The 44,527-nt window shown below is 43.3% G+C and carries 34 protein-coding genes and 3 pseudogenes; 23 read left to right on the top strand and 14 right to left on the bottom strand.

Translation table 11 applies throughout. The features are described from left to right. Positions 1–74 precede the first annotated feature (74 nt). Together AB4482_RS18100 and AB4482_RS18105 are read right to left on the bottom strand one after the other, a co-directional pair. A complete protein-coding gene (locus tag AB4482_RS18100; protein WP_372181377.1) occupies positions 75–2,006 on the bottom strand; it encodes a LamG domain-containing protein in 1,932 nt (643 codons plus the stop codon). A gap of 184 nt (positions 2,007–2,190) precedes the next feature. Then, positions 2,191–3,051: an oligogalacturonate-specific porin KdgM family protein gene (locus AB4482_RS18105; RefSeq protein ID WP_372073777.1), complete on the bottom strand. Its 861-nt coding sequence runs from the start codon at positions 3,049–3,051 to the stop codon at positions 2,191–2,193. Between the two features lie 469 nt (positions 3,052–3,520). Here AB4482_RS18105 and AB4482_RS18110 point away from each other — a divergent pair, with 469 nt between their 5' ends. Together AB4482_RS18110 and AB4482_RS18115 are read left to right on the top strand one after the other, a co-directional pair. Continuing rightward, on the top strand, positions 3,521–4,411 hold the full coding sequence (locus AB4482_RS18110) for a polysaccharide lyase family 7 protein (protein ID WP_372158983.1): 891 nt from the start codon (positions 3,521–3,523) through the stop codon (positions 4,409–4,411). Between the two features lie 65 nt (positions 4,412–4,476). Further along, a complete protein-coding gene (locus tag AB4482_RS18115) occupies positions 4,477–5,514 on the top strand; it encodes a polysaccharide lyase family 7 protein (protein ID WP_372073781.1) in 1,038 nt (345 codons plus the stop codon). A 230-nt stretch (positions 5,515–5,744) separates the two neighbouring features. Here the strand turns inward: AB4482_RS18115 and AB4482_RS18120 are convergent, their stop codons facing one another. From AB4482_RS18120 to AB4482_RS18130, 3 genes are all read right to left on the bottom strand, one after another. Then, positions 5,745–7,112, bottom strand: coding sequence for an MATE family efflux transporter (locus AB4482_RS18120; RefSeq protein WP_081322222.1), 1,368 nt, complete (start codon positions 7,110–7,112; stop codon positions 5,745–5,747). Positions 7,113–7,260: 148 nt separating this feature from the next. Further along, positions 7,261–7,983, bottom strand: a complete 723-nt coding sequence (locus tag AB4482_RS18125) for a FadR/GntR family transcriptional regulator (RefSeq protein WP_017061468.1) — start codon at positions 7,981–7,983, stop codon at positions 7,261–7,263. Positions 7,984–8,156: 173 nt separating this feature from the next. Beyond that, positions 8,157–8,933, bottom strand: coding sequence for an SDR family NAD(P)-dependent oxidoreductase (locus AB4482_RS18130; RefSeq protein ID WP_017072470.1), 777 nt, complete (start codon positions 8,931–8,933; stop codon positions 8,157–8,159). A 342-nt stretch (positions 8,934–9,275) separates the two neighbouring features. On the opposite strand from AB4482_RS18130, the gene AB4482_RS18135 reads away from it, so the two are divergent. From AB4482_RS18135 to AB4482_RS18145, 3 genes are all read left to right on the top strand, one after another. Beyond that, entirely contained in the window at positions 9,276–9,995 is a 720-nt protein-coding gene (locus AB4482_RS18135) for a FadR/GntR family transcriptional regulator (RefSeq protein ID WP_017072471.1), read from the top strand. 283 nt (positions 9,996–10,278) lie between these two features. Beyond that, on the top strand, positions 10,279–12,141 hold the full coding sequence (locus tag AB4482_RS18140; RefSeq protein WP_017069961.1) for a DUF294 nucleotidyltransferase-like domain-containing protein: 1,863 nt from the start codon (positions 10,279–10,281) through the stop codon (positions 12,139–12,141). Next, positions 12,141–12,857: a 3'-5' exonuclease gene (locus AB4482_RS18145; RefSeq protein ID WP_017077162.1), complete on the top strand. Its 717-nt coding sequence runs from the start codon at positions 12,141–12,143 to the stop codon at positions 12,855–12,857. Before AB4482_RS18140 ends, AB4482_RS18145 begins: the two co-directional genes overlap by 1 nt. A gap of 138 nt (positions 12,858–12,995) precedes the next feature. On the opposite strand, the gene AB4482_RS18150 is transcribed toward AB4482_RS18145, so the two are convergent. Continuing rightward, a complete protein-coding gene (locus AB4482_RS18150; protein WP_048616477.1) occupies positions 12,996–13,745 on the bottom strand; it encodes an oligogalacturonate-specific porin KdgM family protein in 750 nt (249 codons plus the stop codon). Between the two features lie 1,051 nt (positions 13,746–14,796). Then, complete coding sequence (locus AB4482_RS18155; protein WP_017069964.1) at positions 14,797–15,408, bottom strand: toxin-antitoxin system YwqK family antitoxin; 612 nt, start codon at positions 15,406–15,408, stop codon at positions 14,797–14,799. A gap of 509 nt (positions 15,409–15,917) precedes the next feature. Here AB4482_RS18155 and AB4482_RS18160 point away from each other — a divergent pair. Continuing rightward, positions 15,918–17,690, top strand: a complete 1,773-nt coding sequence (locus tag AB4482_RS18160) for a sodium:solute symporter family transporter (protein ID WP_017067389.1) — start codon at positions 15,918–15,920, stop codon at positions 17,688–17,690. Positions 17,691–17,775: 85 nt separating this feature from the next. Continuing rightward, entirely contained in the window at positions 17,776–19,392 is a 1,617-nt protein-coding gene (locus AB4482_RS18165) for a polysaccharide lyase 6 family protein (protein WP_372181380.1), read from the top strand. A gap of 151 nt (positions 19,393–19,543) precedes the next feature. Here the strand turns inward: AB4482_RS18165 and AB4482_RS18170 are convergent, their stop codons facing one another. Continuing rightward, complete coding sequence (locus AB4482_RS18170) at positions 19,544–20,056, bottom strand: peptide-methionine (S)-S-oxide reductase (protein WP_372158987.1); 513 nt, start codon at positions 20,054–20,056, stop codon at positions 19,544–19,546. A gap of 239 nt (positions 20,057–20,295) precedes the next feature. Between AB4482_RS18170 and AB4482_RS18175 the strand changes: the two genes are divergently transcribed. The 3 genes from AB4482_RS18175 to tnaA all read left to right on the top strand — a co-directional run bounded on the left by AB4482_RS18175 (position 20,296) and on the right by tnaA (position 25,290). Further along, positions 20,296–21,411 carry a YcjF family protein gene (locus AB4482_RS18175; RefSeq protein WP_372158988.1) on the top strand — a complete coding sequence of 372 codons (1,116 nt, stop codon included), beginning with the start codon at positions 20,296–20,298 and terminating at the stop codon, positions 21,409–21,411. Further along, positions 21,398–23,074 carry a GTPase family protein gene (locus AB4482_RS18180; RefSeq protein ID WP_372158989.1) on the top strand — a complete coding sequence of 559 codons (1,677 nt, stop codon included), beginning with the start codon at positions 21,398–21,400 and terminating at the stop codon, positions 23,072–23,074. Before AB4482_RS18175 ends, AB4482_RS18180 begins: the two co-directional genes overlap by 14 nt. A gap of 743 nt (positions 23,075–23,817) precedes the next feature. Continuing rightward, entirely contained in the window at positions 23,818–25,290 is a 1,473-nt protein-coding gene (gene tnaA / locus AB4482_RS18185) for a tryptophanase (protein ID WP_372158990.1), read from the top strand. A gap of 126 nt (positions 25,291–25,416) precedes the next feature. Here tnaA and AB4482_RS18190 read toward each other — a convergent pair. Then, positions 25,417–25,527: pseudogene (locus AB4482_RS18190) on the bottom strand (LysR family transcriptional regulator); the annotation flags it as partial. Positions 25,528–25,608: 81 nt separating this feature from the next. Between AB4482_RS18190 and AB4482_RS18195 the strand changes: the two are divergent. Together AB4482_RS18195 and AB4482_RS18200 are read left to right on the top strand one after the other, a co-directional pair. Beyond that, a complete protein-coding gene (locus AB4482_RS18195) occupies positions 25,609–25,848 on the top strand; it encodes a hypothetical protein (protein ID WP_017101685.1) in 240 nt (79 codons plus the stop codon). Between the two features lie 213 nt (positions 25,849–26,061). Further along, the gene (locus AB4482_RS18200) at positions 26,062–26,379 is read left to right on the top strand and encodes a Dabb family protein (RefSeq protein ID WP_372112135.1); all 318 of its coding nucleotides are present in this window, start codon (positions 26,062–26,064) and stop codon (positions 26,377–26,379) included. 146 nt (positions 26,380–26,525) lie between these two features. Here AB4482_RS18200 and AB4482_RS18205 read toward each other — a convergent pair. Together AB4482_RS18205 and AB4482_RS18210 are read right to left on the bottom strand one after the other, a co-directional pair. Then, positions 26,526–26,636: pseudogene (locus AB4482_RS18205) on the bottom strand (DUF3103 family protein); the annotation flags it as partial. Positions 26,637–26,758: 122 nt separating this feature from the next. Continuing rightward, the gene (locus AB4482_RS18210) at positions 26,759–29,776 is read right to left on the bottom strand and encodes an EAL domain-containing protein (protein ID WP_372158992.1); all 3,018 of its coding nucleotides are present in this window, start codon (positions 29,774–29,776) and stop codon (positions 26,759–26,761) included. 483 nt (positions 29,777–30,259) lie between these two features. Between AB4482_RS18210 and AB4482_RS18215 the strand changes: the two genes are divergently transcribed. The 8 genes from AB4482_RS18215 to AB4482_RS18250 all read left to right on the top strand — a co-directional run bounded on the left by AB4482_RS18215 (position 30,260) and on the right by AB4482_RS18250 (position 36,583). Next, a complete protein-coding gene (locus AB4482_RS18215) occupies positions 30,260–31,678 on the top strand; it encodes a DASS family sodium-coupled anion symporter (protein ID WP_372181383.1) in 1,419 nt (472 codons plus the stop codon). A 6-nt stretch (positions 31,679–31,684) separates the two neighbouring features. Beyond that, positions 31,685–33,040 (top strand): ATP-binding protein, encoded by a 1,356-nt coding sequence (locus AB4482_RS18220; RefSeq protein WP_372181385.1) that lies wholly within the window; start codon positions 31,685–31,687, stop codon positions 33,038–33,040. Further along, a complete protein-coding gene (locus tag AB4482_RS18225) occupies positions 33,027–33,500 on the top strand; it encodes a response regulator (protein ID WP_017063648.1) in 474 nt (157 codons plus the stop codon). The genes AB4482_RS18220 and AB4482_RS18225 overlap by 14 nt, the downstream gene beginning before the upstream one ends. Before the next feature lie 467 nt (positions 33,501–33,967). Further along, positions 33,968–34,468 carry an opioid growth factor receptor-related protein gene (locus AB4482_RS18230; RefSeq protein ID WP_017062405.1) on the top strand — a complete coding sequence of 167 codons (501 nt, stop codon included), beginning with the start codon at positions 33,968–33,970 and terminating at the stop codon, positions 34,466–34,468. A gap of 199 nt (positions 34,469–34,667) precedes the next feature. Continuing rightward, positions 34,668–35,108 (top strand): hypothetical protein, encoded by a 441-nt coding sequence (locus AB4482_RS18235; RefSeq protein WP_372181387.1) that lies wholly within the window; start codon positions 34,668–34,670, stop codon positions 35,106–35,108. A 61-nt stretch (positions 35,109–35,169) separates the two neighbouring features. Beyond that, the gene (locus AB4482_RS18240) at positions 35,170–35,670 is read left to right on the top strand and encodes a hypothetical protein (RefSeq protein WP_017064207.1); all 501 of its coding nucleotides are present in this window, start codon (positions 35,170–35,172) and stop codon (positions 35,668–35,670) included. A gap of 69 nt (positions 35,671–35,739) precedes the next feature. After that, positions 35,740–36,189: an N-acetyltransferase gene (locus tag AB4482_RS18245; RefSeq protein ID WP_136973884.1), complete on the top strand. Its 450-nt coding sequence runs from the start codon at positions 35,740–35,742 to the stop codon at positions 36,187–36,189. Next, positions 36,182–36,583, top strand: coding sequence for a hypothetical protein (locus tag AB4482_RS18250; RefSeq protein WP_017062409.1), 402 nt, complete (start codon positions 36,182–36,184; stop codon positions 36,581–36,583). Before AB4482_RS18245 ends, AB4482_RS18250 begins: the two co-directional genes overlap by 8 nt. Positions 36,584–36,794: 211 nt before the next feature. Here AB4482_RS18250 and AB4482_RS18255 read toward each other — a convergent pair whose 3' ends face one another. After that, on the bottom strand, positions 36,795–37,823 hold the full coding sequence (locus AB4482_RS18255; RefSeq protein WP_372181389.1) for a methionine synthase: 1,029 nt from the start codon (positions 37,821–37,823) through the stop codon (positions 36,795–36,797). A gap of 45 nt (positions 37,824–37,868) precedes the next feature. Further along, the gene (locus AB4482_RS18260) at positions 37,869–38,846 is read right to left on the bottom strand and encodes a DUF1852 domain-containing protein (RefSeq protein WP_372181391.1); all 978 of its coding nucleotides are present in this window, start codon (positions 38,844–38,846) and stop codon (positions 37,869–37,871) included. A gap of 339 nt (positions 38,847–39,185) precedes the next feature. Between AB4482_RS18260 and AB4482_RS18265 the strand changes: the two are divergent. The 3 genes and pseudogenes from AB4482_RS18265 to AB4482_RS18275 all read left to right on the top strand — a co-directional run bounded on the left by AB4482_RS18265 (position 39,186) and on the right by AB4482_RS18275 (position 43,109). Then, positions 39,186–39,988: pseudogene (locus tag AB4482_RS18265) on the top strand (sulfite exporter TauE/SafE family protein). A gap of 662 nt (positions 39,989–40,650) precedes the next feature. Further along, positions 40,651–41,943 carry a group II intron reverse transcriptase/maturase gene (gene ltrA / locus AB4482_RS18270; protein ID WP_170962452.1) on the top strand — a complete coding sequence of 431 codons (1,293 nt, stop codon included), beginning with the start codon at positions 40,651–40,653 and terminating at the stop codon, positions 41,941–41,943. Between the two features lie 161 nt (positions 41,944–42,104). Next, the gene (locus AB4482_RS18275; protein ID WP_372123180.1) at positions 42,105–43,109 is read left to right on the top strand and encodes a metal-dependent hydrolase; all 1,005 of its coding nucleotides are present in this window, start codon (positions 42,105–42,107) and stop codon (positions 43,107–43,109) included. A 353-nt stretch (positions 43,110–43,462) separates the two neighbouring features. On the opposite strand, the gene AB4482_RS18280 is transcribed toward AB4482_RS18275, so the two are convergent. After that, positions 43,463–44,494, bottom strand: a complete 1,032-nt coding sequence (locus tag AB4482_RS18280; protein WP_372181393.1) for an IS110 family transposase — start codon at positions 44,492–44,494, stop codon at positions 43,463–43,465. Positions 44,495–44,527: the final 33 nt, after the last annotated feature.

Genomic DNA, 44,527 nt, shown 5'->3' on the forward strand with positions numbered 1-44,527 from the left:
CATTTCAGGACGGGACAACCGGTACAAAAAAGCCTCTAGCAAAACTAGAGGCTTTTGGCAGAACTAAATAGGCACTACTCAGCTGTAAACTGAGCTACACGCTCTTGGATTTGTTCATCAGTAAGTACTTCATTCCAAACTGCGATATTGTCAACTGAACCATCAAAGTTCTTATCACTACTAGAAGAACCACCTAAAAGAATAAACTTGTCATCTGTTGTATTTTCAACAACATCGAAATCGACACTTTTCGAGTGAACAAGAGTACCATCGATATACAAGTTAGCAGTCGAGTCTGAGTGACTGTATGTCGCCAAGATGTGGTACCAATTATCTTCAACAAGGTATACGTCTCCTTCACTAGATTTCGCTTCGGTACTTAAGCCATTATCCTCTGCATCAAGGCCTCCATACACCTTAAACTTGATTGAGTTGTCTGATGACTCTAGGTAGAGCTTAAACCCTAAGTAATCACTTGTTTCCGCGAAATCAACAAGTGAAACGTCTGAAGAGTACCCAAAACGATCTGCTTTGATTACTGTCTCTACAGAAAATGACCCTTCAATTACTTGAGCACCAGTAGTAGTTTCAGAAGTTGCATTGTAGTACACGTAACCATAGCCACCACCTGTAGCTGAATCTTGGTCAATATGCATTGCACCTGTACCAGCTGCGCCTGCTGTCGTTGTGATTAAAGGAGATCCTGACTTACTCGTTAGATCATTTTTAGCACTGCCGCTATCTACTGCATAATCGGAGCTATCAAAAGTGTACTCATTTAACGCAACCGGAAAGTCTCCAACTGGCGGCTCTGGGTTTTCTGGATCGACAGGAGCCTCTCCAGTCAAACTAATAACCGTAGCTTCAGAAGTGCTACTGTTATACGGGTTGTTGTTTAAGTTATATCCAACGGAGTAGTCATTGAAAGTGTCTTTGAACTCTTCAACATACTCTCCAGTAGACTCATTAAGTGAGTATACTTTTAGGTTGTCGGCAATCAGTTCATATGGCGTTACGCCACTGTTTGTACCTAGACGAAGGGCAATAACTTGAACTTCACCTGAACTATTTGATGAGACCGCTCCAGTATAGGTTTCACCATTGATGGTAAAGGTATGTGACGTTGGCGTCCAAACCACCTCGACAGTTGCATCAAACGTGCTGTTTGCATCAAAGGTACCGCCAGTCGCAGTTAGTGAACCAGAAGCGTCGCGGAATTGAATAATACCGTCACCAATCGCTATGTCACCGTGATGATAAGCGTTGCTTACTTTATCGTTCTCATCATTGGTTGAATAAAGCGAAATATAAGAGTTGTTCTGACCTTCATCAACTTGAGTGCTATCTGGATTATGTTGGTAGGTTAGATCAACAGTTAACTTACCTGAAGAAATCGTTTTGCCGACCGTAGAGCTCGTGTTTAAGATCTTCAGTCTCAACTCACCAGTATCATCGGTTAATGTATCTAAAATTTGAGCGGCATTATTAACGCCTGAAGCTTCATCTGCTGTGTCTGCAGAACTCGTAACTTCAGTATTTTCGCTGTGGTCGGTACCTGAAATAGGAATGTTGCCGCCAATACTAAGCCCACCGTCAGCTGCGGAGTAATCACCATCTACGGATATTGTGCTTACTGAACCATCATTATTGAATAGCGTGAACGCAACTTGACCTGAAGTATCATCTTCAATTGTCTCTTCATAAGTGGTTTCAAATCGTTCGTATTCACCGAGTGTGGTGTCAGCTGAATTGTCAGTGTAGTAATAAAGTGTCTCACCATCTGCTGAGAAGCGATATACGTTGGGTAAATCAGTACTACTCGATGATGAATAGGCTGCTGAGAATGCTGAAGTATCAGAAAATTCCCAATAACCATTTAATAATGCTGAGGTAGGTGTTGCAGGATCGGTAGAACCATCCGTCGGAATAGGTAAACCATCACTGTTACAACCAAATAATAAACCTGTCGAAAGGGCGACAGCAGTAGCGACTTTAGAAATCTGCATAAAATATTCTCTTTATGATATTAAATCCATATGTAAATCACATAAGAAATAGATAATAAGTAGTCGTTAAATATTTTTAGGATAAAGCTAATATTTATTAGAACATCCTATTCTTTAAAATAAAGTAATTTGAATAGCCCAAATTTTTACGAGAGGAGAGGGCTAATTTAATTAATTTGACTATTTAGAATGAGTAAGCAACACCAACGCGGTATTTAGCTTCACGATCTTTAGAAGACGAGCTGATATCAGATGACCAGATTTCTGCAAAAGGTTTCCATGAACCAAACTTGTAGTTTACTTTTAAACCTGCGTCCCACTCCCAATCATCACTATTATATAGAAGTACGTTATCTAGCGATTTTACATAGTTAGCTTCGTAAGAAAGGCCAAGTTTAGGTAGAGATTGAATTTTGTAAGAACCCGTTAGTGTGACTTTTGATTTCTGTGCTGACTCTAAACGCTCACCAGTCTCTGAATCTTTGTCACCAAATTGAGTGTGGTTGCGGAAATCAGCATACTCGTGACGGTAACGAATGGCAGTCGTTAATCCCATATCCGCATTATAACCAACACGGAATTGAGGTTTGTAAGTGACTTTTTTCATCTTCCAGTCACCGCCGTTGTAGTTCGGCTCATCCCAGTCCCAAGCGATCGGCATACCAACTTGTAGATACCAGTTGTTATCGACTTTGTAAGTTGCTGTATTTTCTACTTCCATACCGTAAATATACCAATTGCCGTCATAGAAGCTTCTACTGTTTGCTGACTTAACTTCACCAGAATCTGCGTCGTAGTAAGAATCGTCAGTATGAAATTTCACTTCAAGGCCAGTTGAGTGCTTCCACTTATCTGATAGTTTGAAGCTATGACCTAGTTTTACACGGTGCTGGTGGCGAGCGTCGACATGAGCTTCATCGCCGTTGGTTTTTGTATAATCAGTCGCTGCACGATACTCATAGCGGTAATCAAGTGTTGTCGCTGATGCCATTCCTGCAAATAAAGTTGTTGCCACTGCGATAGCAACCATATTCATTTTTTTCATCATTACTCTCGTATTTTTAGATTTAAGGTTAAGTAAAGGTAGGGTATTCCTAGTGAGCCACCCAATAACTCATACAATAATCTTATATGTTAAGCTTATGAAAAAGTGTGAGCTAGGCTGCAATGCGAATAAATCAAATATTGACTAGTTTATTAATTGAGGGGTGAGTCACTCATTTTTGGAATGTGACATACAATAAATGGTCTTTTTTGTTAAAATTAGCGGTTTTTTGGTCGTTAATTTAACATTTAAGTCGCTATCTATAGCAAAGCGTTATGAATATCCCATTTTTAATGCTGTGTTTAATCTCAATAATGACGCCCCTCTCAGTTTTCCAATGTTGACGAGAAAAGCAAAAAACATGTGATAAAATAATACAAATGTTTTATGGGTGGTGTGACAATAGGAAGCGCTCGGCTATCAGATAAATGACTTTTATCTTTTAATGGGCCGTGGTTTTGGGAGTGTCATGCTTAGAATTTTTGTCCAATGGATGGTCGCGGAAAAAATGAAAAACGTAATATGTTTGGCAGTAACTGCTTCAATTTCTTTGGGAGCCTATGCTTCTGACATGAAAGCTCCAGCCAACTACAGTCAGTTTCGAGATATTTTGAATATGTCAAAACTTCAGATGTCAGATCCTGATGGTAAACCTGGCAACAAGAAAGATTATGCGAGCAAAGGCAATTTTGATGGTGTTGTGTTTGAACACTTCTATGTTGATGAACCCACTCAGGCACTGGTCTTTAAAATGGCGGGTTACAAGAATCGCAGTGAGATCCGCGTTAATGACAACTTTAAGGTCGATGAGCCTAATAAGTACCATCATTTGAGTGCTGAGTTCATGCCCATTAACCCTCGCGATTCGGTAAAAAACAGCGAAAAAAAACGTGATGAAATGACGTATCTGCAAGTACATAACAAAGGGACGTACTACGACGGAAAGCCAGGTTCTCATGGCGAAGGGTATATTCCCCATCCTTTAGTTCGTGTGGTGTATGACGCCGACAGAAGTGGTAAGACAGATTGGTATTGGGCAATCATTAAAAATAATGCCGTTAATTGCAGCTCAAATAGTGGGAATAAAGGATCAACGGAATGCAAAAAGGCTTATATAAAATTGCCACTGGGTCCAATAGCTGAAAAAGGTACAGATAAGTTCGATATTTATGTCGGCAACCAAAGGTTAATTATCAACCATAACGACAGCACAGTTGTTAATCATGACATTAGTTATTGGAAAGATATGGTTAGCTATTATAAAGCGGGCGTTTATAACCAATTCAAGAATGGTGAAAGCGAAGCCCACTTCTACAATTTAGTTTATTCAATTAAAGATTCAGCTGTTATTACCAACTAGGTTTCTTACACCTAGTTAATATTAATGGGATTACAAATACTCGTTTGTTATTAAGGATAATTTGGATGTTCAAAAAAAATATGCTTGCTGTAGCTTTGCTATCAGTAGTTCCTATTGTGTCGTTTGCAAATAACGGTGTGTCTTATCCAGTTCCCGCTGATAAGTTTGATATGCGAAATTGGAAAATAACGATCCCTTCAGATATTAATGAAGATGGACGTGTTGACGAAATCGAAGGGGTGGCAATGATGAGCTACTCACACAGCGATTTCTTCCACCTTGATAAAGACGGTAATCTCGTCTTTGAAGTACAAAACCAAGCGATTACCACGAAGAACTCGAAAAACGCACGCTCTGAGTTACGCCAGATGCCACGCGGTGCTGATTTCTCAATCGATACGGCGGACAAAGGAAACCAATGGGCATTGTCTAGCCATCCATCAGCAAGCGAGTACAGTGCCGTTGGCGGCACGCTAGAAGCGACCCTAAAAGTGAATCACGTAGCGATTAACGCTAAGTACCCAGAAAAGTACCCAGCTCACTCGGTGGTTGTTGGTCAGATTCACGCTAAAAAACATAATGAGTTAATCAAAGCTGGAACTGGTTACGGGCATGGTAATGAACCACTAAAGATCTTCTATAAGAAGTTTCCTGGCCAAGAAATGGGTTCAGTATTTTGGAACTATGAGCGTAACCTAGAGAAAAAAGATCCTAACCGTGCCGATATAGCTTACCCTGTTTGGGGTAACACTTGGGAAAACCCAGCGGAACCGGGTGAAGCAGGCATTGCTCTTGGTGAAGAGTTTAGCTACAAAGTGGAAGTGAAAGGCACCATGATGTACCTAACGTTTGAAACAGAACGTCACGATACGGTTAAGTATGAAATCGATCTGAGCAAGGGTATTGATGAGCTTGATTCACCAACGGGTTATGCTGAAGATGATTTCTATTACAAAGCGGGCGCATACGGCCAATGTAGCGTGAGCGATTCTCACCCTGTATGGGGGCCAGGTTGTGGAGGTACTGGCGATTTCGCTGTCGATAAAAAGAATGGCGACTATAACAGTGTGACTTTCTCGGCACTAAAGTTGAACGGCAAATAGTACATAAGGCTAGTTAGAAACAGGCCTTAAGGAATGTTTTCGAAGACCACTGAACCGAATGTTGAGTGGTCTTTTTGTTTTCTATGAGATTTAAGATGAGCCGGGTATCAGCGAGAGTACAATGAAGCTTACCAATGAACGGTACAGCTGAAACAATACAACCTTGTCAAAAGACAAGGTTGTAATCAGAAAGCGTAGAAAGATATTAGGACGGCGACTCGATACCGGACTTAGTCATACATCAACTCTTTAGCTTTGTCGGCATCAAACTCCTTTAGAGACTTTCGAGCTAAGTGACGGAATGGGAAAGCTTTAACGACTTCTTCGAATGGTTGGATAGCAAAGGCCCAAAAGATAGAGCCATCTAAACCAAAGATGATCAATGCACACAATGGAATTGAAATTACCCATTGACCAGTAAAGTTGATTTTGAAGACTGCGGTCGTTTTTCCTAGTGCTCTTAGTACATTCCCATGAACCGTGTTGTAGCCACGAACAATTGGCAAGAATATGTAGAGTGGGGCGATAACGGCCAATGCTTGATAGGTAGATTCATCCAAGTTCGGGTAAATGTCACCAATGACCAGACTTAATCCTGCGAATAAGAGTGCACAAACGAAAGAAATGACGACTGCAATATCGATACTGGTATCGACGTTTTTGACTAGGTCATCCATCTTTTTGGAGCCAATCGCTTGGCTGATAGTAATCGCGGAAGAGTGAGCCCAAGCGGTAATAAATTGAGAGACAGCCCTGATCCAAGGCATCACCAAAGTAATCGCTACGTAAGCGTTGATGTTAAGTTGCGAATACAACAATTGATATATCGTTGCGCCAATCAAAAGCATGGTCACGTTCGCTGCTACAGGGAATATTTCGATAAAGTGACGGCGAACGTTGGTAAAGAATTCAGAGCGCTGAGCGTCTAATTTGAGTGAAATCGCTGAGCTTAAATGCACGCACAAAACCAAATACAGCAAGCGGATCGTTATTGCAATAATGCTGCCTAATGCAGCGCCTTGTACTCCAATCCCTTCAAAATTAGAAAAACCATGAATCAGCACATATGAGAGTACAGCATTGATAGGCAGTTCAATTAAGTAACCTTTGAATGGGACTTTAGTTCTGCCTAGCGCATTAAATAAAGCAATGATCACCTGCGTTAACGCGGTAAAAATAACGATGTATTTCGAGATGTCTAGATAGCGGCTGATTTCTAAGTGAAGGGAAGCGTCATCTGTTAAAGCTTGAATCAAGGGTTGTTCGAAAAAAGTAAGTAGAAGCCAAAATAGTGTTGCTACGCCAAGGTTGATAAATAACCCTGCCCAAAATGCTTTAGATAATGATGCGGCGATGCCAGAGCCCACTGCGCGGCTTAATACTAACTGAGTACCGTTTGCCAGCGCCATTTGAATTCCCAGTACAAAGGCAACGATAGTCGTCGCAATCCCCATTGCAGCTAAAGGGATTTCACCAAGAGGAGAGACAAGCAGTGTGTCGATCATCAACATCGACTGCATCAAGATACCGTTTAAGGCGAGGGGCCAGGCGAGAGAGAAATTTTTCCTTACGTACGATTGTGAAGACACAAACAACACCTTATGTGTATAACCGTAAGCTTTCTCTGAGGTGGCGGAGTAGAGCGTTTAAAGAAGAAAACACTACGGTAGTTGATGGTTAAAAAATGGGTGCTAAAACAAGACTGACTTGTGTCTTTGAAAAACAAGTCAGTTTGGTTAATCTCGGTTATGCGATGGCTAATTCAACCCTAGAGAGCTTTTGGTTCTCATCGTCTAGCAGGACTTGAGAAGCAATTCGAGCTTGCTTGGTATCGCCAGACATTATTGCGTCGTAAATCGCTTTGTGTTCTTCTAAACAGAAGCGACCGCCTTCAGCGGAGTGGTCGATAAACTGCTTGAAGATAGTCGACAGAATGTTCGCGAATGGAATGTAAAATTGATTACCTGTCGATAAGAAAATCGTTTGGTGAAACAGGTGATCGTTGGTCGTCCACTCTTCATAATCGAAGCTATTTGCTGCGATGGTCATTTTCTGGAAAAGAATCGAAAGCTCTTTGCGTTGCTCTACAGTTGCATTGGTTGCAGCGAGCGCACACGCTTCCGGGTCAATCGCTTTTCTTAAGCCTAAAAATTGAGACAAGAAGGGTTTAGTATCTTCTAAATCTTGGATCCAGTACAGCAATTGCGGGTCCAAGAAGTGCCACTGTGTTCTCGGTTTGATACGAGTGCCCACTTTTGGCTTCGACTCGATTAAACCTTTTGCCGAAAGTAGCTTAGTTGATTCTCGAAGGGCAGTTCTGCTCACTCCAAAGATTTCGCACAGCTCCATTTCGCTGGGTAACTTTTGATTTTCTTCTAACTCGCCTGACAAGATCTTGCGAGCAATTTGTCTCGCCACTTGAACATGAATTCGGCGGCTTGAATCTTCCACCAATGTAAATATTGACATTTAAACCACCTGAAATTGAAACTTTGAAAACACTAAAAGCCAGACGAATCTGGTGTTTAGTGTCAGTGTATACGTCGAATTTAGTGTGAGGTTTTCCCTCATCTACTCGGGTCTGTTAACCTTAATAGTGTGGCGAACTTAAATCGCTGAGTGAGCTTATATAAACCAGCTAACTAGGGCGTTATTTGTCCGCCGTTAACATCTAGGATTTGACCTGTGATGTAACCGCTGCAAGCGTGCGATGCAAAGAAAGCGAATGAAGGGGCAACTTCATCAATATGGCCAAAGCGTCCCATTGGAATGTTGTTAGCAATGGTCGCTTTCAAATCGTCGCTCTTGCCATCGTGAAATGCGGTGTCGATAGTGCCCGGTGAAACAATGTTGAAACGGATATTGTCTTGCGCGAACTCTTTCACCCAATTGCGGTGAATGTCGTGTAACCAAGCCTTAGACGCGGCATAGATGCCTGCACCAACACCACCGCCTTCGCGAGCGGCGATAGATCCTGTGCTAATCACACAAGATGTTTGCCCGGACTCAGCAGCAGAGGCGCGTAAGTGCGGGATAGAGAACTTGGTTGTCATCAGCGCAGAGCGAACATTAAGGTTCATTACGCGCTCATAAAACTCATCGTCGATATTTTCTAGATTGGCGCGACCACCAAGGCCACCGGCGTTGTTAATCAACACGTCCATGCCACCAAAATGATCAGTGAACTCTTTGACTAACCTTTCGCACTCTAATGTGTCCATTAGGTTTGCAGGAAAAAAGGCAACATCGCCACCCAGTGCGGTAAGTTCAGATAGAACGTCATCGACTTTTGGGCTGAAAGCACGACTATTGATGCCGATTTTTGCGCCGTATTTTGCAAAGACACGTGCGGTAGCTAAACCCATACCAGCAGTAGAGCCAGTAATTAGAATGCGTTTGCCTTTTAAATCGTTAAACATCAGAGCCGCCTATATTGTAGATTATTCACGCCAATAAATCATACAATAACACTTGCTATATTCAAGGGTGTTTATCTAAAAACGGGTTATTACCGACATAAATAGTGAGAGTAAGGGTGGTTTTGTGAGTTCACGCATACATTGAAATAGTAAATGAGAACTATTTGTATGAATTAATAGGTTGAATTGGTTTTATAAACCTAAAGATGAGCAGGTTTGTGAAATATTGCTCCAACCTTTACTGGTAGTGACCTCACGTTATTCTGATGCTGTGTTGGTGAAGATATAAATCAGTGCTATAGTCCGAGTTAAATAATACATATCTAATCGGTAAGTAGACACATGGCTGGCTCTTTCAATTCTATTTCAGGCTCTAAGCGAAGCCTTCATGTGCAAGTTGCACGTGAAATCGCCCGTGGTATTTTGTCGGGCAATTTGCCTCAAGGTTCTATTATCCCTGGTGAGATGGCTCTGTGTGAGCAATTTGGTATCAGTAGAACAGCATTAAGAGAAGCGGTTAAGCTTCTGACTTCAAAAGGCCTATTAGAATCTCGTCCTAAGATCGGTACTCGCGTTGTTGACCGTGCATTCTGGAACTTCTTAGATCCACAATTGATCGAATGGATGGACGGTTTGGCCGATACAGACCAATTCTGTCATCAGTTTTTGGGTTTACGCCGCGCGATTGAACCAGAAGCGTGTGCTTTAGCTGCTCAGTTCGCGAGTGCAGAACAACGCATTGAGCTGTCTGGTATTTTCCAACAAATGGTAGAAATTTCTAGCGAAGAAACGCTTGATCAAGAGCGTTGGCTAGATATCGACATGAAGTTCCATAGCCTGATCTTCAATGCAACAGGTAACGACTTCTATCTTCCATTTGGTAACATCTTAACGACCATGTTTGTTAACTTTATTTCTCACTCTTCTGAAGAGGGAAGTACTTGTATTAACGAACACCGCCAGATTTATGAAGCAATCATGGCAGGTAATAGTGACAAAGCACGCCACGCGTCAGCAAGTCACCTGTTAGAAACAAACCACAGATTACCAGCCGCTAGTTAATTGTTTTCACTGTTATTTTAGCTTTGATCGTTTTGCATTATCGACGAGAGGGCATTCTCGTAAAACTAGGGTAGTCAAAGTTAAAATTACGGTTATTCAAAAGCTAATTTCAGCAGTGACCTCTAAAAAGCACGTTTGATACGTGCTTTTTTTGCATCCAAATTTGATGAAAACCTGACTGGTGTCCAATATTTAATCTATTATTTGCTGTTTCGTTAAAAGCACTAGTAACCAGTATTTTAAGTTATATAATAATACTAATTAAATTATTGTGAGTGTGATTATGCCCCAGTCTCTACTGCCAAATATTCTTCAATTCATAGGTCAAATCGACCCATTCGATAAGATCCCTAAACAAGCACTTCGCGAACTTGCCTCTAACGTGCAAATTACTTATCTCGGCAAGGGAGATGTGGTCGATTTGTGTGAGTCTGGGAAGGAAAAATCGCTCTATATCATTCGAACGGGCTCTATGGAGCAACGAAAATCGGATGGTGTGCTTCGTGCCCGTCTAGGCAGTGAAGATTTGTTTGGCTTTACGTTCTTAGATTCTGAAGTCAACGACGAAAAAGGCTATAGAGCTGTCGCAATCGAAAACACCTTACTTTATGTGATTCCACACTCGGCACTTCAAACGCTTTTCAAAGCCTTTCCAAGTTGCGCAGAACACTTTGCTTCACAGGCGCAGGTTCGCTTGAAGTCGGCACTGGATGTGGTCTGGTCGAATAAAGAGAAAGGCCTGTTCATTCGTAAAGTTGAGGAAGTGGCAAGCGGGCAGGTGGCAATTGTTAAGTCTGAGCAAACCATCCAGTCGGTTGCGGTTGAAATGCTTCATCAACGCTCACCGTGTGCCGTGATTTATGAAGGTGAAACCATTGTTGGTTTGATCACCGACCGAGACATGACTAAGCGAGTGATTGCCCACGGCGTGAGTACTGATAGCCTGATCTCAGAGGTAATGACGCACTCTCCACTTACTGTAAAACCGGATGATCTGGTGCTGCATGCGGCCTCTATCATGATGCAATTTAATATCCGTAACTTGCCCGTTGTGAAAGAGAATAAGGTCGTTGGTCTTCTTACTACGTCTCATTTGGTTCAAAACCACCGTGTTCAAGCGATATTCTTGATCGAGAAAATCAAATACGCGGGCAGCGTGAAAACCATGTCTTCGTTCACCTCAGAGCGACAAGCTATTTTTGAAGCGCTGGTGGAAGGTAAAGTGGCGCCTGAAACCGTCGGCAAGGTAATGACCATGATTATGGACGCCTACACCCGTCGATTGATTCAAATAGCAATTGATAAGTTAGGCCCACCACCGTGTGATTTCTCTTGGATCGTAGCCGGATCGCACGCACGTAATGAAGTGCACATGTTGTCGGACCAAGACAGCGCGATTGTTCTTGCTGACGATGCAACCGACAGTGACCGTATTTACTTCAAACACTTAGCGATGATGGTGACCAACGGCTTAGCAAGCTGTCACTACCCATTATGTCCAGGTAAATTCATGGCTGCGACGCCAAAATGGTGTCAGCCACTCAGTGTATGGAAGCACTACTACAAGAAGTGGGTGGCTAACCCAGAGTACGAACGCTTGCTTAATATCAGTGTGTTCCTAGAAATTCGTACTATCTACGGCAACAGTGAGTTCGAAGGTATTCTGCGCGATGAGCTGCATAGCAATATTCGCGGTAACCGTGAGTTTTTAAGCACGCTAGTGAAAGACGCGGTCAATACCAACCCGCCACTTGGCATCTTCAATAGCTTAGTGCTAGAGAAGTCAGGTGAGAATAAGAAAACGTTGAACGTGAAGAAGTACGCGATCAACTTGATTATCGACTTAGCGCGTATTTATGGTCTCGCAGTGGAGTGTGACTTGTCGGCCACTGATGAACGCTTTGCGGCAGCCAATGAAAAAGGCATGCTGAGCGACGACGCATTCAAAAACATTCTAGGTGCTTACCAGTTCATTCTCTCTTTCCGATTCGGTCATCAACTTGAAGCGTTGAAGAACGGAGATGTGCCCGACAACAATATCAATCCAGATAGCTTTGGTAGCTTTGAGCGTAAACACTTGAAAGATGCCTTTAGGATCATTGCTGACCTTCAAGAAGCGGCGAAAATTCGTTTCGGAGCACGCTAATGAAATCGTTTTTAAATTACTTTCATCCGCTTGAGCGAATTAAACGTAAACGTAAGCAATATCTGGGAACGGTTAAGTTGCCAGAAGCGTTACATGATCTCGTAGATCAGCCTTGTCCTGAAATGACGGACTTGGCCAAAGACAGTGACTACATCGTGTTGGATCTTGAGACCACGGGTCTAGATAGCGAACAAGATCTGATTTTGTCCATGGGTTGGGTCGATGTGGTCAAGGGGCGAATAGACTTAGCGTCCGCCAAGCATATTTATCTGGATAACGATTCGCAGATCAACGCAGAAACCGCCGTGATCAACCATATTACGCCGCAAATGTTAGAAGAGGGCGCTTCTATTCATGATGCGATGCTGACGTTCTTCGAAGCAGCGAAAGGCAAGATTATTGTCGCGCACGCGTGCATGGTAGAAGAGAGGTTCATTAGCCAATATCTTCTTCGTTGCTATGGTTTACGAGCGATTCCTCTGCTTTGGCTAGACACATTGTGTATCGAAAAGAGCATGGAGAAAGCGATCAGCAATCATGAAGAAGTGGATTTGACTCTAGCAGGCACTCGTGAAAGATACGGGCTTCCTGAATACAACAATCATAATGCGCTTGCTGATGCAGTATCAACTGCGGAATTGTTTTTAGCTCAGCAGAAGCGAGTTGTGCCTAACGATGACGTGACCGTTGCATTTCTCTATCGGATCAGTCACTAGGGTGAGGAGCGTTAAGTACTCGGCTCTTATTTGAATGAATTGATTTGAAAGAAGAAAAGCCAGCGATTAAGCTGGCTTTTGTTTAGGTCTTAGAAAATTAGGACAGTAATTATCTTAGATTATTCATGTAGCTATCGATTAGAAGCTGTAAGTTAGACCAACACGGCTACGCAGTTCACGAGTCGCTTTAGTTGATGAAGTGCTCACATCACCAAACTCTACATATGGTGCCCATTGACCCATAATATGGCGAATGCTTGCGTTCAACTCGTAGTTGGTATCGTCGTTGTCGTAGATGTCATAGCCATCCGCTTTGTAGTAGTTACCTTCTAGACCAAAGCGCCAGTTTTCCATTGAGTAGTTAACGTTTGCCGTTAGACGGTGACGACGTTGATTAGAAACGTTTTTATCAACCGTGATTGGAACACCGTCACTATCAACAATAACATCACCATTGTCATCGAATTGATACTCTGAGCTGCTAGTGTTCTGTCTCATATCGTAACGGTAACGAGCACTTAGGCTTAGACCATCAACGCTATCCACTTTGTATGTTGCACGAACTTGAGGCTTGTATGTAACGCCAGATTCACGACCTTCAATTGGCATACCGTAAGTCATTGTCCAGTTATCGTTTAGTACATGACGGTAGTTTAGACCAAGCTCCCAACCATTGTTCTTCAAATCTTCCATGAATTTACCGTCTTCTCCCTTGAATTTCGCTTCGATATCTACAAGGAAGTTGCCAATGCTATCGCCAAGTTTTACACGAGTAGCGTGTTGATCTGTATGACTCTTGTATTCGTGTCTCATATCGAAAGACGCAGCAGATACAGAGCCAGCAGCGAGTACAGATGCCACAGCAATCACGATTTTAGTTTTATTCATGGTATTAATTCCATATTTATAGGTTGAGTATTGGCCATAATTACAAGCCAAATAGAGTAGTTCTTGTCTTAAATGCATTTTGTTTTTGAAATTATTTCTTGGTTATTTCAAATTTATTTTGCATTTAAATAATACAAATATGGTAGCAATCCGAGGTGTGATGATCTGTGAACTTGATCGTGTTGTTAGGACAAAACCACTATTTACAAAGGGTTACAAAATCGAGTTGTTTCGTTAAGTTGATGTTTTTTAGTGATTTGTTTGGCTGTTGATAATGGTTTTGAAGAGTTTTGTTCATCAATAAATGTGCGCTACAGCAAAAAATTGAACCTTTAGATATCATTTTTATTTGTAATACATTATTATTTACTAACTTTCTGTAGCAATACATAACTTTGCTGTGTTGATTGCATGAACAGACGGTGTGAAGCCGAATAAGTAAGAGTGGTCTTGAAGCTAAATGGATTAAATCCACCGCTTTAAGAACATGAGACATTTACTTGAGGTGATTTAAAGCTCAATCAGAGAAGGTTTGAAATGTAGTAGGCAAGGTAGTGACATAGCCTGCTATATAAGTATGAACTTGATAGGAATGAACTGGGTTCGAATCGTTACCCGTTGTTCTCATCAGCGACAAAGAAGAAATCGTTGAAGTGCTTGCGAAAGCATTTTGATTATTGCTCCCAACTATTCTAATTATAACTTCTGCTTTCATCTAGAAAGGTAGGAGATGGTAGTCGAAGATCTACCCTTGCGCTCATGTTGATACAGGCAACATGAGCGTTTTTTTATTTGAAATTTGAGTAGAGAGTCGTGTGCGGCTCAATAAGCGTGTAAACCGCGGCTTAAGAATAGGCTTTTAGGTTGATGACAACACGCTCAAGTGAGTCTGTTACAGCATCAAAGCCACGAACATTCACGCTTAATCACATGAATGTTCGTTTCCCTTCTCTTCTCTTCTCTTGTCTCTTAGTTGCAGACGTGTAGCTGCAAACTTTAACAGCAGGCGTTTAGTTATATCAAAGAGCTCCGTGAGAGCTGTTCTTGAGGCTTAGCTTTCTGTAGGCATCCACACCTGTTTAGAGGTGACTTTGTGATCTTTAAAGGTCAGTTCTTCAACTTTGTCACCGTTAGTATTCCAGCGAGTAAGTTTTCCGTTCGCGACTTCACCTTCATCAAACTTCGCTTGGCTGGCCTTATTACCGTTCGGGTAGTAGTCCGTTACCAATCCATCTTTTTGTCCGTCGCTGTATTCAGCTGTCAGGCTTTGTTCCCCATTGGGATACCAGCGAGAGGCGGTGCCTGATAGTTCATTGTCTTTATAATTGAGTTCTGCTTTTTTCTGTCCGTTTGGATACCAGGTTTCAGCTTTGCCTTGCAGTTCACCTTTTACGTAATTCACTTTAGAAGCGACTTGGCCATTCGGATACCAGTTAGTTTCTAGCCCAAGTTCTAAGCCATCGGCAAACTGAGCTTGGGTCGCGACTTGGCCGTTATCGAACTTCTGTTCAAATTGACCAGTGAAAGGTTTTGAATGGTTTACTTGGTAAGCCACGCCTTTACGCATCTGTAAGTAGTCAACAGCATCTTCACGCGGTGTTGCTGCATAGCTCATAGAAGATACCGTACTAAGAGCAATTAAGATTGGAACGTATTTCTTCATAATGACACCTTTTTATTGGACGGGGAAAGTGTAACGGGTGTGTTAAAAGCATTTCACTTCCGTGTATCCCTGTCAGTATCTAATAGTGGTTTTCAAGTTTTCATTATTGGCTGCCTAATATAGGGAACTTTTAAAAGCAAATTATCGATCTTATTTGTACTACAAATATATTGGTTTAATTCATTTTTATAAATTATACCTAACGATATTTTTGCTGCTCTTCTTTAAGCTTTGATCGTCAAGAATAATAGTTTTTAACGATGAATCTTCGATTTTTAGAGACTTTGTTCATGTTTTTCGGGGTTTTGGTCGAAATTTAGTGCGGATAACTGCACTGACTTGAGGAATTGCGCTCCTAGGTGGTGCAACTTTGAACTCGATCACTTGTATGATTAATTGAGTGTCAGACTGTAAGATCATTGTCACGCATTTGGATTATTGTAGTACAAATATACTTGCCATTTATTTATAGTGACCTCAACAAAAAAACATAAATAAAAGGTCTAACGATGGAACTCAATACCCTGATAGTTGGCATCTACTTCCTATTCTTAATTGCGATAGGGTGGATGTTTCGAACGTTTACAAGTACGACAAGTGATTACTTCCGTGGGGGAGGTAATATGCTGTGGTGGATGGTAGGTGCAACCGCATTTATGACCCAGTTCAGTGCTTGGACATTTACTGGTGCAGCAGGTAAAGCCTTTACCGATGGCTTTGCCGTAGCGATTATCTTCATCGCGAACGCATTCGGTTACCTAATGAACTACCTTTACTTCGCTCCGAAGTTCCGTCAACTGCGTGTTGTGACGGTAATTGAAGCGATTCGTATGCGTTTTGGTAAGGTGAATGAGCAAGTATTTACTTGGTCTGGTATGCCAAACAGCGTTATCTCTGCAGGTATTTGGTTGAATGGTCTAGCAATCATCGCATCGGGTATCTTCGGCTTTGATATGACAACGACGATTGTCCTAACGGGTCTGGTTGTACTAGTAATGTCAGTAACAGGCGGCTCTTGGGCGGTAATCGCATCTGACTTTATGCAGATGGTTATCATCATGGCGGTAACGGTGACATGTGCAGTCGTTGCGATTTACCACGGTGGCGGTGTTACGCAGATCATTAGCGACTTCCCAACGGATTCGTTCATCACGGGTGACAACCTTAACTACATGAGCATCTTCAGCATCTGGGCTGTGTTCATCTTCTTAAAGCAGTTCAGCATTACCAACAACATGCTTAACTCTTACCGTTACCTTGCTGCAAAAGATTCAAACAACGCACGTAAAGCAGCACTGCTTGCTTGTGTACTAATGACGCTTGGTCCAATCATCTGGTTCATGCCTTCTTGGTTCATGGCTGGTCAAGGTGTTGATTTAGCAGCTGCTTACCCAGAAGCTGGCAGCAAAGCCGCTGACTTCGCTTACCTTTACTTCGTTCAAGAATACATGCCTGCAGGTATGGTTGGCCTTCTGATTGCCGCTATGTTCGCAGCAACAATGTCTTCAATGGACTCAGGTCTAAACCGTAACTCAGGTATCTTCGTTAAGAACTTCTACGAGCCGATTCTTCGTCCTAAAGCGACAGAGAAAGAGCTAATGGTTGTTTCTAAACTAACGTCTACCTTCTTCGGTATCGCGATCATCTTGGTTGCTCTGTTCATCAACTCTCTTAAAGGTCTGAGCCTTTTCGACACCATGATGTACGTGGGCGCATTGATCGGCTTCCCAATGACAATTCCAGCATTCTGTGGCTTCTTCATCCGTAAAACACCGGATTGGGCAGGTTGGGGCACGCTAGTTGTAGGTGGTGTGGTTTCTTACTTCGTTGGTTTCGTTATCACTGCGGACATGATTCAAAACTGGTTCGGTCTAAATGAACTAACTGGCCGTGAGTGGGCTGACCTGAAAGTGGCTATCGGCCTTATCGGTCACATCATATTTACTGCTGGCTTCTTTGTTCTTTCAACACTGTTCTACAAGCCTCTTGCTGAGCACCGTGAGAAAGACGTAGACAAGTTCTTCAACAACCTAGCGACGCCACTAGTTGCTGAAAGTAATGAACAGAAGAAACTGGATAACAAGCAACGTCGTATGTTGGGTTCACTTATCGCGGTAGCGGGTGTGGGCGTAATGACTATGTTCGTACTGCCAAACCCAATGTGGGGACGCATGGTATTCGTTCTGTGTGGCTTGATTGTGTTCTCTGTTGGTCTGTTACTTGTTAAAGCAGTCGATGACAAAGTCGAGCAACAAGACGAAGTGACTCCAGCCGAAGGCTAATTTAATACGCATCCTAAATAACATCACGGCCACCTGAACGGGTGGTCGTCATTTTTATAATCCAAACTTTAATGTGAGATGTACGATGAACAAAAAACTATTATCGGTAAGCATTATTAGCGCGTTCACACTCGCTTTTGCAACAGGCTGTACAACACAAGAAAAAACAGCACCCGTAGTCAGTGTCGCTGAACAAGCTACGCCTGCTGTTAGCGAAATTGACCGTAGTTACCTATTGAGCAGTGACCGCTTAACAGAGGTAGATGGCGACACTTTAGCCGTTGCTTCGGAAGAGCAAGTGGCTGCGCTTAAAGCACAATTTGAAAACCTAAAAGATGGCGACGAAGTGGTTATCCCTGCCGGTAAATACGCGAACTTAGGTCAAGTGACGATCACGGCGAATGACATCACTATCAAGGCTGAGCAAGCAGGCTCTGCGTGGATCACTGGTTTGATTCAGTTTGAACTGAAAGGCGATGACATCACGCTTGATGGCTTGGTATTTACTGAGGGCGGTCCTAACGAACGCTTTGGTGCAGTACGTATGATGGGTAATGGCAACACGCTGCAAAACTCAACATTCTACTACTTCAACCATGATTACACGTACGAGCCAGACGAGCGTCGTTCTGAGTATCCAAAGTACCTATGGGTTTCTCTATGGGGTAAAGATGGCAAAGTCATCAACAACCGTTTCGAAGGTAAGCAAAAACGCGGCACTTTGATCGGTGTACAAAAAGATGACACAGCCGACAACCACCTGATCGCAAATAATATCTTCATGGATCAAAAGCCTAACCAATTCAATGAATTCGATATCAAAGAAGCGATTCGTTACAACGGCAACAGCTGGGAAGCGATCCGTATTGGTGATTCTAAAGCTTCACAGTGGGATTCAAGTTCTAAGTTCGTGAACAACCTGATGATCGATATGGATGGTGAGCGTGAGCTTATCTCGATTAAGTCGGGCGACAACAAGATCTCAGGTAATACTATTTTCCAAAGCAACGCGCTTATTTCACTGCGTCACGGAAAAGGCAACACGGTTGAGAACAACATGATTCTTGGCAATGGAAAGCGCCTAACCGGCGGCGTCCGTATCTACGATGAAGATCATGTGATTCGTAACAACTACATTGCAAACACTCGAGGCCGCGATGGCTTGATTGAAGGCAACGCTGACCTACGTGGCGGCATTGTTATTAACACAGGCATCATCGACGTAGCGAATGGTGAGCAGCTAGATCAATCGGTGAAAGGCAAAGAGCTTAACAAGCAGTGGACACCGAAAAACATCACCATTGAGAACAACTCTCTAGTCGATACTGAGTGGGGCATTGTTTACGGCAACCAAAGCCACCGTGTAAGTTTGTTTGACAACGCAGAAGTGGAAGGCATTTATGCGGGCGTTGATGTGGCGTTTAAACACAACGTGGTTGATAACTCGCAGTCACCTGAGTTTGTAAGTGTACGTGCAACGCAAGACTTCCCATTAGTTGGCGCAACTTACACAGACGAAACTTACGTGGGTCAAGTGACGGATTCTGAACTGATCGAAGGCTACTCGGTTGAGCTACCAAAAGTTGTTGTAGAAAACGGCATGAACGCTTATCAAGGTGAAGGCGCAGACGTGTCTAAACTTGCGGTCGTGACGGCTGAAACAGCGGGTCCAGACTACGTGCTTGAGAATACGACTAAGTAATTTATTAGTTAATGGCTAATGGCTAATGGTTTAAGCTATCAAATCAATTCACGATAGCAGTCCTGACCATAACACTTAAAAGCCTCAACGGATAATGTCTGTTGAGGCTTTCTCGATCTTAGGTCGTGACCATTTCAATCTTACGTCGAGACTACTGTGATTTATACTTATGCAGTAGATCCCAAGGGATATGACATAAGTGGTGATCTTCAGGGAAGTGACTTAAGTGATGCTGGTGGATGTCGTCGCTGGCAACATAATTGGTCAACGGCAACACCTCAACAGCGATACGGTCGGCATCATCTCTTGAAGAAATATAGTGCTTAGCTTCGGTTAAGTGTTCTGCATTAGTGCTGTAAACGCCTGTGCGGTATTTCTCTCCGACATCGACACCTTGTTTATTCACGCTGTAAGGGTCGATAATCTCAAACAATTGTTCCATCAGAATCGTTACTGACGTGATGCTTGGATCAAACTCTATTTGTACGCACTCTGCGTAGCCATCGTAATCATTTTGTGTGCTGTCGCTTTGAGCCGTCTTGTTTTCTGTTGGCTGGGCGCTTCCATTGGCACGGCCTGCTTCTGTGCTGATAACACCAGGAACGTACTTAATAAATTCTTGTACACCCCACAAGCAACCGCCAGCTAAATAAATTTGTTTCATACTTCTCTTTGAGCTCTCTGTGTTTGTTGATGTTCGTTAGGTACCTGAATTAATACGATGATACCCGCACGTATAAAAAAGCGTCTATAAAAATGAGCGCGCAAATAAAAACAAGCGTTTAGGCATTGTAAACCTGTGCGACTGAACAAACATAAGTTTAATATGATTTGTGATTATATAAGTCAGTATTGCTTTGTCATCAACTCGAATCTCAACATCAAGTGAGCGTTACTCTAAACATGTTTGATCAAATAAAAGACTTCATTAATCCGAGCAAGAACCCAGACTTGACTCAGGCTCATGAATATCAGCGCAAGCATCTTCCTACATTGTGGCTGTTGGGCAAAACGGGGGCGGGCAAGTCATCGTTTATTCAAGCGGTCACGGGCGACTCTTCTGTAGAAGTGGGCAATGGTTTTGCGCCTTGTACCATGACGGCGATGTCGTATGAGTTTCCGCAAGACAAACCCGTGATGAGGTTTCTTGATACCAGAGGACTCAGCGAAGCGAATTACGATGCGAAAGAGGATTTGGAAGAGATTGGTCAGGCAGGTAATGCGTTAGTCGTTGTAATGAAAGCCGACGAACCTGAACAATCCGCTGTGCTTACGGCTCTAAAACAGATTAAGAAACAGAAGAAGATTAAAAACTTGTTGCTGCTTCATACGGCGGTGTTGTCTTCCAGTGAACCAGATCGAGCAAGGCAAATTCAGTTCAACAGCAACCAAGTAGAGAAGGCTTGGGGTAAAGAGTTTGAATCGGTAGCGGTCGATTTCGAAACGGATGACAACGCTATGTCTAACAGCGAAGCGGTTTACAACTATGACATCTTGTTAGAAAAGCTGAGCAGTATTCTTCCGGTGATAGGAATGATGGTGCAAGACAAAGAACATTCCACGCAAGAAGAAGCCAACTTTGATCAAGTAGAAAACGAAGTGCTTTGGTTTGCAGGAAGTGCCGCAGCGAGTGACCTGATTCCGGGTGTTGGTTTGGTGTCGGTACCTGCGATTCAAGCCAAAATGCTTCACAGCTTGGCCAATCAATATGGGGTCGAATGGAATAAGAGAGTCTTTAGTGAGTTGATAGGCACTCTGGGAAGCAGCTTTGCTTTGCAATACGGAATGAAGCTGGGCACTCGACAGTTGATAAAGCTGATTCCAGTTTATGGTCAAACGGTAGGTGCGGTGGCTGCAGCGGCAATGAGTTTCGGCACCTCTTATGGTTTAGGTCGCGCGGCTTGTTTTTACTTCTATCATAAGAACAAAGGTGAAGAAGTGTCTGAACAAGAGATGCAGAAGATCTACAAAGAATCTCTGAAAAAAGGAAAGGCGGCGTCGGGTTATGAAGAAAATTAGAAACCTATTTCGATTACTGGCGGTGCTATCGAGCGGACGCTGGGGCATTGCCCTGATTTCGGCGATCTTCCCAAGCATTATCATGATGGGTTTTGGTGTCTTCTTGGCGATCAAATACGGTTATCTACTCGAAATGTCGATTGCCATTGCCGTGAGTACCTTGGTGTTCACCATTCCTTTATTCATTTCTAGCCGTTCTTCAAGCCGCTCTTCAAATAAAGAGTCTTTCTCGAATAAAGAGAGTGGCGGCCTTGGCGAGGATACTGCTGAAGCTGAATCACAGCATAAAAAAGCTGATATCAACGATGCATTGGTTAAGGCTTCGGCTGATTGGTCTCAAAAAGAGCTGTCGATCTGGAATGATTCAAAACACCATGTACGCCAACAATTAATGGTCGACATAGAGTGGGGTAAACTAGACCAAACCGGTTTAGAGGTACTTGAATTTGTTGCGAAAAAGTTTGATAAGAAATCACTCGATTTTTCGATTCCTGAAGGGCTAAAGCTGTTCGAAGAGGTCAGCCGACGCTACAAATTGGTAGTGCGAGAGCATATCCCCGGCATTGAGTATCTCAAGGTTTCTTACATCAAAGCGGGCTACGAAGCCTACGATAAATACGGTGAGCTAGGACAGAAGATCGTTAAGGCCGCTATTTGGGGGAATCACCTCAAAAACCTCTATTTAAACCCGCTAAAAGTTGTTTCTGATTTAGGTAGAGAGCAAGCGACATCTTCAATGACAAGAGGTGTGGTTGATGACATGCAATACGCCGCCAAACAAGCCTTATTAGATGAAGTCGCGGCGGTCGCGATTGACCTCTATAGCGGACGTTTCAGCATTGAAGATGAAGCACTTAAAGTGTCTGATGTTTCTGAACTCGACGAACAACGCTTTGCTCCAGAGCTAGAGCCTGTGCGAATCGTGCTGGTGGGACAAACCAGTTCGGGTAAATCTTCACTTATCAATGCACTCAAGCAAGAGTTGGTTGCAGAAGTGGATGTGCTGCCATCAACCGACACTTCAACGGTGTATAACGCGTTTGTCGACGACAATGATGTTCGAGTTGTTGATCTTCAAGGGCTTGATGGCAACTCTAAAACCGAAGCCTTAATGCTGAAAGAGATGACCCAAGCCGATGTAGTGCTATGGGTATTGAAAGCCAATCAGTCTGCGCGTGATTTGGATAAGCAATTGAAAGATAGATTTGATGCTTTCTATGACGATCCGAAGAACATCTCACGCAAGAAACCGATTGTGGTGTCGGTTGTGAATCAGGTAGACAGATTAAAGCCTGTAGACGATTGGCAGCCACCGTATGACTTAGAGAATCCAACATCGACCAAAGCGAAGATCATTGCTCAAGCGCTCGAATACAATCATATATTGCTGCAAACCGATATCGTGTTACCGCTGGCGATTGCGCCAGAAAAGGTACAGTTTGGTTTAGATACTTTAAGGCAGACGTTGATCGAGCGTATCGCTGACGCAAATAACGTTCAGAGAAATCGCCAACGTTTAGAAGCCATGAAAAGAGGGACGTCGGTTAAAGGCCAACTGAATAAAGCGGTCAAGGCGGGTAAGAAGGTTGCCCCCAGTGCATTGAAAGCAGCGACGCCAAAACTGGCTGAAATGGCCATCAAGCAAGTCGTGAAGAAGAAGTAAGTTATTCACTGCGAATACGGTTCTGGTGAGGTTTGAGCCTCATCAGAGCTTATCTTTTTAGCTCAGTAGATTCCTAGAAGATAGCTTTTTAGAAAACAGCCATCTTCGCCCCTTATTCGAGGAAGCATTGAGTTTAAAAGAGATTTGATATTATTAAGTAACTCGCTGAACTAGTTTAATAGTATATAAACGGCTGTGATTCACAGTTTATATAACATGCTATCATATTTAATTATCATTCTAAATGTTGATCACATTTATACTTTTCTAAGCTGTATTTATAAAACAATTACACTATATTTAAATTTCGGATCATCTTGATTTCAACGTAGGGATATATTGTGAACATGTATCTGAAATGGCAATCAACAACTTGGCTAACCTTGTTAGCTTGGTATACCTTAGATCACCAACTCTCGTTCCACCTTTCTTCAGAGTAGTACCCTCTAGGCGTCACGCGCCAGCAAAGCAGCGAGCTTTGTTTACCTATCAGCAGCTTTGATAACCTTTGAACGTATGAATGTCGCACTTATTATTCCGTGTAGGGTATTCGTTTTTTGTCGTTCTCGCTAATTATCTTAGCCTCTGTTTAGGTTTGATTAATAAGTCATTATTTAATTTTTTATTTTCACTGTTAATTTTCTGTGTATCTTTATACGGAACTATTAATTTAATAGTGAGGACTCGTGACATCTAAAGAAAATACATTTCGACCTGATCGGAATGTATTGAAAGGTATTATTATGGAAAACTTCAAACATCTACCAGAACCGTTTCGTATTCGTGTTGTAGAGCCAGTAAAAAGAACAACTCGCGCCTATCGTGAACAAGCCATTGTCGACGCGGGCATGAACCCATTTTTGCTCGACAGTGATGATGTGTTTATCGACTTACTGACAGACAGCGGAACAGGATCTATCACTCAGCGTATGCAAGCCGCGATGTTAATGGGTGATGAAGCTTACAGTGGTAGCCGCAGTTACTACGCATTGTCGAATGCGGTTAAGGATATCTTCGGTTACGAGTTGACGATTCCAACACACCAAGGACGCGGTGCAGAGCAGATCTACATTCCGGTTCTTATTAAGAAGCGTGAAATGGAGAAAGGGCTCGATCGCAGCAAAATGGTCGCCTTGTCGAACTACTTCTTCGATACAACACAAGGCCACACCCAAGTGAATTGCTGTGTGGCGAAGAACGTTTATACCAAAGAAGCGTTCGATACCTCAGTGAACGCGGATTTCAAAGGCAACTTCGATGTGGTGAAGCTGGAAGAAGCGATCTTAGAAGCGGGCGCAGCCAATGTTCCCTACATTGTGAGCACCATTACTTGTAACTCTGCTGGTGGACAGCCAGTGTCTATCGCCAATCTAAAAGCCGTGTATGAAATCGCTCAGAAGTACGATATTCCTGTGATCATGGACTCGGCACGCTACGCAGAAAATGCCTACTTCATTCAACAACGTGAAGCGGGTTATCAGGATTGGACAATCGAACAGATCACGCGTGAGTCTTACAAATACGCGGATGGTTTAGCTATGTCTGCCAAGAAAGATGCCATGGTACAAATGGGCGGCTTGTTGTGCTTTAAAGACGACTCTTTCATGGATGTGTACACAGAGTGTCGAACCTTGTGTGTGGTGCAAGAGGGCTTCCCAACCTATGGTGGCTTAGAAGGTGGCGCGATGGAGCGTCTTGCGGTTGGCCTTTATGACGGCATGCGCCAAGATTGGTTAGAGTACCGTATTGGCCAGGTTCAATACCTTGTTGATGGCTTAGAAGCGATGGGCATCGTGTGCCAGCAAGCAGGCGGTCATGCAGCGTTTGTCGATGCGGGTAAACTGCTTCCTCATATTCCAGCAGGCCAATTCCCGGCGCATGCTTTGGCGTGTGAACTGTATAAAGTGGCAGGTATTAGAGCGGTTGAAATTGGTTCTTTACTGCAAGGTCGTGACCCTGCAACGGGCGAGCAACATCCATGTCCTGCAGAATTATTACGCTTAACCATTCCACGTGCCACTTATACGCAAACCCATATGGATTTCATTATTGAAGCGTTCGAAAAAGTGAAAGAGAACGCAAGCAAAGTGAAAGGGCTCGACTTTACCTATGAACCGCCAGTGTTAAGACACTTTACTGCGCGCTTGAAAGAGGTTGAAACCGTTGAAAAACAGACAGAAAAAAAGAATGAACAAACGCTCGAAGAAGCATTTTAAAATAAAAACATAAGCGAATAGTCACTAGAAACATAATCAAAGGCTCCCTCGGGAGCCTTTTCTTTTTTGGATGGTAGAGGAGTTAGGCAGTTAAGCCTTTAAGTAGTTAACCCGTTAAAAGCTGAACTACGCTTGTTTGTTTTTCAGGGTAGACTTCAACATTTGGAATAACCACTGATTCAAAGGTGCGTCTTTTTGCGAGCGGCGGCAGCTCATCACATAGCTCACATCTATGGTTCATGTTCGATTGTTAAAGTTACTCCAACAAAAACACAGATACCAAACGAACAAAGAATTAGAAATACAACGAGGTGATGTATGAACAAGTTAATCGCACTTGGATTGATGGCTTTATCTATGAACACGGCTTTCGCGGCTGACGGTACTTATGCGAGTACTCTCGATATGACGAGAAGCGAAGGTAATCAAGTAAAGGCTGAGCGTGTTGAATCTGAGCCAGTGCTTGAAGGAAGAAATGACGCCGCTAATGGCGGAATAAAATTCCACAAGAGCGTCGATCAAGACCAAACGATCCAGCTTACAGGTCGTCGTGATTAACGTTAAAACGTGCTTACCATTGTCATGAGAAATGCTGCGCCCTTGGGTGCAGCATTTTTGTGTTGGGATTTGGGTTATTTTATAAAATCCAGCGTTCTAGCCTTGGCATGTTGTGTAACGTGTGGCATTTTGTTCTCCTCTAACTTAAGAACGCGACTCGGTGTTGGTTAAGCATGACAAACGAGCAAGCGAACGATTCGAAAAGGGATAGGAATGACTCGAAAAGAAACGGGAATGATTCGTCACATTTTATTGATTAAGTTTAAAGAAAACGCTGAGGCTTCAGAGGTTCAAAAACTAAAGATGTTGTTCGAAGCGATGCCAAACAAAGTTGAAGGGGTCACTTCAGTCGAGTGGGGGCTAAATGACAGCCCTGAAAACAAGAATCAAGGTTATACCCACTCAGTGTTAATGACATTCGCCGATGAACAAGGCCGTCAGAATTACCTTCCGCACCCAGAGCATGATGCGCTGAAAGATGTGTTTCGTCCGTTGCTAGACGACATTATCGTGTTTGATTACTCCCTGTAATTAGGTTCTGAGTAGGCCTCTTGTGTTTTACTTAGCTTCAATAATGAAGGGTTAGGGCCTAGCAATTAAGCCCTAACTCAATAAGAAACGACTTACTCTGTTGGCGAAATAGTGACTGGTGCAAACGATGCGACAGCATTCCCGCCTGCGCCCCAGCGGTAGCGAGGCCAGAAGATAACTGTCTGATTGGGGTAGTACGTCTGTTTGTCGTAGTCCAGATAAGGCATCTCAACGAGGTCTATCTGTGGTTCTAAACGACCTTTATGTCATCTACTGTTTACGCTCATTTTTATTCCGTTAACCTGCCAATAGGCAGTAAAGTTAACGCAAAGCGTGAATAAGAATGGCATTACTTTTAAATAATGCCGTTGTGCCACGGTTAAGCTCTAGTCAATTTGATAGCCACTTCTGATTCCAGTTCACTTAATGGTCGAGGTTTACTGAAGTAATAACCTTGCAGCAGATCTATCCCCAGTCCGTTTAGGCGTTGGTTATGATCAGCAGTTTCCACCCCTTCAGCTACAACACGATAGCCCAAGCTTTTACCCATCATGATCATAGTGTTGACGAAGTCTAAGTTGGTCTGCCCTTGAGTTATGTCAGAGATAAATGAACGGTCGATCTTTACTTCACTTAGTGGAAGTTGCTTTAGTAGAGATAGAGAAGAGAATCCCGTGCCAAAATCGTCAAGAGAGATAGAAATTCCTACATCGTGTAGTTCTTTAAGTGAGTTTATGCATAACTCGTAATCGACAATTGCTGCTGACTCGGTTATCTCAATACAGAATAACGTCAAAGGAAGCTGGTATTGGCGAATAGTTCGAATGATTTCTTGAGCGAAGTGAGGCTGTATCAGCTGTTTTGCACTGATATTAATGGAAATATGGCTCATGGTTTGTAGCCATTCAGATCCTTCAACATCCTTACAAACTCGATGAATGATACATTCACCAAGCTTGCTGATTAGGCCAGCTGATTCAGCAACCTCGATAAACTGGTCAGGAGGGACATCCCCCAATGTTGGAGATCCCCATCTTGCTAGTGCTTCAACAGCAGTAATCTTTTCATCTTGCCCACAATATTGAGGTTGGTAGTGCACCTTTATTTCTTGTTGAGCGATGGCACGACTGAGTTGGTGCTCTATTTCGATTATGTTTTCCGTCTCTTTTGCCATTGACCTTTGAAAGTTGAGATAGCTTTGTCCTCCCAGCTTTTTAGCTTGATACATGGCAATGTCGGCCTGCTTAATTAATTCTTCGGCACTTACGCCATCATAAGGATACATAGCGATGCCTAGGCTTCCTTGGCTGATAATCTCAATATCATCAACGATCAATGGGTTTTGAACGGCATTTAAAATCTGCGTGGCGAGTGCGTTGATGTCTGCTTCGGAACTGACATTACACAAAAACAAGAATTCGTCACCTCCCAAACGTGCGACAAGGTGTTCACTTGATAGCACGTTCTGAATATGTTTGGTCACGTGGCAAAGAAGTGCATCACCGACGTGATGACCAAAAGAGTCGTTGATAATCTTAAAACGGTTAAGATCCATCAACATGACCGCGCGTTTTTGGTTAGGTCGATTCACAATGTGTTGCGCGATGCTTTCCATTATTTTCCGGCGATTAGCGATGCCAGTAAGCGCATCATAATACGCCATGTGTTGAATCTTTTCCGCATCTTCTCGCTCTTGAGTTACATCCGTCATTGAGCCAATGAAGCGCACAGCCTGCCCTTCTGCATTATGAACCGCTGAGCCATTGGCATGAACCCAGATATATCCGCGATGTTGCGTCTTCATCCTGAATTCACATTTGAACGGTACTTCTTCGTTTAAGTGGTTATGAATGGCGGACTCGAGAAGTTCTAAGTCTTCTGAGTGTATATATTGGAACAGATGGTCACATCCTAACTTACGATCAGAAAAGGTATCTTGACAGCCAATCATTTTGGTTAACCGACTGTTCCAGACAAGAGTATTGGTTAGTAAGTCCCAATCCCAGATACCATCGTTTGAGCTGTTAGATACTACTTTGAGCTGTTGCAACAACTGTTGGGAGTTCTTCTGACGATTGTTACTTGTATTGATAAGCTCGTCGCGCTCGATGAACAGTGCGAGCATATCTAAATAATTGTTGAATACCGATTGTGTACCGATATCTTGGTGATCTTGCAATGAATCAACAACAGCGACGAGCTTCCAGTGATCTTCTTGCCCTGAGTTGATAGGAAGAATGGAAGCAACGAAATGATCATAGCGTTCGAAAAATGGGAAATTGCGAATATCGTCTTGAATATCTGTTTGTTGCGGTAGGGTAGTTGGCTGAGTCATGCCTTTTTCTACCCATTTCCTAATAGTGTATTGCTCCGAATTACACTCAGCGAGACAGGCCCAGTCAAGATTGTTTCCGTAAAGGCTTTGAGCATCTCTAATTGAGTCAAAACCTCCTTGTGCTTGTGAATAGAAATTTTCGAATATCTCAGCGGGAGAACGCCCTTGCACATTTAAGAGGATTTGGCGAGTTGAGTTGATATCTTCTTTATGTTCGAGATCTGGGTTTGTGTTACCGCAAGACTGATGAACGATGAGCTTTTGCGGGACACTATTATTGGCATTATTAAAAGGCTTCCCAGAAATACGTTCCAACACGCGGTGAAATACTTGCGTCGCTAGAAGCTCAAGCTGTTGGTCTACTGTTGTTAACTTGGGATTGAATTGTTGACCGACGAAAATATTATCAATGCCTACGATGGCGACATCGTCAGGTACCGAGATATTGCTGTGAGACAGTTGCTCCATCATACCTACAGCATTGTGGTCAGTTGCGCAGATAACCGCAGTGCATTTGGATTTACGCTGTATAAATTCTATTGCGGCTTCTCGTCCCCCAGATAGAGAACAATTCGACACGCGGAAGAAATGGCGTTGGTTGAATGAGCCTTTATGATCAATCACCGTGCGTTGATACGCTTTGAAGCGAGACCTGATATCATTAACAGTGAGATCGCCACAAAAGCCGATTTCTTCGTGTCCTTGACTTTGTAACCATTCATAGAGCTTAGTGACACCATCGCTTTGCACACTATAATACTGCTCAACGGGCAGCGGCGCATAGCTTGCTCCAATAGAAATGACTGGAATGTTTGCGTTTATAGCTTCTTCGATCAACTTTACTGTCGCTGCATGGAGAACGACCACAAGGGCATCGAGATGATTAAAATATATAGGAAGTTTAAAATCTCTTCGCTCACCCGAGCGGATGAAGATCAGATTGACTTTATGGTTTTTCGCAAGCCTTCTAAGGGTTGCATTTAGCTCGCCCATGTAGAAGCCACTGAGCATAGGCAGCACAATGCCAACGGTAGGACGTTTTTTAGATGTAACAATAGTCATGTTATTAGCCGGTCGAAAGTTGTGTTGTGTAGAACTGTTTTCGGGGGAGAATAGGTATCTTTTTATTATTTCTTCCATGCTCTACTAAGCGAGCTTGAAAATAAACTTACGGCAAAAGGAAATGCAAAACCACGCACAATCCGAGTAAGTCTAACTCATATATTTGAGAGGTTACTCAGAAGCGGTCCTCAATTTATGGACATGACTTAAGCGACTGATCTGTTCTGACAGTACCTAGAATAACCGGAACGGATTATGACTAGAAACGCAGAAACCACTCTCCTGAATTTAATTGCAACAATAAATGACATACAAACGTAGAGGTAGCGCACAAAATCGAAAAAGGGGATATCGCGATTACGTAATCATTGATCTAGCCGATAGTGAGATAGTGATAAGAGGTCGATAATTCGTTGTCGGACTAAATTAGAACTTTAAATCTAATTTCTAAGTAGTTGTTATCTCAGGAAGAGTTTTTGTGCTATGCGCCCCTATATTAAATACATTATCCCTATTTTAATTCCTTTCATTATCCTCGTAATGCCGCTATCAGCGTTCCCATTTGAAGGCCTTACGATTATTCAACAACGTGTTATCGCGATCTTTTTATTAGCGGCATTGTGCTGGGTGTTCGAGCCTATCCCGATCTACGCGACGTCTGTTGTTATTATCGTTCTGCAATTGTTGATGTTGTCGGATAAAGGGCTGATCTTTTTAAGGTTTGAGCATGGGCAGGAACATTTTGGTGAGTTGTTAAAATACAGCGATATCATGGCGACATTCGCCAGCCCAATCATCATGCTGTTTTTGGGCGGTTTTTTCTTAGCGATGGCCGCCACTAAGTATCGATTAGACGTAAACTTAGCTCGCGTGTTGTTGAAGCCATTTGGACAAGACCCAAAGTTTGTGATGCTCGGCTTAATGTTGATCACTGGTATCTTTTCGATGTTTATGTCTAACACGGCAACAACGGCAATGATGCTCTCTATTTTAACGCCGGTACTGGCTGTGTTTGGTCCGAAAGACCCCGGTCGTGTAGCGTTTGCGCTTTGTATCCCGGTTGCCGCTAACATCGGTGGCATTGGTACTCCGATCGGTACCCCCCCGAACGCTATCGCACTTAAATATTTAGTTGGCGATAACCTCATTACGTTCGGTGAATGGATGGCATTTGGTGTGCCGTTTGTTGTGATTATGATGGCGTTAGCGTGGTTTTTAATAGGCTTTATGTACAAAGCTGACCAAAAGAAAATCGAGCTAAGCATCAAAGGTAAATTCCTTAAAACGCCTAAAGCCATTGCGGTGTACGTCACTTTTGCGCTGACCATCATTCTTTGGTTAATGGGTTCAAGCCATGGCATGAACTCTTACACCGTCGCTCTGATTCCTGTCGCTGTGTTCTCACTCACAGGGATCATCAATAAAGAAGACCTGAAGAAAATTTCTTGGGACGTATTGTGGCTTGTATCAGGTGGTATTGCGCTTGGTTTAGCGCTCGATAAAACTGGCTTAGCAAAGCTCGTGGTACACAGTATTCCGTTTGATAGCTACTCACCCTATGTGGTGTTGTTCGGAGCGGCGTTCTTGTGTTTGGTAATGGCAAACTTTATGTCTCATACCGCAACGGCTAACTTGTTAATGCCAATTATGGCGGCATTAGGTTCGTCTATGGCTTCACTCACGCCACTAGGCGGTGAGCTAACGTTAATTTTGGTTGTGACTTTTGCCGCTTCATTAGGTATGTCGCTGCCAATCAGTACGCCACCGAATGCGTTGGCTCATGCCACTGGTCATGTGCAAAGTAATCAAATGGCCAGAATCGGTATTATTTTGGGTGTGGTTGGTGTGCTACTGAGTTTTGTTATGGTGTGGGTGCTACGTTCAATTGGTCACATAGGATAACGATACGTGTATCAACAAAAGCTAGAAGCACTGATCGAGCGCTATTTTAACCAAACAGAACGTCGGGTGACGTGCTGTGCCGGTAACACCATTATTGAACAATCAGCGTTAAACACTCGTTTATATTATGTGTTTAGTGGAGAACTGGAAGGGTTTTATACCGATGCGAATACACCGCAAGTGCGAGTATTTAGCGCGGGTAGTGGGGCTTTTATAGGCGTTCATAGCTTCTTTTCAGGTAATTGGACAGCATCTTCAACGGTTGTTGCTAAAACCGATGTTGAGTTAGCGTGGATCGATAAAGACACGCCTGCAGAAGATGAACGTAAATTTGGTCCTCTTACCGCACAGTTCACACCTGTAATTGTCAATGAGTTGTCGCGTCGTCAACGCCGCGCAACACAAGAAGCGATAGCGAAACAAAAAGCGCTAGAGAAGTTACATACTGCTGAGCAAATGACGACCTTGGGTCAATTGGCTGCAGGGATTGCTCATGAGCTTAACAACGCTATTGGTGTCGTAAATAGTAAATCTGGTCGACTTGAAACGGTCATCATGGATCTGCTTGAAGAAGTGCATCCAGAAGCCAGTCAATTTTTCGATTTTGGGTTAATGCATGGTCAGAAAACGTCGTCGTCAGAAGCACGAACACGTGGGCGACAATTTGAAAGAAAATATGGTTTAGACAAAAACATTGCTCGCTCTCTTGCAAAGGCGATTCCAATTGATGCTTTATCTGCAACAGACGTTATTTCAAAGCATTGGCTGAAAAAACCAGAAGAAGCGATTCGTTTTTGGCAGATGGGCTGTGATTTACATGATTTGCGTTTGGCATCTAGACACACCGTCGGCATCGTAAAATCGGTTAAACAACTTGGCAGAGTTGATATCGACACCGAAGAAGCGGTTGATATTAACGACTCCATTAACCATGCCTTATCGTTGCTACAAAGTGAGTTACGTAGAGTGTCTGTGCGATTGAGCCCTGCGGATTTACCGTCTTTTAAAGGCTCGAAAACAGAGCTCGTTCAGATTTGGGTCAACATTATAAAGAATGCTTGTGATGCAATGTCGAATTCAGACGATGCCGCAATAGAGATTCAAACCAGATTAAGTAAGAAAAGAATATTAGTTACGATTACGAATAACGGCCCTGAGATAGACGAGGGGACTCGTAGAAAGATATTTCAGCCCAACTTCACCACTAAAAAAGGTGGTTTATCGTTTGGATTGGGCTTGGGTTTATCAGTAGTTAAGCGGATTGTGGCAGGTTATGGCGGAAGTATTATTGTGAAAAGTGATGCTTCTAAAACGGTATTTAGAATCAAGTTACCAATAGAGGGTGAACATGGAGAAGCTTAATTTAATCTGTGTCGATGACCAGAGAGAAGTACTGAGCGCAGTGATACAAGATTTAGAGCCGCTGGCGAGTTGGCTGAATATTGAAGATTGTGAATCAGCGCAAGAAGTGCTTGATCTCATTGATGAACTTGACGCAGAAGGCGAACACATTACCGTCATCGTGTCTGATCATGTGATGCCAGGGAAAACGGGGGTGGAGTTACTCACTGAAGTGTTCCATGACAGTCGCTTTCCGAATACCAAGAAAATTCTTCTTACGGGGCAGGCCACTCATACTGATACCATCAATGCGATTAATGCAGCAGGCATCGACCGTTACTTTGAAAAGCCTTGGCAAGCAAGCACATTGGTTGAGTGCATTCGTACTCTTGTCACTGAGTACATATTTGATCAAGGGCTTGATTACACGGACTATCAGAATGAGCTCGACCAGCAGGTTGTGTTCAGACGCTTGCGTTAGCCTCTTATGTTAGCGACTTACATTATTCACTAGTGTAAGTCGCTTGAAATTCTATGCACCGAAGGACGCTTTCTGAAGGGTTTTTCTTTGAAAGATGTAATCTTTCGCTGCTTATTTTACCTACCTCTTTTAGTCGTTCAGGTTTTGGTACTCAGTTATTAACACACTGGTTGCTGGCTTTAGTCTAAAACTCATACGCTACGCCAACGCCAACGCCAACGGATGCATTGTGTTTTCTTCAGGAACGATTCCCTGAACATACAGCAGAGCTAAAATGTGTCGCAGAGTTCCCGTGTCGTTTGTTAGAAAAGTAAGTCGAAATTATTCAAAAGTGATTCCTAACGCGTGGGACGTGGAGTTCTAAGCCAAATCGGTACTTACAACGTAAAGGACTAGGCTTTTCACGGCTTACTGCGTAATAATGCATTCGCCCACAAGTGGGGGTTTATAGTCAGTAGGATTTTAAAATGAGTGAGATTGCTCGCTTTATATCTGGTGAAGCGCCGGACAAATTTGGTCGAAATATAGAACAGTTATTGGCTTACAATCATTTTTGGTTGGAGCATGACCATAAGTACATTCAAGTGTTCTTCCCAATAGATGAGGGGACTAAGTTTAATCAACATGCCCCGTTGGTTACTCAAGAAGATAAGGTGCTTTTTGCTAATTCAGAAGCGCTCCGCACAGCTCATCTACAAGTGCTTGACCTGATGCTTGAGTTTTGGGGTATGCAGCGAAACGGGAGTGAAATATCTTCATCGTTACCACTTAGCCCGGCTAATCACGTATGGTTAAAGAATCATGACCATAACCAGCTAAGGTTAACGCGAGCCATTCGCAGTTTGTACTTGTTGGGTAATGAAGAGGTTGCGGCTCGGTTATGTGACTTTTTAGTATCAGCGGCGACCGAGACAGGGTTGGTGTCGGATAAAACCGTTCAGTATTGGCGCAATGCCTTGGAAGGTTAGGGTTTTTCTGTGCAGAGCTTCCGGCACTGCTCATAATTGATTCTCAATGCGCGGTATTTTGTACGATGCCGCTTTCTCTATATTCAACATTTGAATGCAATTTGTGGAATATATCAAAGTTAATTAAACTGATGGTAAGTTATTACTTTTCATTATGTTAGGGTTCTTTTCTTAAGGTCAGCGGATTAGGAAGAGGCTAATGAAAAAGGGATTTGTGATAGCGATATCAATCGGCTTTGTTGTCTTCTTCCTTGTTGGTCGTGAGCTTCAGTGGTTCGGGTCCAGTAATTCCGAGTCGTTTCCTAAACTTCCTGATAGTCCCCAATTTGTTCCTTCTATCGATTTCGGCGGTGAGTGGCTAGGCCGCCGTATTAACACCACTGGCAATAATATGTGTGAACGCACAACCATCACCGGAACTATTCGTGAGGGTAAGGCTACTCTAAGGCTTACCTACAATGGAACACCGTTAGAGGGTTGGGTGACGGAAAACGGCGACTTACGTTTATATGCTAAACATCGCCAATGGGATTATCGTTTTTCCGCACGTGGCAGTGGCAGTAGATTTGACGGCCGATGGCACTTAACCAATGGGCCGTGCCAAGGAAGTTGGTTTCTAGAAAAGGTCGATGGCAAGTAGGGTTGTTACTACAAGACGCCGTTTAAAATTAACCAGCACAAGGTTCTTTTAGGAGAGATAAGTGATCAGATTAATCGCCGTGTTCATTGTGGCTTTCGGGCTAGGTGCATATGCGAGCTTACATGTTTTGACAGACTATGTTGTGAGCATTGAAGACAGTCATAAAGCTGCGGTGCGGCAAGGTTTTGAAACCTATAAATATGCAAATACAAAAGACCTTGCCCCATTAATTAAAACATCGAACTTGTTAGCTCGTTATAGTGCTTGTGAATTAGAGGGAGATGAAGGCGATGCGATTGCATTAGCCCTGTCTATTAACGCTATTTCCTTTGGGATGTTATCGAAGCAAGCGTCTGACCTCGATCAAGACACCTTTAGGACTGGTTTGATGATGTACGGAAAACTCAAAGACAACGAAAAAGCGTCTGGTCAGTTAACTGAAATACTTACTGCGTACTGTAAAGATAGTCTTCGCTATCTATACGACTGTGAAAAACTTTCTAATTTGTTAGGCGAAGAATGGGATACACAATGGAAGGAAGTGAAACCAGTATGTACCTAAAAATGATTCAACATATACGGCATTTTGCTATGCCGTATTCAGATGTGATTTGAAAACAAAGGACACAATATGGAAGTAAGGTTGGTCAAAGGTTCAGAGCCTAAGTTCGCTGAATCGATCACCAAAACGAATATGGCGAGTTACTATCAAGCTCGTGGAATCGCTTGGGGTCATAGCCAGTTTTTACGCAGCTGGGATGAGCTGGATAACTATGAAATTTATGTGGGGGATCGCCGTATTGGTGTTGTTCGCTTCAGTTACGCTAGTGGTACAACGTTTCTTAGGGACTTGCAGATATTAGCTGACTGTCAAGGTCAAGGTTTTGGCTCTAAGTGTCTCGATTTGGCTATTGAACATGCGAACAATCAAGCATCGGCTCAGTTAGTGTTGCGCGTGTTCAGTGAGAACCCCGCCATTAAGCTTTATCAATCAAAAGGTTTTACTCAGTTGTCTGAAGTGAAAGGGCTCGTTGAAATGGAGCTGCCTTTAGGGTCATCATTGAGAGAGTGTCATGGATAACCGTATCCAACTAAATTTTGTTAAATACTTATTTTCAGAGTTGCTGTTTATTGTTATTGCACTAGGTCTTGTCTATTGGATATCAGACGGTGATCGTTCATCGCTGCTAACCATAGGGCTGATAATTTGTGTTCCTCCATTAATAAAAATTCTAATGTTGTGGTGGAAGCTTCGCGATAGCTCGTTTGAAATCACGAACGGTCATGTACGTTTAAATGGCGTTGCTTGTGATGTGACTTTACAGCGTAGCTTTCTTCCGTTTGAAATTGGCTCATTCATCAAGCTTTCATACACGAAAGGTGCAATGCAGAAACACAATATTTACCTTTCTAAAGGCGCAATGAGCAAAGAAGAATGGAGCCGTATGTTAGCGTGTCGAACTAGGTCGCCATAAAGAAGCGACATCGCTGTTACTTGAGCTTTTAGTTTCCACGACGAATAGCGATGCGATTAAAGAGTACCAACGAGCGATCTCTTTATATGCTCAAGACCTAGATAAAACCTGGTAAGCAGCGCGTAAAGCTCATTAACTCACATAACAAAAAGCCTAAGCATCAATATGATACTTAGGCTTAAAGGCATAGTTTTTGTTCTTTAGGAAAGCGTTACGCTGAAAGCTCTTTACGAACGATCTCTGCGCCAGCACTGAGCGCATTAAGCTTCGCTGAGGCTATCTCGCGAGGTAGGGGAGCCATGCCGCAGTTGGTGCAAGGGTAGAGCTTGTCGGCATCAACGTACTTAAGTGTTTCACGTAGAGTGCTAGCCACTTCTTCCGGTGTTTCAATCGAATCGGTTGCAACATCAATCGCACCGACCATTACTTTCTTGCCTCGTACGAGCTCAAGCAGCTCAAGAGGTACATGAGAGTTGTGACACTCTAAAGAGATAATGTCGATATTCGATTGCTGCAGCTTAGGGAAGACTTCTTCGTATTGGCGCCACTCGGTGCCTAATGTCTTTTTCCAATCCGTATTCGCTTTAATGCCGTAGCCATAACAAATATGGACTGCTGTTTCGCACTTAAGCCCTTCAATGGCTCTTTCCAAACAAGCGATGCCCCAATTGTTCACTTCATCAAAAAACACGTTAAACGCAGGTTCATCGAACTGAATAATATCCACGCCTGCCGCTTCAAGTTCTTTGGCTTCTTCGTTGAGGATCTTTGCAAATTCCCACGCCAGTTTTTCACGGCTTTGGTAATGCGCATCGTAAAGTGTATCAATCATGGTCATAGGCCCCGGCAGAGCCCATTTGATCGGTTGGTCGGTTTGCTGACGTAAGAACTTCGCATCTTCAACAAACACAGATTTCTGACGAGAAACTAGGCCTACAACCGTCGGTACACTCGCATCGTAACGGTCGCGGATTTTAACGGTTTCACGCTTTTCAAAATCAACGCCATTCAGGTGTTCAATGAAGGTCGTTACAAAGTGTTGACGTGTTTGTTCGCCGTCACTCACAATATCAATGCCTGCTTGCTGTTGCTCGTGCAGAGAGACACGCAGCGCATCTTGTTTGCCGTCTGTGAGTTCATCGCCTTGAAGTTTCCATGGCGACCAAAGCGTCTCTGGTTGTGCAAGCCAAGACGGTTTCGGCAAGCTGCCCGCTGTTGAAGTCGGTAATAGTGTTTTCATAATAATATTGCCTATCCTTGGGTGGTTTGAGAGCGCAATAGACGATTAAAGTGCGTAATTTGCCGACCAGTTCTCTAGAACTGATTGGTATGGCTTAATGAACTTCTCTTCTGCGAATTTACCTTGTTCAACAGCTAGCTGGCTTCGTTCTTCACGGTCGTACACGATTTGAGTCAGCGAGTGATCCAAGTTTTTCAAGTTTGGTTGGTAACAGTTACCCGCAACCGCGTTCGCGTTGTAAATCTCAGGTCGGTAGATTTTCTGGAACGTACCCATGGTACTGATGGTGCTGATAAGCTCTAGGTTAGAGTAATCGTTCAGCAGATCACCAAAGAAATAGAAGGCCAAAGGTGCAACACTGTTAGGCGGCATGAAATAACGAACCTGTAAGCCCATCTTTTTGAAATATTGTTCAGTTAAAGAAGACTCATTCGGTTGGTATTCAAAACCTAATACTGGGTGTTGGTTTTCAGTGCGGTAATAGGTTTTATTATCTGACACGCTTAAGCAAATAACAGGTCGTTTATTAAAGTTCTTTTTGTAAGCGTCAGAGTTAACGAAATATTTAAAAAGCTTACCGTGTAAGTCACCAAAATCTTCTGGAATGCTGAATTTATCTTGGCCTTTATTATGATCCAATAGACGTACGCTAAAGTCATAATCTCGAACATAAGAAGAGAAGTTATTTCCGATAATGCCTTCAATACGCTCGTTAGTTTTACGGTCTACAATATTGGTTTTCAGCACTTCAATTGAAGGGAATGCTTCGCCGTTGCTTTCAATATCCATATCAACAGAAATGATTTCAAGCTCAACAGAGTAACGGTCGCCCTTAGGATTGTCCCAGTGTGCTAACGCGTTGAAACTGTTATCGATCATTTGTAGCGCATTACGCAAGTTCGCTTGGCGGCTGTCACCGCGAGCCAGGTTAGCAAAGTTAGTTGTGATACGCGTGCTGTCTGCAGGCTGGTAGTTTTCGTCGAGGCTAATGCTCTTAATCGTAAAGTTAAATTCATTATTCATGTTGATCTGGTATCCCAATTCGTTGTCTGATTCTCTCGGTCTTTAATATTTAAATGCTTTATTTTTGCGTATGACCGGATTAAGAATCGAAGGCTATGCTGTCTGAAATTAATGCTTAGTAGAATTAATGTCGTATAAGTTTATTTGCTTAAGGTTTTTATACGTGGATAGGTTGACTATTAACAATGGTATTACTTCACATTCATCATGAGGAATATTCATGATCTATATGTTTGAATATTCAAGTCGGTGTCAGTTATATTAATTAGCTTGATGGAAATATAGCCATATTAATAGTGTGTCATTTAAGATAATTAATTTAATTAAGAGATGGATGAAATGAGTGAATTGCTGTTGTTGATTTTCTACTGTGCGTTACTAGGCAGTGGTGTTGGTTTTCTTGCCGGGCTTTTGGGCATTGGTGGAGGGCTGATCATTGTTCCTGTGTTAAGCAGCATTTTACTGTATTTAGAAGTTCTACCGTCTGACCAAGTTGTTGTCGCTGCGATTGCGACCTCACTGGCCTCGATTCTATTTACTTCAACGTCTTCTGCGCTCGCTCACCACAAGAACGGCAACGTGCCTTGGCACCTTGGATCATGTTGGGTGTTGCTCTAGGTGCTTTGGTTAGTGGTTTTATGGCGGCGTTATTACCTGAAAAGGTTGTTCGTATCGTGTTTGCTGTGAGCGTGGTTCTTATCGCAATTAAGATGTTCTTAAGCAGTAAAAGTGACGCGCCTAAAGAGCGAAAGCTACCGAATAAAGGTGTATTAACGGTTCTGACAACCATTACTGGCGGTTTGTCGGCAATGATCGGGATTGGTGGCGGTGCGTTACTCGTTCCTTTGCTCACGTTCTTTTCGGTCGATATGAAAAAGGCGATTGGCTGTGCGTCTGCGTGTGGCATTGTTATCGCGCTATTCGGCTCTATCGGTTACATAACCTCGGGCAGTAGCCACTTTGCTCTAACTGATGGCTTTGCAGGCTTTGTTTATCTGCCTGCGCTGTTGGGTATTGTGTGCACGTCTTGGTTTACGGCTCCGTTAGGCGCAAAAGCCACCAACCATTTACCGGTTCCAACGATTAAGAAAATCTTCTCAGTACTGCTGGTGGTTATCGCAGCAAGCATGGTTGCTCGTTAATAAAAGATCGTTCAAGTGTGAATATACAGAACAAAAACGAATAAATTGATCAACCACCAATAATTAGAAAAGGGCAGTTTCATAACTGCTCTTTTTTTGTTGTGCGCCGAGCATGGCGTTGATCTAGGAGGTGAAAGTCCTCTACGGGCTCAGTCGAGCGAGAACCGTTAGCCTATGCAAGGGTGTTCACCGTGAGGTGAAATCTGAAGGAAGCAAATGGCAAAACTTGGTTGTGACGAACAGAAATCTGATAGTAGGTCATTACAACTTGGGCAACCTAGCAATAGATAGAATAGCCCGATGCCTCGACGGGAAGTGTGTAGTGATAAATCAGGCACGGCCAAGGGAAAGAGCAACGTCTTACCTCGGGAGATCTTATTACTTGTCTCGATAGAGACTAATACAGCAGCGATGCGGTATGACGAGCAATAAGAAGTCAGCAGAAGGCATAGTACCTTAAGGAAGTACAACTTAAGGGAAGGCCCGAACTGAATATATCAAGAAGCAGTCACTAGACACTCAATCATGTGGGGTCATAGCAAGATGAAAACCATCTCTACGTCCCAATGGGCGATACAGCAAGTAAAGCTCATGGTGATGAAGAATGACAAGCATGATTGGCGTAAACAGGAGGACGAGTCTTGGTGATCTCGACGTCGTTGATGGAGCAAATCTGCTCTTCAACCAACTTGAATCAAGCTCTACGAAGAGTGAAGAAGAACAAAGGATGTGCAGGTGTCGACAAACTCGACATAGATGCGACTATCTCAACACTTCGACAGGCTTCAAATGGGCAAGCGCTTCGCCAGAGTCTTCTGGAAGGAAGCTACCAACCTCAACCGGTACTTGGTGTAGAAATCCCTAAACCTAGTGGTGGCGTAAGGCAACTAGGTATCCCAACCGTGCTTGATAGAGTTGTCCAACAGGCAATGACCTCAGTACTGTCAGATATCTATGACCCCAAGTTCTCCAATAGCAGTTACGGATTTAGACCAAACCGCAGTGCGCACCATGCATTAACGGCAGCCAGTCATTACATCCGAGAAGGTCGAGGTTATGTTGTAGATATCGACCTAGCGAAATACTTCGACACAGTGAATCACGATAGACTGATGTACAGACTGTCACAGGACATCAGTGATAAACGAGTGTTGAAGCTCATCAGGTCATATCTACAGGCAGGCATAATGCGAAACGGGATGGTTGAACAGAGACAAAGAGGGACACCACAGGGTGGACCATTATCCCCGTTGCTATCCAATATCGTATTAGATGAACTGGATAAAGAGTTAGAGCGCAGAGGGCATAAGTTCTGTCGATATGCAGACGACTGCCAAATCTACGTTCATAGTGAAGAAGCCGCTTATCGAGTTAAAGAGTCGATAACGGAGTTCTTGGAGCAAAAGCTGAAGCTCACGGTAAATCGAGAGAAAAGTGGTGCGACAAGAGTGACAGAGCGGACTTACTTAAGCCACCGCTTCGGGATAGATGGAACAATCCATCTATCGAAGGCAGCACAAACTCAAATGAAGAAGCGAGTGCGGCAGATAACGAAGCGAAACCGAGGGCGAGAGTTGCAAGCAGTCATAGCGGAATTAACTCAATACCTAAGAGGTTGGCAACACTACTTCAAACTCGCCATACGGAAAAGCAGCTTGCAGCGCTTAGACGAATGGATACGGCGACGGCTACGATGTTACCGCTTAAAACAACGCAAACGCAGATACGGCATAGCGACATGGTTACAACAACAAGGTGTAACGGAGCGCAATGCGTGGAAGGTAGCGATGTCAGATAAAGGGTGGTGGCACTTGGCCTTAACGCCGCAGTTAAATCACGCCATGCCAATAAAATGGTTCGAGGAGTTGGGCCTGTACTCATTGCGAGATGGGTATGAGTCACTGAAAATATATTCGGAACCGCCGTATGCGACCCACGCTTGTACGGTGGTGTGAGAGGACGGAGGCCGTGAGGCCTCCTCCTACTCGATTATCGGTCTATGCTTATACAGCTATGTACATGAGTATATTGATAAAACCGTTTAGTTATGAACAGTTCACCGCTATAGCTAAATGTATTTTGTTTGATTCAACGGAATGCTATCAATGAGTGATTTATGGATCCTTTAACGCAGGGCGTGTTAGGCGCTTCTTTGTCACAATCGGCCAGCAAAAAACAACATTTGGTTGTTGCTGGGGTATTAGGGCTGCTCTCCGGGTTAGCACCAGATTTGGATGCACTGATTAAGTCTCAAAGTGACCCTTTGTTGGCTTTGGAATTTCATCGACAATTTACCCATTCACTCTTCTTTATTCCCATTGGCAGTTTGATCTGCGCTTTGGTTCTGCATCACCTGATTGCAAAAAAACGTGGGCTTTCTTTCAAACAAAGTTGGCTGTTTTGTGCTCTGGGCTATGGTACTCATGCACTGTTAGACGCTTGTACCACCTATGGCACGCAGTTACTTTGGCCTTTCACCAACGCGCGTTTTTCTTGGAATACCATATCAATCATCGATCCTGTTTATACGCTTCCCATTCTAGTGTTGCTTGTGTTTGCGACGTTAAAACGAGCGCCTTGGCTAGCGCGTGTTGCGTTTACTTGGGCGCTAATTTATCCAACATTAGGGATGATTCAGCGAGACAGGGCAGAGGCGATTGGGTGGCAATTAGCGCAAGAAAGGCAACACACACCGATTCGATTAGAGGCAAAACCAAGCTTTGCGAATATCTTGGTTTGGAAAGTGGTGTACGAAACAGAGGCTCATTACCATGTAGACGCAGTGCGGGTTGGCACATCGGTAAACGTATATCCCGGAGAGTCGATTACGAAACTGAATGTTGGCAGGGATTTGCCTTGGCTTGACCCGGACTCTCAACAAGCCAAAGACATTGAACGTTTCCGCTGGTTTTCAAATGGTTATATCGCTCAGGACCCAACAGACGAGCTGCGTATTATCGATGTCCGATATTCAATTGTACCAAATCAAATGAAAGCACTATGGAGCATCAAGCTATCAAAAGCAGTTGATGCAAACGCGCATGTAAAATACGAAACTCATAGAGACAACACGCCAGAATCGAGACAGACCTTTTTCGATATGCTCACTGGTGATAAATGAGCTAGTTTTAAACTGATCTGCACCGTCAATACTGGATGCTACGTTAAGCGACTTTCCATACGTTTAGTTATCTCTGAATTGTTAATTTAGGGGAAGCTATAGCTCATTTATGCCCCATTCCGTATATGGAATCCACGTATTTACAAAGTGATTTTGGCAATAAAAGTTAAGATGCGGTCGTATATTCGGCTTCTTATTGAAGGAGCTACCCTCTAGCCTTTGATGTTTTGCGCACCTACTGTCCTTATCGCGCTAGCAGCTTTTTACAGCATGACAGAATGGCCAGGTTCTCAGTAGGTTGGTCTTACCTTTTATGCATCATCATTTTGTAAAATTTAAAAATTTGGTAGTGATTAATGAGTGAGTAATACTGGTTTATATTCAGTCTCATACCGAAGCATTGCCCACGCAGTACGTACCACTTTGTTAGCCAGTGCAATGCGGGCCTTCTTGAAGCCGATACGATCTATGATGCTCCTCAACCAAGCGTCCTTCTGAGTCTTCGGTTTTTCGGGTAGTCGCCCAACGTATGACATTGCGCCAAGATAAAGAAGCGAGCGTAGCTCCTTCACACCACCGCATTTATCGATCCCAATCATAAAAACTTTGCCTCCTGAACTGTGCTGTTTAGGTGTAAGACCAACAAATGCTGAAGCTTGTCTTCCATTCTTGAACTGCTTTCCATCACCAAGAGTTGTATAGAGCATCGCAGCAGTTGTTTCACCAACCCCTTCAATGCCCATTAATCGTTGGCACGGCTCTATCTGACGGGTTAAAGCATTTTTCTCTTTTTCGAATGCGATGAGTTTTGCTTTAAGTTCTTTATATTGCTCCCAAAGCATCGACAGAACGGATACGACATTGGAGGGTATTGGTGTATCGCCATCAAGCACGGTTTGAACCGACGCTTTTAAGCCTTTTTCACCTCTAGGGTTTGCTATCCCGTAGCCCAAAATTGTCCCTCTAATGTGAAGAGCTAGGGAAACAACACTACGAGATAAGAATCTACGGCTAGTTTCTAAAGAATGCATAGCTTGTTGTTCCAATGACTTTGGACGACTGTACTTGATACCAATTTGTATAGCGGCGTTAGCGATGGCGAGAGCATCATTATGATCCGTTTTATGACCTTCTAGGTATCCTTTCACCTTCTTAGGGTTAATGATTCGGACTTCATGCCCAAGTTTTTCTGCTAATTGCCCCCAGTAATGGCAACCGCAACAACCTTCCATGGCGACAATCGAAGGCTTAGCCTTTGCCAAGAACTCTTTCATCTTCTGGCGACTCAGAGGTTTATTGGACATTAGCTCACCATGAATGCTGATATGGCAGGCTTGAAGAACATTTTTTGCTAAGTCGATAGCGATAACATTTTTAGTCAACATATTGGAACCCTCGGTTTTTTCTCACACTCCTAA

This window comes from Vibrio sp. 10N.222.55.C7, from assembly GCF_041473335.1.
GTDB lineage: Bacteria > Pseudomonadota > Gammaproteobacteria > Enterobacterales > Vibrionaceae > Vibrio > Vibrio crassostreae_C.

Coding starts and splice junctions, on each gene's coding strand:
- AB4482_RS18210 (WP_372158992.1), bottom strand. CDS start 29,776: ATGACTATTGTTACATCTAAAAAACGTCCTACCGTTGGCATTGTGCTG.
- AB4482_RS18115 (WP_372073781.1), top strand. CDS start 4,477: ATGTTCAAAAAAAATATGCTTGCTGTAGCTTTGCTATCAGTAGTTCCT.
- AB4482_RS18145 (WP_017077162.1), top strand. CDS start 12,141: ATGAAATCGTTTTTAAATTACTTTCATCCGCTTGAGCGAATTAAACGT.
- AB4482_RS18135 (WP_017072471.1), top strand. CDS start 9,276: ATGGCTGGCTCTTTCAATTCTATTTCAGGCTCTAAGCGAAGCCTTCAT.
- AB4482_RS18155 (WP_017069964.1), bottom strand. CDS start 15,408: ATGAAGAAATACGTTCCAATCTTAATTGCTCTTAGTACGGTATCTTCT.
- AB4482_RS18195 (WP_017101685.1), top strand. CDS start 25,609: ATGAACAAGTTAATCGCACTTGGATTGATGGCTTTATCTATGAACACG.
- AB4482_RS18125 (WP_017061468.1), bottom strand. CDS start 7,983: ATGTCAATATTTACATTGGTGGAAGATTCAAGCCGCCGAATTCATGTT.
- AB4482_RS18250 (WP_017062409.1), top strand. CDS start 36,182: ATGGATAACCGTATCCAACTAAATTTTGTTAAATACTTATTTTCAGAG.
- AB4482_RS18260 (WP_372181391.1), bottom strand. CDS start 38,846: ATGAATAATGAATTTAACTTTACGATTAAGAGCATTAGCCTCGACGAA.
- ltrA (WP_170962452.1), top strand. CDS start 40,651: ATGGAGCAAATCTGCTCTTCAACCAACTTGAATCAAGCTCTACGAAGA.
- AB4482_RS18170 (WP_372158987.1), bottom strand. CDS start 20,056: ATGAAACAAATTTATTTAGCTGGCGGTTGCTTGTGGGGTGTACAAGAA.
- AB4482_RS18140 (WP_017069961.1), top strand. CDS start 10,279: ATGCCCCAGTCTCTACTGCCAAATATTCTTCAATTCATAGGTCAAATC.
- AB4482_RS18165 (WP_372181380.1), top strand. CDS start 17,776: ATGAACAAAAAACTATTATCGGTAAGCATTATTAGCGCGTTCACACTC.
- AB4482_RS18175 (WP_372158988.1), top strand. CDS start 20,296: ATGTTTGATCAAATAAAAGACTTCATTAATCCGAGCAAGAACCCAGAC.
- AB4482_RS18180 (WP_372158989.1), top strand. CDS start 21,398: ATGAAGAAAATTAGAAACCTATTTCGATTACTGGCGGTGCTATCGAGC.
- AB4482_RS18275 (WP_372123180.1), top strand. CDS start 42,105: ATGGATCCTTTAACGCAGGGCGTGTTAGGCGCTTCTTTGTCACAATCG.
- AB4482_RS18150 (WP_048616477.1), bottom strand. CDS start 13,745: ATGAATAAAACTAAAATCGTGATTGCTGTGGCATCTGTACTCGCTGCT.
- AB4482_RS18215 (WP_372181383.1), top strand. CDS start 30,260: ATGCGCCCCTATATTAAATACATTATCCCTATTTTAATTCCTTTCATT.
- AB4482_RS18255 (WP_372181389.1), bottom strand. CDS start 37,823: ATGAAAACACTATTACCGACTTCAACAGCGGGCAGCTTGCCGAAACCG.
- tnaA (WP_372158990.1), top strand. CDS start 23,818: ATGGAAAACTTCAAACATCTACCAGAACCGTTTCGTATTCGTGTTGTA.
- AB4482_RS18280 (WP_372181393.1), bottom strand. CDS start 44,494: ATGTTGACTAAAAATGTTATCGCTATCGACTTAGCAAAAAATGTTCTT.
- AB4482_RS18230 (WP_017062405.1), top strand. CDS start 33,968: ATGAGTGAGATTGCTCGCTTTATATCTGGTGAAGCGCCGGACAAATTT.
- AB4482_RS18130 (WP_017072470.1), bottom strand. CDS start 8,933: ATGTTTAACGATTTAAAAGGCAAACGCATTCTAATTACTGGCTCTACT.
- AB4482_RS18110 (WP_372158983.1), top strand. CDS start 3,521: ATGCTTAGAATTTTTGTCCAATGGATGGTCGCGGAAAAAATGAAAAAC.
- AB4482_RS18200 (WP_372112135.1), top strand. CDS start 26,062: ATGACTCGAAAAGAAACGGGAATGATTCGTCACATTTTATTGATTAAG.
- AB4482_RS18105 (WP_372073777.1), bottom strand. CDS start 3,051: ATGAAAAAAATGAATATGGTTGCTATCGCAGTGGCAACAACTTTATTT.
- AB4482_RS18245 (WP_136973884.1), top strand. CDS start 35,740: ATGGAAGTAAGGTTGGTCAAAGGTTCAGAGCCTAAGTTCGCTGAATCG.
- AB4482_RS18225 (WP_017063648.1), top strand. CDS start 33,027: ATGGAGAAGCTTAATTTAATCTGTGTCGATGACCAGAGAGAAGTACTG.
- AB4482_RS18235 (WP_372181387.1), top strand. CDS start 34,668: ATGAAAAAGGGATTTGTGATAGCGATATCAATCGGCTTTGTTGTCTTC.
- AB4482_RS18160 (WP_017067389.1), top strand. CDS start 15,918: ATGGAACTCAATACCCTGATAGTTGGCATCTACTTCCTATTCTTAATT.
- AB4482_RS18100 (WP_372181377.1), bottom strand. CDS start 2,006: ATGCAGATTTCTAAAGTCGCTACTGCTGTCGCCCTTTCGACAGGTTTA.